Genomic DNA, 55,591 nt, shown 5'->3' on the forward strand with positions numbered 1-55,591 from the left:
GACAAACCTTCCGCTACCCGAGGCACACGCGACAGCAGGACAAACGCGCCCGCCAGCGCATAAAGCAGCCACTCACCTATATCGGAGCGCACCACCCAGAGCATGTGCAGCAATGCCAGGACAAGGATGAAGTAGGCCGCCCGGTGCAGTTGGCGCCAGCGCAAGCCAAGCCGACGCTGACTGTAACGGTTAGACGTCAGGGCCAGCAGCAGCAGCGCCACAAATGCCAGCATCCCCACAATAATGTAGGGGCGCTCACTGACATCCGCCCACAGCCGATCGAAACGCAGCCCGAGAATGAACAGTAAGTAACCGCAGAAGTGCAGCAGCGCATAGGTAAAGCACCACAGCCCCAGCTGCCGCCGCACCGCCAACCAGCCGCCCCAGCCGGTAAGCCGGCGCAGCGGGGTCATGCATAACGTGATAAGCAACAGAATAAGCGCACCCTGCCCCAGGTTATCGACCAGCACCTTGCCGGGATCGGGACCTGTCATGTGCTGTAGCCCTTCATAGAGCCAGTACAAGGGGAGCAGCAACGCAGCAACGAATACCAGACCGCGCCAGAGGGGATAACGCATCAGTAGTATTTCCGCAGATCGAGTCCACTGTAGAGCGACGCCACTTCGTCATAGCCGTTGAACAGGCGGGTATCGATCACGTTCGGACTGAACAGACTATTGGGCAGCCTCCGCTCGGTCGCCTGACTCCAGCGTGGATGATCCACCTGCGGATTGACGTTGGCGAAGAAACCATACTCATCCGGCGCCAGGCTCTCCCATGTCGTTCGCGGCCGCTCGGCCACCAAGCTGATACGCACAATGGATTTGATGCTCTTGAAGCCGTACTTCCAGGGCACGACCAGACGCAACGGCGCACCGTTCTGATTGGGCAGCTCACGCCCATAAAGCCCTACCGCCATGAATGCCAGCGGATGCATGGCCTCATCGAGGCGCAAGCCTTCGACATAGGGCCAATCGATCAGGGAAAAGCCGGAGCGCACGCCCGCCATCTGTTCGGGCGCCAAACGGGTTTCGAAGCGAACATACCTGGCATTGCCGGTCGGCTCCGCGCGTTTGAGCAACGCCGCCAGCGGAAAACCCAGCCAGGGAATGACCATGGACCAGGCTTCGACACAGCGCAGACGATAAATGCGTTCTTCCAGGCGATGCGGCTGCACGAGCTGCTCCAACGCGACAGGACCAGGCTTGGCCACCTCACCATCGACCAGCACCGTCCAGGGCTCGACTTCCAATTTGCCGGCGTAACGGGCGGGATCGCCCTTGCTGGTCCCGAATTCATAGAAATTGTTGTAGCCGGTGACATCCTTGTAAGGCGTCAGTGCCTCCTGCCCGGGAGCCACGATCTGCCATTGCACTTGCGACAACTTGTCGGCCAGCCAGCTCGGAGGGGTACCCGGCTCTACCCCGGCATAGCGCTCATTGTCAGCGCGCACAGGCAAGCTTCCCAGCGCCAAAGCACCGGCAGCGCCAGCCATGAAACGACGACGGGAGAGATAGACAGATTCCGGGGTGACATCGCACTCGCGCGCGGCGGATGCAGAAGGAGACTTGATCAGCATGGTGGGCTCCACAGCCTGGGCGTCGAATAGGCCAGTAGACTGCGGAGCCGCGCGGAAATTACATCACTCGGCCGCGTTGCGACGACGCAGTTGCAACAAATATTGAACCGGGCCGGAGGCTGCATAGGCAAGGAAGATCAGCAGCAGGATGCGGGGCGGATCGCTGAAGACCACGGCGAACACCAGCACCACGATCAGGATGGCCACGAAAGGCACGCGCCCCTTGAGGTCCAGATCCTTGAAGCTGTGGTACTTGATGTTGCTGACCATCAGGCAGCCGGCCGCTGCCACCAGCAGTGCAACCACGAAGGCCATGTTGGAGCCCTTGATGCCGAAGTCACTGAAGGCCCACACGGTTCCTGCAACCACCGCAGCGGCCGCCGGACTGGCCAGACCGATGAAGTAGCGTTTGTCGGCCTTGCCGACCATCGTGTTGAAACGCGCCAGACGCAACGCCGCGCCGGCCACATAGATGAAGGCTACCATCCAGCCGACCTTGCCCAGACTGCCCAGGGCCCACTCGAACGCCACCAGCGCCGGCGCCACACCGAAGGCCACCATGTCCGACAGCGAGTCGTATTCGGCGCCGAAGGCGCTTTGCGTGTTGGTCAGGCGCGCCACGCGCCCGTCGAGACCATCGAGCACCATGGCGACGAAGATGGCGATGGCGGCATGGTCGAACTGACCGTTCATGCCATTGATGATGGCGTAGAAGCCTGAGAACAGCGCTGCCGTGGTGAACAGGTTGGGCAGCAGATAGATACCGCGGTGACGAACCTTGCGGCCCTCGGCATCCTGCCCCTCCTCCACGTGTTCATCGATGGGCAACAGGCTTTCCGGTTCGGAGCCCTTGGCAGAATCCTCGGGACGTTCGTTCATGAACAACACCTTGCAGCAATTGGATGGGACTTCGACCAGCGCCGCCGACACTGGTTCGCGGGCGGCACGGTTTACGAGTGGGCTTTATACCAGAAGCCCACTCGCGCATAAAAAAACGCGGCCAAGGCCGCGTTTCTTCAAGCGTATCGCCAGGCCTTAGTTCTTGGCCTTGTCGACGATCTTGTTGGCAGCGATCCACGGCATCATGGCGCGCAGCTTCTCGCCTACAACTTCGATGCCGTGAGCAGCATTGTTGCGGCGGTAGGCGGTCATCGACGGGTAGTTGGCCGCGCCTTCGGCGATGAACATCTTGGCGTACTCACCGTCCTGGATGCGCTTCAGAGCGTTACGCATGGCCTGACGGGACTCGGCGTTGATCACTTCCGGACCGGTCACGTACTCGCCGTACTCGGCGTTGTTGGAGATCGAGTAGTTCATGTTGGCGATGCCGCCTTCGAACATCAGGTCGACGATCAGCTTCAGCTCGTGCAGGCACTCGAAGTAGGCCATTTCCGGAGCGTAACCCGCTTCGACCAGAGTATCGAATCCGGCCTTGACCAGCTCGACGCAACCGCCACAGAGAACGGCCTGCTCACCGAACAGGTCGGTTTCGGTCTCGTCCTTGAAAGTGGTTTCGATGATGCCGGTACGGCCACCGCCAACGCCCGCGGCGTAGGACAGAGCGACGTTCTTGGCGTTGCCGGAAGCGTCCTGGTACACGGCGATAAGGTCAGGGATGCCGCCGCCTTTGACGAACTCGGAACGCACGGTGTGGCCCGGGGCCTTCGGCGCGATCATGATCACGTCGAGGTCGGCACGCGGAACGACCTGGTTGTAGTGGATGGAGAAGCCGTGGGAGAAGGCCAGGGTAGCGCCCTTCTTGATGTTCGGCTCGATCTCTTCCTTGTACAGACGGCCCTGGAACTCGTCCGGGGTGAGGATCATGACCAGGTCGGCATTGGCGACAGCGGTAGCCACGTCGGTGACTTTCAGACCATGGGCTTCAGCCTTAGCGACGGTAGCGGAGCCCTTGCGCAGGCCGATGGTGACGTCGACACCAGAGTCCTTCAGGTTGCACGCCTGGGCGTGGCCCTGGGAGCCGTAGCCGATCACGGCGACTTTCTTGCCCTGGATGATGGAGAGGTCGCAGTCTTTGTCGTAATAAACTTTCATGGTCTTGGCTCTTGTGAATCGAATGGGATGGGTGCGCTGCACCGCTACGGAAGCACCTTAAGCGATCCACACCATTGCGTAAAATGATATATTTGCAACACTACATGCCGATATGTGAAACGACCATGGACAGCCAGGCTCTCCGGCTTTTTCTCTCCCTGGCAGACAACCTGCACTTCGGCAAGACCAGCCGCGAGCAGCATGTCAGCCCTTCCGCACTCAGCCGCAGCATCAAGCAACTTGAAGACGAACTGGGCGCCCCGCTGTTCCTGCGCGACAACCGCTCGGTACGCCTGACCCGTGAAGGCCAGCAGTTTCGCCAGTACGCCCAGGACGTGATGAACGGCTGGCAGGCCATCCGCCAGACGTTCAAACAGGACCAACAGGTCCTGCACGGCGAACTCTCCCTGTACTGCTCCGTCACGGCCAGCTACAGCTTCCTGTACGACATCCTCAGCAGCTTCCGACAGAACTACCCGCGCATCGAGATGAAGCTGCACACCGGCGACCCTGCCAAGGCGGTCGAGCGCGTCCAGCAGGAGCTGGAAGACCTCGCCATCGGCGCGCGCCCGGACAGCCTGCCGGCCGACGTCGCCTTCCAGCCCATCGCGCGCTCCGAGCTGCGTTTCATTGGCCCGCAATCGCCGCAACTGCTGAACGAGGAGCAGCTCAGGCAGCCCAGCGCCGAAAGCTGGAAGGACGTGCCGCTGATCCTCTCGGAAGAAGGCCTGGCCCGCACGCGCACCGACCGCTGGCTGAAGAGCCACAACATCAAGCCGCGCATTTATGCCCAGGTCAGCGGCAACGAGGCCATCGTCAGCATGGTGAGCCTGGGATTCGGCATCGGCGTGGTGCCGCAGATCGTCCTGGACAACAGCCCGCTGACCGCGCGCATCCGTCTGTACGATATTCAGCCGCCACTCACGGCCTATGACATCGGCCTGTTCGCCCTGCACAGGCGTCTCAAGGATCCGCTGATCGCCGCCTTCTGGAATCGCCAGACATAAAAAAGCCCCGCACCAGGCGGGGCTTGTTCTGCAACACGGCGATCAGATGCTCAGCACCTTGTCGCCACGCGCGATACCGGTCACACCACTGCGCACCGTCTCCAGGATCGACGCGGTGCCGATGGCCTGAATGAAGCTGTCCAGCTTGTCGCTGGTACCGGCCAGCTGGATGGTGTAGACGCTGCTGGTCACGTCGACGATCTGCCCACGGAAGATGTCGGTGGTGCGCTTGACCTCGGCGCGCTGGGCGCCGGTGGCCTTGACCTTCACCAGCATCAGCTCGCGCTCGATATGGGCGCTCTCCGACAGATTCACCAGCTTGACCACTTCGATCAGCTTGTTGAGGTTCTTGGTGATCTGCTCGATAACGTCGTCGTGACCGACAGTGGTCAGCGTCAGACGCGACAGGGTCGGGTCCTCGGTCGGCGCCACGGTCAGGCTTTCAATGTTGTAGTTGCGCTGGGAGAACAGGCCGACCACGCGCGACAGGGCGCCTGGCTCGTTTTCCAGCAGCAGGGAGATGATATGGCGCATGGTCAGGTCCGCTCCGTCTTGCTCAGCCACATGTCACGCATGGCACCTTCGCGAATCTGCATCGGGTACACGTGCTCGCTGGTATCCACGGCGATGTCGAGGAACACCAGGCGGTTCTTCATGGCGAAGGCCTCTTCCATCTTCGGCTTGAGATCCTTCAGGTCGGTGATGCGCATGCCCACGTGACCATAGGACTCGGCCAGCTTGACGAAGTCCGGCAGCGACTCCATGTAGGAGTGCGAGTAACGGCTGTTGTACTGCATGTCCTGCCACTGGCGGACCATGCCGAGGGCACCGTTGTTGAGGTTGATGATCTTCACCGGCAGGTCGTACTGCAGGCAGGTCGACAGCTCCTGGATGTTCATCTGGATGCTGCCCTCGCCGGTAACGCAAGCCACGTCGTCGTCCGGGAAGTTCAGCTTGACGCCCATCGCCGCCGGCAGGCCGAAGCCCATGGTGCCCAGGCCACCGGAGTTGATCCAGCGATTGGGCTTGTTGAAGCGGTAGTACTGCGCCGCGAACATCTGGTGCTGGCCGACGTCGGAGCTGACGAAGGCGTCGCCCTTGGTCACTTCCCACAGGGTTTCGATCACGGTCTGCGGCTTAATGATGCTGCCGTCGCCCTCGTTGTACGGGAACAGGCGACCGTCGCCACGCCACTCGTCGATCTGCTTCCACCAGCTGGCGACGGTGTCCTTGTTCGGGGTCTCGCCCATTTCCTTGAGGATGGCGACCATCTCGGTCAGCACGCTGTCGACCGGACCGACGATCGGGATATCGGCCTTGACGGTCTTGGAGATCGAGGCCGGATCGATGTCAATGTGGATGACCTTGGCATTCGGGCAGAACTTGGCCGCCGTCTCGCCATTGATCACGCGGTCATCGAAACGCGCGCCGACGGCCAGGATCACATCGGAGTGGTGCATGGCCAGGTTGGCGGTGTAGCTGCCGTGCATGCCGAGCATGCCGACGAACTGACGATCGCCACCCGGGAAGGCGCCGAGGCCCATCAGGGTATTGGTCACCGGCAGGTTGAGCAGCTTGGCCAGCTCGGTGAGCTGCGCCGAGGCATTGCCCATGATCACGCCGCCACCGGAATAGAGGATCGGACGCTTGGCGGCGAGAATCATCTCAACGGCCTTGCGGATCTGCCCGGAGTGACCACGGGTCGCCGGGTTGTAGGAGCGCAGCTTGGCCTTCTTCGGGTAGCTGTACTCGTACTTCTCGGCCGGGTTGGTCATGTCCTTGGGTATATCCACGACCACCGGGCCCGGGCGACCGGACTGAGCGATGTAGAACGCCTTTTTCATCACCTCGGGGATTTCCGAAGGATGCTTGATGATGAAGCTGTGCTTCACGATGGGGCGCGAGATACCGACCATGTCGGTTTCCTGGAAGGCATCGGTGCCCACCATGCGGCTCGGCACCTGGCCGGACAGCACCACCATCGGAATGGAATCCATGTAGGCAGTGGCAATGCCGGTAATGGCATTGGTCGCCCCCGGGCCGGAGGTCACCAGCACCACACCGGCCTTGCCGGTGGCGCGGGCGTAGCCGTCAGCCATGTGAGTGGCAGCCTGCTCGTGACGAACCAGGATGTGCGTCACTTCCGGCTCTTTGAACAGGGCATCGTAGATGTGCAGGAGGGCACCGCCCGGGTACCCATAGATATACTTAACGCCTTCGTCACGCAGCGAGCGGACGACCATTTCAGCGCCGGATAAAAGCTCCACGTTGTTCACCTCTATAACGCCAGATCACCACCCGACAACGAGTGGTCCTTTGAGTAGGTCTTACCGGTCAGCGGACGAGCACGACTGTGGTCGCGGATAGAGCAGGGTCTGCCTGACGAGTAGCGGAACGGCCCAATCTTGCGGAGCCTTTCCTTCCCAGCGCGAGGTAACGCGTTGCGGGTGTAACGGGGGTCGGCACGGGTAGCGCCTTTTTCCACTGAGCTGAGGGACGCTTGCGGCGGACCTCACAACAGTAGGAAGGGACGATTGTTCGGATTAGTAAACACCAAGTCAAGCTGTACGTCACAGTTTGTCGCGCTGCCGGCTTGTGACATGGCGCAGGATGAAGATTCGTCGGTTTTGGTTATAGTAACGGGCATGTTTTGCTGCCGATAAAAGGAAATGACATGCGTCGCATGATTCTCGCGTGCTCTGTGCTGCTCACCCTGAGCACCGGCGCCACGGCCGGACAGATTTACAAGTGGGTGGACGCCCAGGGCAATGTGCACTTCGGTTCGCAGCCGCCGGAGGGCCAGGAAGCCGCATCGGTCAACCCGAACATCTCGCAGCCCAAGACACCGCTGGCAAAACCGCCAGCAGCCGAGGAGAGGACTGATGACAAGCAAAAGACTGCAGACGACAAGGTCAAAGGCGATGTTGCTAGGCAGGAAGCTGAGCGCGAAAAGTTTTGCGAGGCCACTCGTTACAATCTGGCCCAACTGAAAAACAACCCGCGTCTTCGCGTCGAGATACAAGGAGAGACTCGCCGCCTCACCGAGGAAGAACGCCAGCAACGCATCGCAGAGAGCGAGGCATCTATCAAGGAGAACTGCGACTAGCCATTCGCAGGCGGCGAAGCGCTCAGCGAGCGCTTCCAATCAACCGATCGAACTCACCCAGCGCCACCAGCAGCGCCTGCACTTCCGATTCTCGCCCTCTGTAGCGCTCCTCGGCCATCGGCCGGATGCCCGACGCAGCCGGTAGCGGCCCCGCCATCTCGAGCAACTGTTTCATGCGCGGCAGAAACAGCCATTGCAGCCAGGCCTCGAAATCCAGGGTATCGACGCAGAAGGGTTGCTGGCTGGCCAGCGCCTCGGCCGAGGGCGACTCGCTCGACCACATGCCCAGCACGCGCAACTCACGCTCGATCAGCAGCAGCTGATCGGCCAGCGCCGGCAAACGCGCATCCATCACAGACTGACCCGCGCCCGCTCACGAGCCTGCGCGGCTCCAGCAGGATCGCCCTGACGTTCGCGCGCCTGGGCGATCAGCCCCCACAGCCCCGCCTGCAGCGCCGGGCGCCCACTGGCGTAGGTCAGGCCGCGGCGCGCCAGCTGTTCGGCCTGGGCGGCATCGCCCTGGGCCAGACGGACCTCAGCAAGACGATAGAGCACCTGCGGCTCGCGCGGGGCGATACGCTGAGCGCGCTCGAGGCTGGAAGACGCACCATCCAGATCGCCACTGCTCTGCTGCTGCTGGGCACTGGTGAGCAGCGCCAGTACCGGACCATCGAGTTGCTCGTCCATCGCCAGGCTGCCGCCCGCCGGGATACCGCTGGGCATGCTCGGCGCTGCAGGCGCCTGGTAGCCAGCGGCTCCCGTGATTGGGCCGGTACTGAGCGGTGCCGGCGCATAGGTAGCCGGAGTCCCGCTGCTGCCATCCGGGTAGGTTTCCAGCGGAGCGGAAGAGACGCCGCCCGGCACCATCACCACCACACCGGAGTCCTGCGGCAGGCTCTGCTCCTGAGTACGCGCCTGCACCGGCGCGCTACCCCCCGCGCTACGCGCAAAGGCGCCCTGCTCGTCAGTCATGAGACTGCCGGACGAATCCTGAACCGGAATGGAGCCCCTCGGTACGCTGGCACAGCCAGACAGGAATGCGGAGGCCAACGCCACGGAAACCAACCACTTAGACATTCGATTCCTCACTTGAAGCGACTCAGTTGAGCCAACCACGCACCCAATCCATCACATTGTCCTGCGGCGCCGGTGCGCCACAGGCAGCACCCGGAGCAGGTTCGCTGCCGCGGATGTAAGGCAACTCCACGGCATTCGGACACCCGGCCGCCGAGCCCTGGCCGCTGTAAGCATCCACCCAGGCAGGCGTGACATTGTCTGGCATCGGCATGTCGAGCGGCAGCGGGTCGGCCTTTTTCATGAAGCCCGTCCACACCTGCAGCGCGCCGGTGGCGCCAGTCAGCGGTGTCTTGCCGTTGTCGTCGCGCCCCAGCCACACAACCGCCAGCAGATCCTGGCTGAAGCCGGCAAACCAGCTATCGCGCGAATCGTTACTGGTACCGGTCTTGCCAGCCAGCGCCAGCGAAGACGGCAGCTGACTGTAGACCGAACGGCCGGTGCCTTCGCGCATCACCCGCTGCATGGCGTTCTGCACCAGGTAGATGGCGCCGGGGTCGAACCGCTGCTGAATCTGGAAGGGATAGCGCTTCAGCGGCTCGCCCTCGGCGGTCAGCACACTGCGGATACCGCGCAGCGGCGTATTGAAGCCACCATTGGCCAAGGTCTGATACATGGTCGCCACTTCCATCGGGCTCAGAGCGCCAGCGCCAAGCAGCATCGACGGGTATGCCGGCCAGTCACGCTCGACGCCCAGACGCTCCAGGGTTTTGAGCACATTGGGCACGCCCAGTTCCAGGCCGAGCTTGGCGGTCGACAGGTTGTAGGAGTTGGCCAGCCCCTGATACAGGTAAATGGTACCGTGGGCCTTGCGATCATAGTTCTGCGGGCGCCAGACCTGCCCATCCTGCCCCTTGATCGAGAACGGCGTGTCCTCCAGCCAGCTGGTCAGGGTGTACTGACTGGGGCGCTCAAGGGCCGTGAGGTAGACCGCCGGTTTGATCAGCGAGCCGATGGGGCGGTTGGCATCGAGCACCCGGTTGAAGCCAGCGAAGCGCGGCTGGCGACTGCCAATCAGTGCCTGAACCTCACCGGTTTCGGGATTGGTCACCACCATGGCCGCCTCGACCTCGTCCACCCCCTGGCGACCGGACAGACGCTTGAAGGTCTCGCTCATGGCGGACTCTGCCTTGAGCTGCAGGATCGGGTCGAAGCTGGTGAAGATGCGCAGGCCTTCCTCGGTCAGGTCTTCCTCGCGGTAGTCCTGACGCAGCTGGCGCTTGACCAGATCGAGGAAACCGGGGAACGAGCTGTCGGCCAGGCTGCCACGCTTGGTCACACCCAGCGGCTTCTGCTTGGCCGCTGCCGCTACCTCGGCCGTCACCACGCCCTGCTCGGCCAGCAGATCGAGCACCAGATTGCGCCGTTCCAGGGCGCGCTCCGGGTTGCGTCGCGGGTTGTAGTAGGTCGGTCCCTTGACCATGCCGACCAGCAGCGCGACCTGCTCCAGCTTGAGCTCGTTCAGCGGCTGGCCGAAGAAGTACTGGCTGGCCAGACCGAAGCCATGCACGGCGCGCTGACCGTCCTGGCCGAGGAATACCTCATTGAGGTAGGCCTCAAGAATCTCTCTCTTGTCGTAGTGCAGCTCCAGCAGCACCGCCATCATCGCCTCGGTAAGCTTGCGACTGAGGCTGCGCTCGTTGGTCAGGTAGAAGTTCTTCACCAACTGCTGAGTCAGGGTACTGCCGCCCTGACGCAACTGGCCGGCGGTCGCATTGATCCACACGGCCCGAGCGATACCCTTGGGCGATACGCCGAAGTGATTGAAGAACTCGCGGTCTTCGACCGCCACCAGGGTCTCGACCAGGTAAGGCGGCACCTGATCCAGCTTGATCAGGATGCGATCCTCGTGGTGCGCCGGATACAGGCCGCCGATCAACAACGGTTCCAGGCGCGCCACCGCCAGCTTGCTGCCGTTGCCCTGCAGCAGGGCGGCCACGTAATCGCCGGAGAACTTCACCCGCACCCGCTGGGCCGGCTCGTTACCTTCATAGAACTGGAAGCCGCGGGTGTGCAGATCGATCAGGTTGCCATTCACCGCGGCCGCGCCGGGGCCATTGGCCGCACCTTCACGGCGATAACCCAGCGCATCCAACTCGGTGAGGAAGTCCTGCTTGCTCAGCTTCTGGCCAACGAACAACTCCAGTGGCCGGGCGTAAACCTTGGCGGGCACGGTCCAGCGCTTGCCGGAGAACTTCTCCTGCACCACGGCATCCAGGTACACGGCAAAACCGGCCAGCACCACCAGGCCGACCAGCGACAGCTTGAACAGCCAGCCCAGCCAGGAACGGCTGCCGGCGCGGCGCTTGGCGCCTTTGCGAGGGGTACGGGAACGAGTCATGGCGCGGCATTATACGCACTTTGCCTGGCGCCGACAGGCGCGCCCCGGCGGTTTGCAGAGCGCCTCACAGCGGCCATAATGCGGACTCTTATCGATACCGAAGCGCAAGGAAAGAACGTGAGCCAAGCCCTGATTGCCGCCCTGCAGAACCCGGCCCTCTACCCTCATCCGGTGGAAGGATTCCAGGTCATCGAGACGCACATCTCCTGGGTGCTGCTCACCGGCCCCTTCGCCTACAAGATCAAAAAACCGGTGAATTTCGGCTTCCTCGACTTCACCAGCCTGGAGCAGCGCCAGCATTTCTGCGGCGAGGAACTGCGTCTCAACCAGCGCCTGACCGAGGGCCTGTATCTCGAGGTGTTGCCAGTCACCGGCAGCGAGAGCGCGCCGCAACTGGGCGGTAGCGGACCGGCCATCGAATACGTGCTGAAAATGCGCCAGTTCCCGCAAAGCCAGCTGCTCAGCGCCGTGCAGGGACGTGGCGAGCTGACGCCGGCACATATCGACGCCCTGGCCCGGCAGATCGCCGGCTTCCATGGCCGCACGCCGGCCGTAGCCAGCGAGCATCCACTGTGCTCGCCGCAGGCCATCGTCGCGCCGATGCGGCAAAACTTCGAGCAGATCCGCCCGCTGCTCGGTGACGCTGCGGACCTGCGCCAGCTCGACGCACTCGAGGCCTGGACCGAGGCCAACATCAGCCGCCTCGAACCGCTGCTGGCCACGCGCGCGGCGAGCGGCGCGATTCGCGAGTGCCATGGCGATCTGCACCTGGGCAACGCCACCCTGCTTGACGGGGAAGTCGTACTGTTCGACTGCATCGAATTCAACGAGCCGTTCCGCCTGATCGACATCGCCTCGGACGCCGCCTTCCTCGCCATGGATCTGGAAGATCGCGGTCTCAAGGCGCTCTCGCGGCGTTTCGTCAGCGCCTGGCTGGAACACAGCGGCGACTACCCGGCACTGGAGCTGCTGAATTTCTACAAGGCCTACCGCGCCCTGGTCCGCGCCAAGGTCGCACTGTTCAGCCTGGCGCACCAGAGCGATGCGGTGCAGCGCGCCGCCACCCTGCGCCAGTACCGCAACTACGCCAACCTGGCGGAAAGCTACAGCGCCATCCCCACCCCGTTCATGGCCATCACCTGCGGTGTCTCCGCCGTCGGCAAGAGCCAGGTTGCCCTGCGCCTGGTCGAGGCGCTGGGCGCCATCCGCCTGCGCTCGGACGTGGAGCGCAAGCGCCTGTTCGGCGAACAGCCGGACGACGCCAAGGGCAGCCTCAACGGCGGCATCTACAGCGCCGACGCCAGCACCGCCACCTACCAACGCCTGCATCAGTTGGCTGAGAGCGCCCTGCATGCCGGCTTCCCGGTGGTCCTGGACGCCGCCTACCTCAAGCGCGAACAGCGCAGCGCCGCCTGGCAGGTAGCCGAACAGAACGGCACGCCCTTCCTGATCCTCGACTGCCAGGCCCCGCAGGAGGTGATCGCCGCCTGGCTGCAGCAGCGCCAGGCCGAAGGCAACGATCCGTCCGACGCCACCCTGGCAGTGATCGAAGCCCAGCAGGCCAGTCGCGATGCGCTTGACGAGGACGAACAGGCCCACAGCCGCCGCGTCGACACAAACCAGGCCGCCAGCCTGGACAGCCTGATCGAGAGTATTCGCCAGCGTCTGCCCAGCCTATGAGGCGTGCCGTTGTTCAGGGCTTGTCTATACTTGTGACAGGCCCTGAATGGAGGCACCCCATGAGCCATCCCCACCAACTGGACACCCCGCTCTTCCGTCTGCTGCACGACGAAAAAATCAGCGAATTCAATAAACAGAAGCCGCGAGAAGGCAGCATCGACCTGCGCGGCGCCGATCTGCGCGGCCTCGACCTGCGTATGCTGGACGCCTCCCGAATCGATTTCACCGATGCCTATTTTCGCGGCGCTGATCTGCGCGGCATCGATCTGCGAGAGGCGTGCCTGGAAGGCGCCAGCATCGCTCATGCGCAAATCTCCGGCGCCTATTTCCCAATACAACTGAGCGCCGACGAGATTCTCCTGTCCATGCAGTTCGGCACCCGCATGCGTTACCGCTGAGCAGATGAGCGACGTTGCCCGCCTGTTCGGCAACCGCGCGGATGCTTACGCTCACTTTCGGCCACAGTATCCGCCGGAACTGTTCAACTGGCTGGCCACAAACAGTCCAAGCAACGAGCGGGCACTGGACATTGCCTGCGGCAACGGCCAGGCCAGCCATCCATTACGGCACCATTTCAAGCAGGTCCTGGCCTGCGACGGCAGCACCGAGCAACTGCATGCCGCCCGAGATCTTGCCGGCGTTGACTGCTTCACTGCAGATGCGAGCGCCCTGCCGCTCGTCGACGAATGCATCGACCTGATTGTTGTAGCCCAGGCTCTGCATTGGTTCGCCACGCCCTCGTTTTTTGCCGAAGTACGGCGCCTGCTCAGGCCCGACGGGCTGTTCTGCGCCTGGTGCTACAGCCTGCTGCGCATCGACGATGCACTGGACGCCACTCTCGACGACTTCTACTGGAACACCCTGGGCGGTTACTGGCCCAGCGGCCGCGCCAGCGTCGATGCTGGCTACCGCGATATCCAGCCGCCCTTCGCGTGCATCGCCGTGCCGGCCTTCGCCATCCAGCTGGAGTGGGATCTGCACCAACTGCTCGGCTACCTCGGCACCTGGTCGGCCGTGCAGCAGCTCGAACAGGCCAGCGGCCGCGACCCGTTGCAGAAGCTGCAGCCGCGCCTGCGCCAGGCCTGGGGTGACGGGCAGCAGAAGCGTTTTGTGCGATGGCCGCTACACTTTCTCGCAGGCTTCCCGACACGCCCCGCATAGAAAGGCAAGGAGACGCCATGCACGACGAACTGCAACACATGAAGAACCTCGGCAAAACCTCGGCGCAATGGCTGCACGCAGTCGGCATCCACAGCGCCAGCGACCTGCGCCGGCTGGGCGCGGTGGACGCCTACCGGGCCGTGCGCGCCCGCGGGTTCAGGGCCTCCAAGGTGCTGATGTACGCCATCGAGGGCGCCCTGCTCGATGTTCACTGGAACGACCTGCCCCCCGGCCTCAAAGCCAGGCTCAATGGCCAACTGAACGACCCCGGAGCAAGCAACAAGAGCTAGCTCACAACCTCCGAGCGGCGAGATTTACCTGTGCGACGCCGCCGCCTATTGTTGCCACTGCCTGCGTGCCTTATCGTCAGCCCAGCCAGTTCAAGGAATTACCGACATGTACCTACTCGGGGAGCAACCGGCCTACGCCGATCAGCTGATCCAACGCCTGCAGAGCATTCCCATGCAGTTGCTCGAAGGGCTGCAGCCCAGCGGTTCGCCCCTGCGCCTGGAACAGGTCGAGGATCTGGCGAAGATACTGCCTGGCAACCAGCTGTACATCATCGAGAACGGCCTGCTGCATGCGCAGGTCGATGATCGCCCGCTGTTCTACCTGCAAGAAGGCGATCTGGTTGGGCTGCGCCAGGGCATCGATCTGCCCAGCTGCCGTTACAGCAGCGAGGAGCAACTGACCCTGGTGCCCTACTCGCGCAGCGAAGTGTTCAAGCACATCTACGGCAGCGAGCAGCGCCAGGAACTGTTCATCCAGTACCTGATCGGCCATACCGCCCTGCTCTCCGACGCCCTGGCCCGCCTGAAGCAGCCGGAGATCCGCCCGGCCACCGGCTTCCAGCATTTCGCCGCCGGCGAGGAGCTGATCCATCAGGGCGACGATGCCGACCACGTGTTCGTGATCATCGAAGGCCACGCCGAAGCCTGGGTGGACGGGCAGAAGGTCGGTGACGTGCAGAAGGACGAGATTTTCGGCGCCATGGCCGTGTTCACCCGCGAGAAGCGCAGTGCCACGGTCATCGCCAGCGAGCCCTGCACCGTGATGGTGATTCCCAAGGACCAGTTCCTCAGCCTGATGCAGAGCAACCCGCGCATCGCCCACAGCCTGATCGAGAGCATGGCGCGACGCATCGACCTGATGAACAAGGAAGTGACCCAGCTGCGCGCTCAACTGCAGCCGGCCTGAAACGCGATCGAATGACCAAACCCCGGCCCAGGCCGGGGTTTGTTTTTTCCGGCATCTGCCAATCAGTCGAAAATAATTCTCATCCAGGCATTGACTGCAAAATGAGAATTGTTATTATTACACCAACTGGTCGCGAGATCAGCCGATAAGCTCAAGAGACCACAGCAGTCGGACTCTTCAGATTATCTCCTCATCAGGCTAATCACGGTTATTGACCCGGCACTTTGCCGGGTCTTTTTTTGCCTGCAAAACCTCGCCCGCAGCCTTACCAGCCCACACCCAGGCCGATCACATAGCGGCGCTCGTTGGTATCGCCCTGCTCGGCGGAGACCTTATCCCACTCGGCCTTGAGGGTCAGCGCTGCCCAGCTGTTGAGCTTGTAGCGCAGGCCCGCTTCGGTATCGATGATGTAGTCGATCTCATCGACGAAGGGCGCGCCCAGCTCACCCTGGGAATACAACTCCAGGTTCTTGCCGTACAGGTAGCGCTTGTAGTCCCACTCCATGGCCGCAGAGTTGAAGTGCTCGCTGCTGCCATCGGCAAACACGTAATCGTTGCGGTTGAGCAGCCCGGTCATGGAGAAGGCGCCCAGCGCATCGTCCCAGAACTGGTAGCCGGGGCCGCTACCCACGGTGCGCTGGGTGCGCAGGTCTTCGATACGGTCGTGGCTGTACTTCAGCTGGCCCTGCCAGAAGAACTGCCGGGTGATGAAGCGATCGAGGTCGTAGCCCAGTTCGACACGGTCGGTCTTGCGCTCGTCATCCTTGGTCTCGTGGTCGTACTCTGCGGCAATTCCGTGACGCCAGGCACCGTGGCGCATGCGGGTGTCGAGATCGATGTCGTAATCCTTGATGTCATTCTCGGCCTGCTTGTAGTCGGCGGAGACGCTGAGGTTGCCGGTCCAGGCCAGGTCCTGCACCAGCGGCTTGGGCGGCAGCATCTGGCTGATCGAACTCAGCTCGACCACCTTGGGCGCCTCGCCATTGACCAGTTCGACCTGGCCCTGCCCGGCCGGCCGCAGCGACTTGGCGCGCTCGCCGACAAAGTCGCCCTGTTTGATCAGCAGCTCGCGCTCGCTCTCCAGCGTGGCGATCTTGCGGGCATCAAGGGTGATGGTGCCGGCGTAGTCGGTCTTCAGCAGCAGCTTGCCGCTGTCGAACAACTCAATGCTACCGGTGAGCTTGTCGCCATTCTTGAGCCAGACGGTATCGGCCAGCAGTGGCATAGTGGTGGCGGCAAGCGCCAGGGACAGCAGGGAACGCAGCAGGGTCATGGGCATCAGCGGTCTGGACGGGAAAAAGGCGCGCATTATCCGGATGCGCGCCGCCTGAGCAAGCACAGACCGACCTGCCGCCAGCAAAGTTCACCCTCCGGCTACCAACCGATTCCCAGGCCAATCAGGTAGTGCCGATCAGAGGCGGTTATTCCCAGGCCCCGCAGCTGATTCAGCTCGTAAAGCAATGACAGCCGAGCCCAGTCATTGAGGTGATAGCGCAAGCCAGCCTCGCCATCGAAGACATAGTCGATGACATCGACCTGCGGCACCTGCACTTCGGCGGTGGAGTAGAACTCCAGGCGCGTGCCCCAGAGCAGGCGCTTGTAATCCCACTCCAGCGACCAACTGTTGAACTTTGCCTCCCCGATAGGACTGTAGAGCTCAATACGATTGAACTTGGTGATCAGATCCAGCCGCCCCAGTTCGTCGTCCCAGAAGCGATAACCCGGGCCGCTGCCATAAATACGCTGGCGGGTGACATCCTCGAACTGATCCTCGTCCTGTTCGAAGCCCACGCGCCAGAACCAGTGATCGGTCAGGAAGCGATCCAGGTCGTACTCCAGCTCCCAGTTGTCTTCAGTCTTCTGCCCGTTCTTGGTTTCGTGCTCCAGCTCACCGCGCAGCAGGTGGCGCCAGCGGCCGTGCTCGATGCGTGTGTTGCCCTTGAGTTTCCACTCATCGGTGCGGTTCTGGTTGCGTTCCATGTCCAGTTTGGCGTCCAGGTTGCCCTCCCAGACACGATCCTCCAGAAGGGGCCGAGGCGGCACCAGGCGATCGATCTCGGCCAGCGCAACCACCTGCTCATGGCCATTGACCACCCGCACCATGCCCACGCCGGCGGCGCGCAGGCGCTCGCTGCTCTCGCTGTCGCGGCCGGCGCGGCGCAGCATCAGGGGCTTGTCCGCGCTGAGGGTGTCGATATCCTTCCAGTCGATCAGCACGCGCCCGGCATACTTGGTCTTGAACGACAGCTTGCCGCCATCGAGCAGCAGGATCTCGCCGGTCAGGCGATCACCATTGTTCAACCACACCGTGTCGGCGAACGCCGAACAGCTGAGGCTCAGCAACAGACAGGACAGCAGGATGCGCAACGACATGGACAGGGTACCGGGCAATCAGCGGCTCACAGGCGCAGACCATGCACCAGCGCTGGAGGTCACGGCAAGCCCCGAAGCCCGGCGTGCGGCACTCTATTCGGTGCTGGCGGCAATTCCCGAAGGCAAGGTGGTCAGCTACGGCGAGCTGGCCGCCTTGGCGGGGCTTGGCCGCGCTGCACGCTGGGTCGGCCACACCCTCAGCCAACTGCCGGACGACACCCGCCTGCCCTGGCACCGCGTGCTCGGCGCCGGTGGCCGCCTCAGCCTGGCGGCAGGCACTCCGTCCGGCAAGGAACAGCGCGCGCGACTGCGCGCCGAGGGCCTGATCATCCGTAACGACCGTGTCGACATACGCCGCCACGGCTGGCGCCCGGAGGAGGCAAAGGGGTAGAGTGCGCCCTTTGTCCGAACTCCCGACCAGCCCCATGCCCCGTAGAACCTGGCGCGCCGCCCTCGCCACCTATGCCCACCCGGCCACCCTGGCCCTGCTGCTGCTGGGCTTCGCCGCCGGCCTGCCCTACATGCTGGTGTTTTCCACCCTCTCGGTATGGCTGCGCGAGGCCGGCGTGACCCACCAGACCATCGGTTACGCCAGCCTGATCGGCCTGGCCTATGCCTTCAAATGGGTCTGGGCACCGATGCTCGACCAATGGCGCCTGCCGCTGCTCGGCCGCCTCGGCCGCCGCCGCTCCTGGCTGGTACTGTCACAGGGTCTGGTGGCGTTCGGCCTGATCGGCATGGCGCTGTGCGACCCGCAGCAGCACCTGTCCTGGCTGATCGGCGTGGCCGTGGTAGTGGCCTTCGCCTCGGCCACCCAGGACATCGCGGTGGATGCCTATCGCCTGGAAATCGTCGACGACACCCGCCAGGCCGCCCTCGCCGCCAGTTACATGGCCGGCTACCGGGTCGCCGCCCTGCTGGCCACTGCCGGCGCCCTGTACTTTGCCGGCTGGTTCGGCAACCCGGACAGCGGCTACCAGCACGGCGCCTGGGCCAGCACCTACCTGCTGTTCGCCATGCTGATGCTGCCAGGGCTGATCACCACCCTGTGGATGCGCGAGCCGCCGGTGCCGCTGCAGACGCAGATGGCGGCGGCACGCTACGGCCTTTACCGCCAGCTGGCCTCGGTACTGGTGCTGATCGTGCTGCTGGTCTCGGTGCCGGCGATGTTCACCCAGTTCTTCCGCAGCGACATCAGCCTGCTGTTCAGCGGCGAAATCGGCCTGGGCGAGCTGCTGCGCGAGGACCGCGCCACCCTACGCTTCCTGCTCTATACCATCCTCACCGCCGTGTGCCTGTCACGCATGGGCCGTCGCGGCCTGGCCCCGGTACTGACACCGGTCAACGACTTCATCCTGCGCTACCGCTGGCAGGCCCTGCTGCTGCTCGGCCTGATCGCCACCTATCGCATGTCCGATACGGTAATGGGCGTGATGGCCAACGTCTTCTACATCGACATGGGCTTCGCCAAGAGCCAGATCGCCAGCGTCAGCAAGCTGTTCGGCCTGGTCATGACCCTGCTCGGCGCCGCTCTTGGCGGCCTGCTGATCGTGCGCTTCGGCATCATGCCGATCCTGCTGCTGGGCGGCGCAGCCTCGGCCGGCACCAACCTGCTGTTCGCCACCCTGTCCGGCCTCGGCGCCGTCGCTGAACCGCTGCTGTACGGCAAGCAGACGGTCAGTCATCTCGTGTGGGCATTGGACCCGCACATGCTGATGCTGGTGCTGACCATCACCCTCGACAACCTCAGTTCCGGCCTGGCCACCGCCGCCTTCGTCGCCTACCTGTCGAGCCTGACCAACCTGAAGTTCTCCGCCACCCAGTACGCTCTGCTCAGCTCCATCATGCTGCTGCTGCCACGCCTGGTCGGCGGCTATTCCGGGGTCATGGTCGAGAAGGCCGGCTACGCCCAGTTCTTCCTCGCCACCGCGCTGCTCGGTATCCCCACCCTGCTGCTGATTGTCCTGCAATGGGGGCGCGAACACCGCGAGCGCAACAATGCGGCACCGGCCGCCAGCGAAGCACCGAAATGACAGAGGCCGGCGATTGCCGGCCTCTGCGTCTCACTGCTGGATCAGGTGCACCACCCGCTGCGGAAAGGGAATGCCGATGCCCACGCGCTCCAGGCGCTCCTTGGCCTGCTCGATGAACTCGAAGCTGACCGGCCAGTAATCCGCCGAGGCCACCCAGACACGCAACGACAGCGCCACCGCATTGTCGCCCAGGCCGGTCATCACCACCTGCGGTGCCGCCGGCTCCTGGCGCACGCGCGGATCGCGGGCGATCTCCAGCAGCACCTCACGGGCCTGACGGATATCACTGGCGTAGTCGATGCCAAGGTTGATATCCACCCGCCGCACGGCTTCGCGCGAATGGTTGACGATGTTGCCGTTGGACAGGCTGCCATTGGGCACCACCACTACTTTGTTGTCGGCCGTCTTCAGCGTGGTGTGGAAGATCTGGATGCTGTCGACGCTACCGGAAACGCCCTGCGCCTCGATCCAGTCGCCAATGCGGAACGGGCGGAACAGCAGAATCAGCACACCGCCGGCGAAGTTGCCGAGGCTACCCTGCAGGGCCAGGCCGATGGCCAGGCCGGCGGCACCGATGGCGGCGACGAAGGACGCCGTGGAAACCCCGACCATGGACGCCACGCTGACCAGCAGCAGCACCTTGAGCAGAATATTGCTCAGGCTGCCGATGAAACTGGTCAAGGCGCGATCCACCTTGCGCCCACCCATCAGGCGTTGCAGGCGCAGGCTCAGGCGATTGATCAGCCACCAGCCCAGGGCCAGGGTCAGCAGCGCCAATGCCAGCTTGCCGCTGTACTCCAGCACGACCGGCAACCAGCTCTCGGACAGACTGACCAACTGTTCGAACTCGATCTGCATGCTTCCACTCCTCTTTTCGGACTGCAGAAACGACACCGCCATGGCGAACCATGGCGGTGAAGGATGTGACCATGGGACGGCGCAGCAGCGCCAGGGTTCCCTCAGTCGCGGAAGTTGTTGTATTGCAGCGGCATGCCGAACTCCTTGCCACGCAGGGCGGCAATGGCCTCCTGCAGGTCGTCGCGCTTCTTGCCGGTAACACGCACCTGCTCACCCTGGATGGCGGCCTGCACCTTGAGCTTGCTGTCCTTGATATGGGCGACGATCTTCTTCGCCAGCTCCTTGTCGATCCCCTCGCGGAAGGTCACTTCCTGCTTCATCACCTTGCCGGAGGCATAGGCATCCTTGGCTTCCATGCACTGGCAGTCGATCTTGCGCTTGATCAGGCTGGCGCGAACGATATCGAGCACCTGCTCCAGCATGAACTCAGCTTCGGCGGTCAGGGTGAGGGTCTTGTCCTTGCTTTCGATGCTGCACTTGCCGCGCAGGTCGAAGCGACGGTCGAGCTCCTTGATGGCGTTGTCGACCGCGTTGGTCAGTTCGTGCTTGTCCAGTTCCGACACCACGTCGAACGAAGGCATGGGGCTTGCTCCTGATGGACGGCGCGATCCTCCTCACGGACTGAACGCGCCTGACTTGACGATAAAAATGGCGCGCTCATTATAACCAGTCTGATACACGTCGCTCAGCCAACCTGCGGCGCCACCTTTTCTAGCAGCGAGCCCCACTGAATGCCCAACCCCCATCTCAGCATCCTGGTGGTGGACGACGCCAAGTTCTCCAGCGCCATCATCGGCCGTGCTCTGAGCCAGGCCGGCTACCAGGACGTGCGCTTCGCCAACAGCGCCGCCGAAGCCCTGCGCCTGCTGGAAAAGCGCCCGGCCAGCGTGCTGCTGGCCGACTGGCTGATGCCGGAGATGGACGGCCTGGAGCTGACCGGCCGGGTGCGCCAACTGGACGAGACGGCAGAGCACTACACCTACGTCATCCTGCTCACCGGCAAGGAAGGCGAGAACGTGCTGGTGGAGGCCTTCGACCGTGGCGTCGACGACTTCATCAGCAAGGCCGCGATGAACGAGCAGCTGGTGCCGCGCGTGTATGCCGCCGACCGCCTGTGCAACACCCTGCAACGCTTGCTCAACGAGAACCGCATGCTGACGATGAACGTCGCCAGCCTGGAGCAGCGCAACCTGGTCGACTCACTGACCGGCCTGGGCAACCCGCGCTACCTGCAACAGAAGCTGCAGGACTGCCTGCGCCAAGTGGAGTCGCGCGGTGGCGCGCTGTGCTACCTGCTGATCGGCCTGCAGGAAGGCGAGGCACTGCGCCGCCAGTATGGCAACGGTTTCTGGAACGAAGTGCTGCACGGTGTCGCCCGACGCCTGCAGCAACTGGTGCGTCCGCTGGACGTGCTGACCCGCGTCGACGACACCCACTTCGGCATGATCGCCCTGCTCGACGACCTGCACGAGTGCTCGCCGAGCAGCTTCAAGCGCCTGCATGAGGGGCTCAATCTCAAGGCGTTCAAGACCAGCGAGGGCTTCATCAGCCTCAAGGCCGGCATCTCCCTGGTCGGCCTGGACGCCAAGTCGCTGCCGGTCGACCCCCAGTACCTGTTCGCCGAAGCCGCCCGCCTACTACCGGAAGCCTACAGCAGCGGCCGGGTCAGCGCGGTGCGTCTGCCACTGCCACAGTGAGCACCTGGCATATTCTCGGCGCCGGCAGCCTGGGCGGGCTGTGGGCCGCACGCCTGGCTCGCGCCGGTTTGCCGGTGCGGCTGATCCTGCGTGACCAGGCCCGTCTGAGCCGCTACCGCGCCGCCGGTGGTCTGACCCTGATCGAGGACGGCCAGGCCAGTCTGTACCCCATCGCAGCGGAAACCCCACACAGCGACATCCCCATCCGCCGCCTGCTGCTGGCCTGCAAGGCCTACGACGCCGAGGAAGCCGTCGCCGAACTGGCACCGCGCCTGGCGCCGGGTGCCGAGCTGGTCCTGCTGCAGAACGGCCTGGGCAGCCAGGACGCAGTGGCCAGGCGCCTGCCGCGGGCACGCTGCCTGTTCGCCTCGAGCACCGAGGGCGCCTTCCGCGAGGACGATTTCCGCGTCGTGTTCGCCGGCCGCGGCCATACCTGGCTGGGCCTGCCGGGCGAGCAGCGCCCTCCGGAGTGGCTGGTCGACCTGCAGACCGCCGCGATCCCGCATGAGTGGAGCACCGACATAGTCGCCCGCCTATGGCGCAAGCTGGCCCTGAACTGTGCGATCAACCCGCTGACCGTGCTGCACGACTGCCACAACGGCGGTCTGCGTGACTGGCCGCAGGAGGTCGTCGCACTCTGCGCGGAGCTGACCACACTGCTGCGTGCCGCCGGCCAGGACGCAGCGGCGCTCGACCTGCACGCCGAGGTCCTGCGGGTGATCGACGGCACCGCGGCCAACTATTCGTCCATGCATCAGGACGTGGCCCGTGGCCGACGCACCGAGATCGCCTACCTGCTCGGCCATGCCTGCCAGGAGGCCGCGCGCCTGGGCCTGGAAGTCCCCCTGCTGCAGGCACTGCTGCAGCGCCTGTGCGCGCATCTGGCGGCCCGCGGATTGCCCGTGACCTGAAGCGGCGCTAACCTGCCCCTCCACCCTGCACGCGGAAGCCCCGCCCTTGAGCCGTCTGCGCCAACGCCTCGACAACCTGCCGGTCGGCCGCAAGCTGCTGGCCGCCCTGCTGGTACTGTTGGCCACCGTGCTGCTGGTGGCCAACCTGACCTTCATCAGCGCGGCCTACTGGATTTCCCAGGAGAGCGTCGCCCCCCAGGCCCTGCAGACCCTCGGCCGGCTGATCGCCAGCCCTGAGCTGAGTGGCCGCGCGCTGTCTTCGCCACGCGCCGCCCGTGAGTTACTGGAGCGCCTCGACGGCTACACACCGCTGCGCGCTGCCGCCCTCTACGATGCCCGGGGCATCCGCCTGGCCGAGCTGCAGCTGGGCGAGCCGTTGCAACTGCCGGAACATGGCGACCAACTGGAACACTGGCGCCAGGGTGAGTTTCGCGCCACCCACCTGATCGACCTGCCGCAGCCGGGCAAGATCCCCGGGCGCCTGCTGCTGGTGGCGTCCAGCGAACTGCCCGGCGCCTTCTACACCGGCACCGTCACCGCCAGCGCGGTGATCCTGGCCTTCAGCCTGCTGCTCTGGGCACTGATCGCGCGGCAGATTCGCCGCCTCATCACCCGCCCGATCCGCAAGCTGGAAGAGGTGTCACGCCAGGTCACCCGCGAGGAGAACTACGCCCTGCGGGCCGCGCGCGGCAACCAGGACGAGATCGGCAGCCTGGCCGATGCCTTCAACACCATGCTCAGCCGCATGGAGGCACGCGAGCAACAGCTCAAGCGGGCCCGCGACGACGCCGAGAGCGCCTTCGCCCAGGCCCAGAGCCTGGCCGAGGAAACCCGCCATTCCAACCGCAAGCTGGAACTGGAAGTGCAGGTGCGCAGCAAGATCGAGAAGAAGCTCACCGGCTTCCAGAATTACCTGAACAACATCATCGACTCCATGCCCTCGGCGCTGATCGCCCTCGACGATCAGCTCTACGTCACCCAATGGAATCAGGAGGCCAGCGCCCTCTCCGGTACGCCGCTGGATGAGGCGCTCAACCAGCCGGTGTTCCTCGCTTTCCCGCCGCTCAAACCCTTCCTCGCCCAGCTCAAGCGCACGGCCGAGCAGCACCGGGTGGAGAAGGTCGAGCGGGTGACCTGGCGCAAGGGCGAGGAAGCCCACCACTACGCCCTGACCTTCTACCCACTGATGGGCGCCGGCGGCCGTGGCGCGGTGATCCGTATCGACGACATCACCCAGCGCCTGTCGCTGGAGGAAATGATGGTGCAGTCGGAGAAGATGCTCTCGGTCGGCGGCCTGGCCGCCGGCATGGCCCATGAGATCAACAACCCGCTCGGCGCCATCCTGCACAACGTGCAGAACATCCGCCGGCGCCTGTCGCCCGAGCTGACCAAGAATCAGGACCTGGCCGTGGAGGCCGGTATTGCCCTCGACGACGTCAATGCCTATCTGCAGAGCCGCGAGATTCCCCAGCTGCTCGACGGCATCGCCCAGGCCGGCTCGCGCGCGGCCAAGATCGTCAGCCACATGCTCGCCTTCAGCCGCCGCAGCAACCGCCAGCTGGCCCCCTGCGACCTGCCACAGCTGATCGACCAGGCGCTGGAGATCGCCGGCAATGATTTCGACCTGACGGAAAGCTTCGACTTCAAGGCCATCGCCATCGAGCGCGACTTCGACCCGCAGCTGGGCCCGGTGCCGGCTACCGCCAACGAGCTGGAGCAGGTGCTGCTCAATCTGCTGAAGAACGCCGCCCAGGCCATCCACCTGCGCGACGACGCCAGCGAGCCCGGCCGCATCACCCTGCGCACACGCCTCAATCCGCCCTGGGCGGAGATACAGGTGGAAGACAACGGCATCGGCATGCCCGAGCCGGTGCGCAAGCGCATCTTCGAACCCTTCTTCACCACCAAGGAAGTCGGCCAGGGCACCGGGCTGGGTCTGTCCGTCTCCTATTTCATCGTCACCAACAACCACAAGGGTCAGCTGGAGGTGCAATCCTCCCAGGGCCAGGGTACCTGCTTCACCCTGCGCCTGCCGCTGACCGCACCTAGCGAAGGTACGGGCAACTGATGGGCTATCGACTGAGCAAGATCTACACAAAGACCGGCGACAAGGGCGAAACCGGACTGGCCGACGGGCGCCGGGTGGGCAAGGACCACCCGCGCGTGGAAGCCATGGGCGAGCTGGACACCCTGAACAGCCAGATCGGCCTGCTGCTGGCCGAGCTCGCCGAGCAGCAGGCCGCCTGGCCGGGGCTGACAGAAATCATCGAAGTCCTGGCGCCCTGTCAGCATCGCCTGTTCGACCTCGGCGGCGAACTGGCGATGCCGGACTACCAGGCCCTGCAGGAAGCCGAAGTGGAGCGCCTGGAGGCGGCCATCGACCTGTGGAACGAGGAAGTCGGCCCGCTGCGCAACTTCATTCTCCCTGGCGGTTCGCGCGCGGTGGCCCAGGCTCATGTTTGCCGCAGCCTGGCGCGCGGTGCCGAGCGCCGCTGCCAGCACCTCAACGCAGTGGAGCCGCTGCGCCCGGTGGGCATGGCCTATGTCAACCGCCTGTCCGATCTGCTGTTCGTCGCCGCACGTCTGATCGCCCGCCGCACTCAGATCGACGAAGTGCTGTGGCAGGCGGCACAGAAGCCGTAGGGTGGAAAACGACCACAGGTCTTTTCCACCTGTATGACGCGGCTTTCCGCCCTACACCGGCCAGAACGCGCGAATCCCCGCCACGCCCTGAGCGCCAGCCTGCCAGGCACGCTGGCGGTCCTGCGGGCCGACGCCGCCGAGCAGGTAAACCGGGATATTGCTGGCACGCAGCAGCTCGGCAGCCCGCTCCCAGCCCAGCGGCGTCGCCTGCGGGTGGGTCTGGGTCGCCTGCACCGGCGACAGGGTGACGAAATCCACGCCCATGCGCGCGGCCAGGGCCAGCTCTTCGGCGTCATGGCAGGACGCCGCCAGCCAGCGCTGGCCGGGGAACGGCCGACCGTTGGGCGCGTACTTGCGCAGCTGCGCCGCCGTCAGGTGCCAGCCGGCCGCCGGGAAGTCGCCCAGCCACTCCAGCGGCCCCTTGAGCATCAGCTGCGCCTTGCCGGCGCACAGGCCCTGGATATCCACGGCCAGGTCGCGGTACTGCGGGTCGAACATGTTCGGCGCGCGCAGCTGGATCAGACGCACACCGGCGGCCAGGGCCGCACGCACGCCACGCAGCATCTCGGCGGGCTCCAGGCCTTCCGGGGTGATCAGGTAAGTATCGGGCAGTCGCGCCGCCGCCACGATGGGCTGGTTGGCGGCGGGGAATTCGTAGTCGAGCAGTTCGCGCTCGCTCGCCCAGGCCAGCGGCTGGCCTTCGGCGCCGTGCGGCTCGCCGGTGAAGGATGAAACCTCCCAGACATCCAGCAGCACCTGCTTGTCCGGGTAGTCATGCTGAACCTGGATCAGCGGCCGGGCCGCCTCGACGCGAATACCCAGCTCCTCCTCCAGCTCACGGGCCAGGGCCCGCTCGACGGCTTCGCCCTCCTCCACCTTGCCCCCGGGAAACTCCCACAGGCCACCCTGGTGCTTGTCCTGCGGGCGCTTGGCGATCAGCACTCGACCATCGGCGCCGCGAATCACCGCCGCGGCCACATGCACACGCTTCACCCCTGCACCTCCTGCAGAGCCACCTGGTACCAGCGGCGGAAGGCCGGCCACTGGTAGATGGTCTCGACGTAGGCCGCAGCCTCGGCCGGCAGCACCACGCGATAGCTGCGCAGGCGCGCCGCCACCGGTGCGAAGAAGGCATCGGCGATGCTGGCATGGCCGAACAGGAAGGCGCCGTCCTGGCCGAAGCGTTGGCGGCAGTCGGCCCACAGACGGCACACGCGGTCGATATCGGCCTGGGCCTCGGAGGGTAGCTCGGCCAGCGCCTGGTCGCGCGCCAGGTCCATGGACAGGTGGCTGCGCAGGGCGACGAAACCACTGTGCATCTCGGCGCAGACGCTACGCGCCAGGGCGCGGGCGTATTGCCCACGCGGCCACAGGTGCGCCTCGGGGAAGCGCTCGGCCAGGTACTCGGCGATGGCCAGGGAGTCCCACACCGGGCCTTCCTCGGTCAGCAGCACCGGCACCTTGCCAGTCGGCGAATGGCTCAGCAGGCGGGCCCGACTGTCCGGCCGGTACAGCCGTTCGAGGATTTCCTCGTAGGGCTCGCCCGTCAGATCCAGGGCCAGGGCCGCGCGCAGCGACCAGGAGGAATAGTTCTTGTCGCCGATCACCAGCTTGAGGGACATGTCCGCTCTCCTAGAAAGGTGGTAGACGGAGGGTACGCGGCGCGGGCGGCCGCGAACAATTCCGCTTGCGCATGGGCCCATGAACGACAGGAATGGCGGTGCGAGGCGGCGCCTGCAGCACCCTCACCCCTAGCCCCTCTCCCAAAGGGAGAGGGGATGGGCATTGCTCAGGTGCGGTATTCGGCGTTGATCTTCACGTACTCATGGGACAGGTCGGTGGTCCAGATGGTTTCGCTGCACTCGCCACGGCCCAGCTCGATGCGGATGCTGATCTCCTCGCGGGCCATGACTGCGGCGCCCTGCGCCTCGGTGTAGGTCGCCGCGCGGCCACCCTTGCTGGCGATGCAGACTTCGCCGAGGAACACGTCGATCAGGCTGACGTCCAGGTTCGGCACGCCGGCATAGCCGACGGCGGCGAGGATGCGCCCCCAGTTGGGATCGGAGGCGAACAGCGCGGTCTTGATCAGCGGCGAGTGGGCCACGGCGTAGGCCACGTCCAGGCACTCCTGATGATTGCCGCCGCCGTTGACCTGCACAGTGACGAACTTGGTGGCACCCTCGCCGTCGCGGACGATGGCCTGAGCCACTTCCATGAACACCTCCAGCACCGCCTGCTTGAGCTTGGCGAACAGTTCGCCGGAGGCCGAGGTGATTTCCGGCAGTGCAGCCTGGCCAGTGGCGATCAGCATGCAGCAGTCGTTGGTCGAGGTGTCGCCGTCGATGGTGATGCGGTTGAACGACTTGTTGGCGGCGTCGCGCACCAGATCCTGCAGCACCTCGCGGGCCACCTTGGCATCGGTGGCGATGTAGCCAAGCATGGTCGCCATGTTCGGCCGGATCATGCCGGCACCCTTGCTGATACCGGTCACGGTGACCGTCACGCCATCATGCTGGAACTGGCGGCTTGCGCCCTTGGGCAGGGTGTCGGTGGTCATGATGCCGGTGGCGGCTTCGGCCCAGTGATCTTCATCCAAGTCATCCAGCGCGGCCTGCAGGGCGCCTTCGATCTTTTCCACGGGCAGCGGCTCGCCGATCACCCCGGTGGAGAACGGCAGCACGGCAGTCTCGCCGACGCCGGTCAGCGCCGCCAGCGCGGCGCAGGTGCGGCGAGCATTGGCCAGGCCGTCCGGGCCGGTACCGGCGTTGGCGTTGCCGGTGTTGGTCAGCAGATAACGCACCTCACCGGCCACGCGCTCGCGGGTGACGATCACCGGCGCGGCACAGAAGGCGTTGGTGGTGGTCACGCCGGCCACCCGCGAGCCTTCGGCGCAGCGCATCACCACCACGTCCTTGCGCCCCGGGCGCTTGATGCCGGCGGAGGCGATACCGAGTTCGAAACCGGGAACGGGGTGCAGCTTGGGCAGGGGACCGAGACCAACGGCCATAGGAGACGCTCCTTCGTAGGCAGTGAAGCAGGTGGTGGAAAAACGCCGCGAGCGGCAGAGCCGGTCGCGGCGTTTTGTATATAGCAGGCTGGGCGCGGCTTAGCCGACCTGGCCGTGGCAGTGCTTGTACTTCTTGCCGGACCCGCAGGGGCACGGTTCGTTGCGACCGATCTTCGGCTCGCTGCGCACCGGGGTGGCAACGGCCACGTCGCCCTCGGCGGCTTCCGCGGCCTCGGCAACCGGCATGGCGGACGCCTCGGCATGCTGGAACTGCATACGCTCGGCCAGGGCCTCGGCCTCGCGGCGCAGACGGGCCTCCTCCTCGATCGGATCCTCGCGGCGCACCTGAACGTGGGAAAGCACGCGAATGGTGTCGCGCTTGATCGACTCGAGCAGCTCCTGGAACAGGGTGAAGGACTCGCGCTTGTACTCCTGCTTCGGGTTCTTCTGCGCGTAGCCGCGCAGGTGGATGCCGTGGCGCAGGTGATCCATGGTGGCCAGGTGATCCTTCCACAGGTCGTCCAGCACGCGCAGCAGCATCTGCTTCTCGAAGGTGCGCAGGGCCTCGGCACCGGCCAGGTCTTCCTTCTCGTGATAGGCGGCGAGCAGCTCGGCGAGGATTTTCTCGCGCAGGGTTTCCTCGTACAGCTTGTCGTCTTCATCCAGCCACTGCTGGATCGGCAGGCGCAGACCGAAGTCGCTGTACAGCGCCATCTCCAGGCCGGTGATATCCCACTGTTCCGGCAGCGACTGCGGCGGCAGGTGGTTGTTGATGGTGGTGTTGAGCACTTCCTGGCGGAACTCGACGATGGTGTCGCCGATGTTGTCGGCCGCCAGCAGGCTGTTGCGCATGTGGTAGATCACCTTGCGCTGCTCGTTGGCCACGTCGTCGTATTCGAGCAACTGCTTGCGCATATCGAAGTTGCGACCTTCGACCTTGCGCTGCGCCTTCTCGATGGCGTTGGTCACCATGCGGTGCTCGATGGCCTCGCCGGACTGCATGCCCAGTGCCTTCATGAAGTTCTTCACCCGGTCAGAGGCGAAGATGCGCATCAGGTTGTCTTCCAGCGACAGGTAGAAGCGGCTGGAGCCTGGATCGCCCTGACGACCGGCACGGCCGCGCAGCTGGTTGTCGATACGGCGCGATTCGTGGCGCTCGGAGGCGATCACGTGCAGGCCGCCCGCTTCGATGACCTGCTGGTGACGCTTCTGCCAGTCGGCCTTGATCTGCGCGATCTGCTCTTCGCTCGGCGCTTCCAGGGCAGCCACTTCCGCTTCCCAGTTGCCGCCCAGCAGGATGTCGGTACCGCGACCGGCCATGTTGGTGGCCAAGGTCACGGCGCCCGGGCGGCCGGCCTGCGCGATGATCTCGGCTTCCTTCTCGTGGTACTTGGCGTTGAGCACCTTGTGCTCGATGCCGGCCTGTTCCAGGAGCTTGGAGACGTACTCGGAGGTTTCGATCGAGGCGGTACCGACCAGGATCGGCCGGCCCTGGGCCTGGCTTTCCTTGATGTCGGTGATGATCGCCTGGTACTTCTCTTCCTGGGTCAGGTAGACCAGGTCATTGAAGTCCTTGCGCGCCACCGGCCGATGGGTGGGGATGACCACTACGTCGAGACCGTAGATCTGGCGGAACTCGAAGGCCTCGGTGTCGGCGGTACCGGTCATGCCGGCGAGCTTCTTGTAGAGGCGGAAGTAGTTCTGGAAGGTGGTCGAGGCGAGGGTCTGGCTCTCGGCCTGGATGTTCACCCCTTCCTTGGCCTCGATGGCCTGGTGCAGGCCCTCGGACAGGCGGCGGCCCTGCATGGTACGGCCGGTGTGCTCGTCGATCAGGATGACCTGACCGTTCTGCACGATGTACTCGACGTTGCGGTGGAACAGCTTGTGCGCGCGCAGGCCGGCGTAGACGTGGGTCAGCAGGCTGAGGTTATGCGCGGAGTAGAGGCTCTCGCCCTCGGCCAGCAAGCCCGCTGCGGTGAGCATCTCCTCAACGTACTGGTGGCCAGCCTCGTTGAGTTCGACCTGGCGGGTCTTCTCGTCGACCTTGTAGTGGCCTTCCTGAGTGACCACGCCTTCCTCTTCCTCGATGTGCTGCTTGAGGCGCGGGATCAGCTGGTTGATCTGCATGTACAGCTGGGAGCTGTCCTCGGCCTGACCGGAGATGATCAGCGGGGTACGCGCTTCGTCGATGAGGATGGAGTCCACTTCGTCGACCACGGCGAAGTTCAGCTCGCGCTGGAACTTGTCTTCCAGGCTGAAGGCCATGTTGTCGCGCAGGTAGTCGAAACCGAATTCGTTGTTGGTGCCGTAGGTGATATCGGCGGCGTAGGCAGCACGCTTCTCTTCCGGCGGCATGAAGGGAATCACCACGCCGACGGACAGGCCGAGGAACTCATACAGAGGGCGCATCCAGTTGGCGTCGCGGCGGGCCAGGTAGTCGTTCACCGTGACCACGTGCACACCCTTGCCGGACAGTGCGTTGAGGTACACGGCCAGGGTACCCACCAGGGTCTTGCCCTCACCGGTACGCATCTCGGCGATCTTGCCCTCGTGCAGAGTCATGCCGCCGATCAGCTGTACGTCGAAGTGACGCATGCCCATCACCCGCTTGCCGGCTTCACGGGCCACGGCGAAGGCTTCGGGAAGAATCTGGTCGAGGGTCTCGCCCTTGGCCAGGCGCGCCTTGAACTCTTCGGTCTTGCCCTTGAGCTGCTCGTCGGAGAGAGCGAGCATCTGCTCCTCGAGGGCGTTGATCGCGCTCACTGTCTTGAGCATGCGTTTGACTTCACGCTCGTTCTTGCTTCCAAAGAGTTTCTTCAACAGTGGCGCAAACATATCGACGGATTCTTCCACTCAAGGGGATGGGGGGCGCTGCCCAGCGGCCAGCTCGACCGCATGCAAAGGGGGCATTCTACTCGGAAACGTTGGCGAGAAAAGGGCGAACTCCCGCGAGCCGCGCGGATACGCCAGACCGGCTCATGAGCTGGCCATTACCTTCATATGGGGACGACGACCGACAGCTGCAAGGGCCTTTGCTAACATGGGCGCATCGATACCCGAAGTCACCGCCATGAGCCTGCGCCCCCCACCCGCCAAGACCCCTGCCAATCTGCTGCGTGAACACAAGCCGCTGCAGGCGCTGTTCAGCGCAGCCCAGCGTCTGGGCAGGCTGCAGGCGCTGGTGGAGGCCCAGCTGGAGCCGGCGGCGCGCGAGCACTGCCAGGTCGCCAGCTGGCATGACGGCTGCCTGCTGTTGCTGACCAGCAACGGCCACTGGGCCACCCGTCTGCATTACCAGCAGCGCCGCCTGCAACGCCTGCTGCAAGTACTGCCGGAGTTCGCCGGGCTGCAGAAGATCCAGGTCAAGGTACGCCCGCCCAATACCCAGGTCGCCTATCAGGCGCACAAGACCGAGCTGTCCGAGGCCGCCGCCGTCAGCCTGCGCAGCGCCGCCGAGGGCATCGGTGATCCGAAGCTGCGTGCCGCCCTGGAGCGCCTGGCACGCAATGCCAGGCACGACTGAAGGAATACGGGGAGAAAAAAACAGGCCACCCGAGGGTGGCCTGAATACAACAGAAGGGAGGGGTATTGCTTACACGGCCGCAACCGGGCGCATGTAGGAGATCGGCGCGGTGCTGGCATCGTCGAAGATCACCACTTCCCAAGCATCTTTCTGCTCGATCAGGGTGCGCAGCAGACGATTGTTCAGCGCGTGTCCGGACTTGAAGCCCTTGAACTCGCCGATCAGGCTGTTGCCCAGCAGGTAGAGATCGCCGATGGCGTCGAGGATCTTGTGCTTGACGAATTCGTCCTCGTAACGGAGGCCGTCTTCGTTGAGCACGCGGAACTCGTCCACCACGATGGCGTTATCCACGCTGCCGCCGAGTGCCAGGTTCTGCGAACGCAGGAACTCGATGTCGCGCATGAACCCGAAGGTGCGCGCGCGGCTCACTTCCTTGACGAAGGAAGTGCTGGAGAAGTCGACGCTGGCGGTCTGGGTGCGACCACGAAACACCGGATGATCGAAATCGATCTCGAAGCTCACCTTGAAGCCGTCGAAGGGCAGGAAGGTAGCGCGCTTGTCGCCCTCCTCCACCGTCACTTCGCGCAGCACGCGGATGAACTTCTTCGGCGCTTCCTGCTCTTCCAGGCCAGCCGACTGAATCAGGAATACAAAGGGACCGGCACTGCCGTCCATGATCGGGACTTCGGACGCCGACAGCTCGACGTAGGCGTTGTCGATGCCCAGGCCAGCCATGGCCGAAAGCAGGTGCTCGACGGTGTCCACCTTGACCTCACCATTGACCAGCGTGGTCGACATGGTGGTCTCACCGACATTCTCGGCGCGGGCGGGGATTTCCACGACCGGATCCAGATCGGTGCGACGGAACACGATACCGGTATCCACCGGAGCCGGCTTGAGGGTCAGGTAAACCTTCTCCCCCGAGTGCAGGCCAACACCAGTGGCTCGGATGATGTTCTTCAGGGTGCGTTGTCTGATCATGGTTTTGGCTGCGCTTGTTGCGAACTGTTTTCAACAATGGGCGGCGATGATAGCAGAACCGCCCTTTGCTGAACACCAATCACCGATATACTCCTGATAGACAGCATCAATCAGCCTGACGACGCAGGAAGGCCGGGATGTCCAGATAATCCAGGTCATCCTGCGTATTCAGCTTGGCTGCGGCGGCGCTGCCGGCGAGGCTCTGGCGCTGAACGGTCGGGCGCTCGTAGTCCTTGTAGTTGACGGCCGGTTGCTCGGCAGCACGCGGCGCGGCGCTGATCGAAGCAGCCGGAGTGGCCACGGCAGCGGTCGCGATGGTGTTGTCGACCACCTTGACCGGCTTCTCGATGCGCGCACCCAGGCCGGTAGCCACCACGGTCACATGCAGCTCGTCGCGCATGTCCGGATCGATCACCGCGCCGACCTTGACGGTCGCCGCTTCCGAGGCGAAGGCCTCGATGATCTCGCCGACGGCGGCGTATTCGCCCAGGGACAGATCCAGACCGGCGGTGATGTTGACCAGGATGCCGCGCGCGCCCTGCAGGTTGACGTCTTCCAGCAGCGGGTTGCGGATGGCCGCCTCGGTGGCCTCGCGGGCGCGGTTCGGGCCGCTGGCGCAGCCGGTGCCCATCATGGCCATGCCCATTTCGCCCATCACGGTCTTCACGTCGGCAAAGTCGACGTTCATCAGGCCCGGACGCTGCATGATGTCGGAGATACCGCGGACGGCGCCGGACAGCACGTCGTCAGCCTTGGCGAAAGCGGACAGCAGGCTGGCATCCTTGCCCAGGATGGTCAGCAGCTTCTCGTTGGGGATGGTGATCAGCGAGTCGACGCAATCGGACAGGGCGCGGATGCCCTCGTCGGCGACCTGCATGCGCTTGCGCCCTTCGAACGGGAACGGACGGGTCACCACGGCAACGGTGAGGATGCCCATCTCTTTCGCCACTTCGGCGATGATCGGTGCCGCACCGGTACCGGTGCCGCCACCCATGCCGGTGGTGATGAAGACCATGTCGGCACCATTGAGTACCTCGGCGATACGCTCGCGGTCTTCCATGGCAGCCTGACGGCCGATTTCCGGATTGGTACCGGCACCCAGGCCCTTGGTCACGCCCGGGCCGAGTTGCAGCACGGTACGCGCACCGACGTTCTTCAACGCCTGGGCATCGGTGTTGGCGCAGATGAATTCGACGCCCTCGATGTTGTTCTTGATCATGTGATTGACGGCGTTACCACCACCGCCACCCACGCCGATGACTTTGATAACTGCGCTTTGCGGAACGTTATCTACGAGCTCGAACATTTCCCCTCTCCTTCTTTTTTAATTATCGCCTACAGCTACCGCGGGTTTCACATCAGAAATTGCCCTGGACCCAGCGTTTAAGCCGTTCCAGTACCGGTGTTTTGGGCTCATCGCCATACTGAATCCCAGGCGCGTGGAAACCGTCGGACTGTTTCCGCAGCCCGTACATCAGCAGGCCCACGCCTGTGGAATAGATTGGATTACGCACGACGTCGGTCAGTCCTTTGACGCTGTGGGGTACGCCCAAACGCACCGGCATGTGAAAGATCTCTTCGGCCAGTTCGACGGCGCCTTCCATCTTGGCGGTGCCGCCGGTGAGGACGATCCCTGCCGGAATCATGTCCTCGTAGCCACTGCGCCGCAGCTCGGCCTGAATCAGCGTGAAGAGCTCGTCGTAACGAGGCTCGACTACCTCGGCCAGAGCCTGACGGGACAGTTCCCGCGGTGGCCGGTCACCCACGCTGGGCACCTTGATGGTTTCCCCCGGACCGGCCAGTTTGGCTAGGGCGCAAGCATACCGAATCTTGATTTCCTCGGCATACTGGGTCGGGGTACGTAATGCCATTGCAATATCATTTGTGACCTGGTCGCCAGCAATCGGGATCACCGCGGTGTGACGGATCGCACCATCGGCGAAAATCGCGATGTCGGTGGTACCGCCCCCGATGTCCACCAGGCACACGCCCAGCTCCTTCTCGTCCTCGGTCAGCACCGAGTAGGCGGAAGCCAGCTGCTCCAGAATGATGTCGTCCACTTCCAGGCCGCAGCGACGCACGCACTTCTCGACGTTCTGCGCGGCATTGGTGGCGCAGGTGACCACATGCACCTTGGCCTCCAGACGCACGCCGGACATGCCCAGCGGCTCGCGCACACCTTCCTGGTTATCGATCACGTAGTCCTGCGCCAGGGTGTGCAGCACGCGCTGGTCAGCCGGGATGGCCACGGCCTGGGCGGCGTCGAGCACGCGCTCGAGGTCGGCCGGGCTGACTTCACGGTCGCGGATAGCGACGATGCCATGGCTGTTGAGGCTGCGGATGTGGTTGCCGGCGATGCCGACGAAGGCCGAGTGGATGCGGCAACCGGCCATCAGTTGCGCCTCTTCGATGGCGCGCTGGATCGACTGCACGGTGGACTCGATGTTCACCACCACGCCCTTCTTCAGGCCGCGCGACGGGCTGGTGCCGATCCCGACGATATCCAGCTCGCCATCGGCCGTCACCTCGCCCACCAGCGCCACCACCTTGGAGGTGCCGATATCCAGGCCGACGATCATCTTGCCGCTCTGCACGCTTGCCATGATCTCTACTGTTCTCCTCGATTCACTGGGCGCCAGCCGTTTCGGCCGGAACCACTGGCGCCACCGGCTCGCGCCAGGCCACGGCAAGGCCGTTGGCATAGCGCAGGTCGACACGCGCGATATTCGCGATCTGCTGCTTGAGCACCTTGTCGTGGATGCTGGCGAACCGGCGCATCTTGTCGACCAGGTGATCACGACCCAGGAGGATGTCCACGCCCTGGGCGGTACTGATGAACCAGCTGCCGTGCTCGCGCAGCTCCAGGCTGCTGATGGTGAAGCCCAGCGGCCGCAGCAGCTGGCTGAGCACCTGGTACTGCTGCATCACCTGCTGCTGGGCGCGTTGCGGCCCGGACAGCAGCGGCAGGTGTTCGTAGTTGGCCGCCTCGCGCGGGGCGAAGGCACGGCCCTGATTGTTGAGCAGCGCCTCGCTGCCCCAGCGGGCCACCGGCAGCTGCTCTTCCAGGGTGATCGACACCTGGTCCGGCCACACCCGGCGCACTTCGGCATGGGCGATCCAGGGCATCTGCTCCAGCTCGGCACGCATGCCGGCCAGGTCGATGGTGAAGAAACTGGCCGCGGTGTACGGCGCGATACGCTCCTGCACCGCCTGCTGGCTGATGTAGCTCAGCTCGCCCTGCACGCTGACCCGGGCAATCGGCCGGTCGGCATAGGGCAGCAGACGCTGGGCGCCCTCATAGGTCCCCAGACCCAGCGCCACCAGCAGCAACGGCCAGCCGAGGCGCTTGAAACCACGCCCAAGGCCACCAAAATCCGGCTTCGGCAGGCGCGCGGCCAGCGGTTCCTTGGCCACCATCCGGCTGGCACCACGCGCAGCGATAGGCTGGCGCCGGCTGGCGCCTCCTATCGGCTGCGAGTGGTGACGGAGGGTGGCGACCATGGCTTAACCCCTCGCCTCGACGCTGTCGGCCAGGATCGCCAGCACCAGCTGCTGGAAGTCCAGACCGGCGGCACGCGCGGCCATCGGTACCAGGCTGTGATCGGTCATGCCCGGCACGGTGTTGACTTCCAGCAGCCAGAACTGGCCATTGGCATCCTGCATCACATCGGCGCGGGCCCAGCCCTGAGTGCCCACGGCCTCACAGGCGCGCGCGGTCAGCGCCTTGAGCTCCGCCTCCTTGTCGGTCGACAGGCCACAGGGGATGCGGTACTGGGTGTCATTGGCCAGGTACTTGGCGTCGTAGTCATAGAAGCTGTGCGGGGTGCCCAGGCCGATCGGCGGCAGCACCTGACCGCGCAGCATGGCCACGGTGAACTCGGGGCCGGCAATCCACTGCTCGACCAGTACCTGCGAGTCGTACTGGCTGGCGTCCTTCCAGGCGGCGATCAGCGCGTCGACATCGGCGACCTTGGCCATACCGATGCTGGAACCTTCATGGGCCGGCTTGACGATCAGCGGGAAGCCCAGCTCGGCGGCGGCCGCGCGACAGTCCGCCTCGCTGGCCAGCACCGCGTGGTTGGGCGTCGGCAGGCCCAGGCTCAGCCACACGCGCTTGGTGCGCAGCTTGTCCATGGCCAGGGCCGAGGCGAGGATGCCGCTGCCGGTGTAGGGGATGCCGGCGCATTCCAGCAGGCCCTGCATGGAACCGTCCTCGCCGCCGCGACCATGCAGCACGATAAAGGCGCGATCGATCTTCTCGGCCGCCAGGCGCTGCAGGAAGTCGTCACCGACGTCGATGCCGAAGGCATCCACGCCGGCGCTCTGCAGCGCTTCCAGCACGGCGGCACCGGACTTCAGCGATACCGCGCGCTCGGCGCTCTTGCCGCCGAACAGCACGGCGACGCGGCCGAAGGCCTTGGGATCGAGGGTGGAATGCAGGCTCATTTCGCGTCACCTTGGAACAGCGGGTGCTTGATCAGTTGCGGGGCCACGCCACCGATATCGCCGGCGCCCTGGCACAGCAGGATGTCGCCGGCACGCAGCAGCGGCTTGATGATGGGGGCGAGATCGACACCCCGCTCGACGTAGATCGGGTCGAGTTGGCCGCGCTGGCGGATGCTGTGGCACAGGTGACGGCTGTCGGCACCGGGAATGGGTTCCTCGCCGGCCGGGTAGACCTCCATCAGCAGCAGCACGTTGGCATCGCCCAGCACCTGCACGAAGTCCTCGTAGAGGTCGCGGGTACGGCTGTAGCGGTGCGGCTGGTACAGAATCACCAGGCGGCGCTCGGCCCAGCCGCCGCGCACGGCCTTGATTACCGCGGCGACTTCACGCGGGTGATGGCCGTAATCGTCGACCAGCATCACGCTGCCACCCTCGACCGGCAACTCGCCGTACACCTGGAAGCGCCGGCCGACGCCCTGAAAGCCCGACAGGCCCTGGACGATGGCGGCATCCTCGATGCCTTCATCGGTGGCGATGGCGATGGTCGCCAGCGCGTTCAATACATTGTGATTGCCTGGCATGTTCACCGACACGTCCAGCGGCGCGCGATCACGGCGCAGCGCGGTGAAGTAGGTGCGCATGCCTTCCTGACGCACATTGATGGCACGTACGTCGGCATCTTCCGAGAAGCCGTAGGTCACGGTCGGACGGGCCACCTGCGGCAGCAGTTCGCGCACCACCGGGTCGTCCACGCAGAGCACGGCCAGGCCGTAGAACGGCAGGTTGTGCAGAAATTCGACGAAGGTCTTCTTCAGTACATTGAAGTCGCCGCCGTAGGTGCTCATGTGGTCGGCGTCGATATTGGTGACCACCGAAACCATCGGCTGCAGGTGCAGGAAGCTGGCGTCGCTCTCGTCCGCCTCGGCGATCAGGTAGCGGCTGCTGCCCAGCTGGGCATTGGTGCCGGCAGCGTTCAGACGGCCGCCGATGACGAAGGTCGGGTCCAGGCCGCCGGCGGCGAATACCGACGCCAGCAGGCTGGTGGTGGTGGTCTTGCCGTGAGTGCCGGCCACGGCCACGCCATGGCGGTAGCGCATCAGCTCGGCGAGCATCTCGGCGCGCGGCACCACCGGGATGCGGCGCTCCAGGGCGGTGGCCACTTCCGGGTTGGCGGTGTTGATGGCGCTGGACACCACCAGCACGTCGGCCTGCTCGGCATTTTCGGCACGGTGGCCGATGAACACGGTGGCGCCGAAGCTTTCCAGGCGCTCGGTCACGGCCGAAGCCTTGAGGTCCGAGCCGGACACTTCGTAGCCCAGGTTCAGCAGCACCTCGGCGATGCCGCACATGCCGGCACCGCCGATACCCACAAAGTGGATGCGGCGGATGCGGCGCATGCGGCGGATTTCCGAACGGGCAGCGGCGGGAGACTTAGCCACGGGCCACCTCCAGGCAGATATCGACTACCACGCGGGTGGCGTCCGGTTTGGCCAGGGTGCGCGCGGTGCGGCCCATGGTCTTGAGTTTTTCAGGGTGCATCAGAACCTCGGTCAGCTGCGCGGCGAGCTTGTCCGCGTCAGTGGCATGTTGCGGCAGAAGGACGGCGGCGCCCTCCTTGGCCAGATAGTCGGCATTGCGGGTCTGGTGGTCGTCGATCGCGTGCGGCAGCGGCACCAGGAAGGACGGCAGGCCGGCGGCGGCCAGCTCGCTGACGGTCAGCGCACCGGCACGGCAGATCACCAGGTCGGCCCAGGCGTAGGCGCCGGCCATGTCCTTGATAAAGGGCGCGACCTCGGCTTCGACCGCGACTTCGCGATAACGCTCCGCGGTGATGGCGTCATGTTGCTTGCCCGCCTGGTGGAACACCTTTGGACGCAAGTCGGCCGGCAGCTTGGCCAGCGCGGCGGGAATCAGCTTGTTCAGCGGCTCGGCGCCCAGGCTGCCGCCCAGCACCAGCAGGCGCGGCTTACGGCCCTTGAGGGTGTCGCGCGGCGTTTCCAGGAACAGCTCCTCACGCACCGGGTTGCCGGTGGTGCGCAGCTTGGTGGTCTTGCCGAAGGTGTTCGGGAAAGCCTCGCACACACGCTTGGCGAACGGCGCCAGGCTGCGGTTGGCGGTACCGGCCACGGCGTTCTGCTCGTGAATCACCAACGGCGCGCCATTCAGCCGTGCGGCCAGGCCGCCGGGGCCGGTGACGTAGCCGCCCATGCCGAGCACGCAGACCGGCTGCAGCTCGCGCATCACTCGGCGCGCCTGGAACAGGGCACGAACCAGCTGGAACGGCGCCTTGAGCAGCGACAGCTTGCCTTTGCCGCGCAGGCCGGAGACCTGGATCAGGTGCAGCGGCAGCCCGGCGGCCGGCACCAGCTCGTTCTCGATACCGCGCGGGGTGCCCAGCCAGTGCACGGCATAGCCGCGCGCCTGGAACTCGCGGGCGCAGGCCAGCGCCGGGAACACGTGGCCGCCGGTGCCGCCGGCCATGATCAGGACGTTACCGCGCATGCTTGACCTCCTCGGTGTCGAAGAAGTCCGACTCGCTGAATTCGATGTCCTCGCTGCCCAGCGACGTACGCCGCTCCCACTCGATGCGCAGGAGCATGGCCAGGCTGACGCAGCAGATGATCAGGGAGCTGCCACCGTAGCTGAGGAACGGCAGGGTCAGACCCTTGGTCGGCAGCAGGCCAACGTTCACGCCAATGTTGATCAGCACCTGGCCGATCCACTGGATGGCGATGCCATAGGCCACGTAGGCGGCGAAGAACTGCTTGGCCTTCTCGGCCCACAGGCCGATGTACAGGGCGCGCACGGCGACAAAGACGAACAGGCCGACGGTGATCAGCGCGCCAACCATGCCCAGCTCCTCGGCCAGCACGGCGAAGACGAAGTCGGTGTGAGCCTCGGGCAGGTAGAACTGCTTCTGGATGCTGTTGCCCAGGCCGACACCCAGCCACTCGCCGCGGCCGAAGGCGATCAGCGCCTGACTCAGCTGGTAGCCGGCACCGTACTGATCGGCCCAGGGGTCGACGAAGTTGGTCAGGCGCTCCAGGCGGTAGGCCTGGCTGGTCATGACGACGGCGCCGAGCACCAGCACGCAGGCGGCCAGCGGAATGAAGCGCACCAGGTTGATGCCGCCAAGGAAGAGCATGGCAATGCAGGAGCCGACCAGTACCACGGTGGCGCCGAAATCCGGCTCGGCCAGCAGCAGCACGGCCATCGGGCCAAGCACCAGCATCGGCTTGAGGAAGCCGGAGAGCTTTTCGCGCACTTCGTCCTGGCGCCGCACCAGGTAACCGGCGATGAACACCACGGTGAACAGCTTGGCCAGCTCGGACGGCTGCAGGTTGAACAGGCCGAAGCCGATCCAGCGCTTGGCGCCGTTGACCTCGCGACCGATGCCGGGGATCAGCACCAGCACCAGCAGGGCGAAGGCGATCAGCAGCAGGCTGGCGCCGTAGCGCTGCCAGAACGCCATGGGAATCAGCAGGGTGACCACGGCGGCGCTGATGCCGATGGCCAGGTAAATCAGGTGGCGGATCATGTGGTACAGCGGATTACCCGACAGTGCCGCGGCGACTTCCGAGCTGGCCGAGGTGATCATCACCAGGCCCAGGCCGAGCAGGGCCAGGCAACCGGCCAGCAGCGGGAAGTCGAGGTCGATACCGCGGCGGGTGCGCAGCGGCGACGGAGCGGCGAACAGACGGGCAAGCAGGGTCATTGCAGGCCCTCCGCCGCCTGGGCGAACAGGCGCCCACGCTCTTCGAAGTTCTTGAACATGTCCAGGCTGGCGCAGGCCGGCGACAGCAACACGGCGTCGCCACTCTGGGCCAGCTCGGCACAGCGCTGCACGGCCTCGTCCAGCGTCTTCACCCGCACCAGCGGTGCGGCGTCGCCCAGCGCGTCGGCGATCTGCTCGGCGTCACGGCCAAGCAGCACCACGGCGCGGCAGAACCTGGAAACCGGCGCCTTGAGCGCGGAGAAGTCGGCACCCTTGCCGTCCCCCCCGGCGATCAGCACCAGCTTGCCGGCGATATCCGCGCCCAGGCCTTCGATGGCGGCCAGGGCAGCACCAACGTTGGTCGCCTTGGAGTCGTCGTAGTAGCCCACGCCACGCAGCTCGCGCACCCACTGGCAACGGTGCGGCAGGCCGGCGAAGTTGCGCAGGGTGTCGAGCATGGCCTCGAACGGCAGGCCGACGGCGTGCCCCAGGGCCAGGGCCGCCAGGGCGTTGGATTGATTGTGCGCGCCACGGATCTTCAGTTCGGCGGTCGGCATCAGGGTCTCGAACTGGAAGGCCAGGTATTTCTCACCGCCCTCCTCGATCAGGCCGAAACGCTTGAAGTCCGGCTTGCCCAGGCCGAAAGTCCAGCACGGCACCTGGTCGGCGATCAGCGGACGCGACAAGGCGTCGTCGCGATTCACCACCACCTGGCGGGCACCGCGGAAGATGCGGTGCTTGGCCAGGTGGTACTGGGCCATGCCGTCATAGCGATCCATATGGTCTTCGCTGATGTTCAGGCAGGTGGCGACCTCGGCGCCCAGGCGCTCGGTGGTCTCCAGCTGGAAGCTGGACAGCTCCAGCACGTACAGCTCGACCTCGTCGCTGAGCAGGTCCAGCGCCGGGGTACCGATATTGCCGCCGACCGCTACCTTCCTGCCGGCGGCAGCCGCCATCTCACCGACCAGGGTGGTCACGGTGCTCTTGGCGTTGGAGCCGGTAATGGCAACGATCGGCGCCTTGGCATGGCGGGTGAACAGGTCGATATCGCCGGACATCTTCACGCCACGGGCGGCCGCTTCGCGCAGCGCCGGGGTGGCCAGGGCCAGGCCGGGGCTCACGTAGAGCTCCGAGGCGCGGCACAGGAAGTCGACGTCCAGCTCGCCGCAGCGCACTTCCACCTCGGGGTAGTCGCGCTGCAGGGTCGCCAGCTCCGGCGGGTTCGCGCGGGTATCGGCCACGGCAAAGCGCACGCCCTGCTGCGCCAGGAAGCGCACCAGGGACATGCCGCTCTTGCCGAGGCCGACAACGATGCGGAACTGGTCGGAAGCGATCAGCGACACTCTCTATTACCTCAGCTTCAGGGTGGCCAGGCCGACCAGCACCAGGATCACGGTGATGATCCAGAAGCGCACGATCACGCGCGGCTCCGGCCAGCCTTTGAGTTCGAAGTGGTGATGGATCGGCGCCATGCGGAACACGCGCTTGCCGGTCAGCTTGAAGCTGGCGACCTGGATCATCACCGACAGGGTTTCCATGACGAACACGCCGCCCATGATGAACAGCACGATTTCCTGGCGGACGATCACGGCGATGGTGCCCAGCGCGGCACCGAGGGCCAGCGCACCGACGTCGCCCATGAACACCTGGGCCGGGTAAGTGTTGAACCACAGGAAGCCGAGGCCAGCGCCGACCAGCGCGGCGCAGAACACGATCAGCTCGCCGGCGCCCGGCACATAGGGAATCAGCAGGTATTCGGCGAATTTGATGTTGCCCGACAGGTAGCAGAAGATCGCCAGCGCGCCGGCCACCATCACGGTCGGCAGGATGGCCAGGCCGTCGAGGCCGTCGGTCAGGTTCACCGCATTGCTGGTCCCGACGATGACGAAGTAGGTCAGCACCACGAAGCCGACGCCCAGCGGAATCGCCACGTCCTTCAGCACCGGCACGATCAGGGTGGTTTCCACCGGGCTCTGCGCGGTCATATAGAGGAAGACGGCGGCGGCCAGGCCGAATACCGACTGCCAGAAATACTTCCAGCGGCTCGGCAGGCCGCGCGAGTTCTTCTCGATCACCTTGCGGTAGTCGTCGACCCAGCCGATGGCGCCGAACAGCAGAGTCACGGCCAGCACGGTCCACACGTAGCGGTTGGTCAGGTCGGCCCAGAGCAGGGTGCTGACGGCGATGGCGGTGAGGATCAGCGCGCCGCCCATGGTCGGCGTGCCCTTCTTCGACAGGTGCGACTGCGGGCCATCATTGCGTACGGCCTGGCCGATCTGACGGATCTGCAGGGTACGGATCATCCACGGACCGAGCCACAGCGACAGGGCCAGGGCGGTGAGCACGCCGAGGATGCCGCGCAGGGTCAGGTACTGGAAGACCCCGAAGCCAGTGTGGAACTGTTGCAGGTACTCCGCCAGCAGCAGCAGCATGATTAGTGAGCCTCCCCCGATGCCCGATCCAGCAACGCATCGACGACCTTGTCCATCGCCGCGCTGCGCGAGCCTTTAATTAGAATTGTGGTGTTGCCCGACTCGGCGCGAAGCGCGTCGATCAGGCTAGCTTGATCGGCGAAATGACGGCCATTGGCACCGAAAGCCGCGACGGCATGCGCCATCAGCGGACCTACGGCATAGAGCGCATCGACCTTGCCTGCGGCATGGGCGCCGACGTCGCGATGGCCCTGCTCGGCCCATTCGCCCAACTCGCCCATGTCTCCCAGCACCAGGACGGTGCGGCCGGAGAAGGCGGCGAGTATATCTACTGCCGCGCACATGGACAGCGGGTTGGCGTTGTAACTGTCATCGATCACCCGCATGCCGTTCGTCGCCAGCGCCGCTACGGCGCGGCCTTTGACCGGCTGCAGGCTTTCCAGCCCGGCCTTGATCCCGACCAGCGGCACGCCGAGGGCATGCGCGGCGGCGGCGGCGGCCAGGGCATTGGCCACGCTGTGCTCGCCGAGCAGGTTGAGCTGGATGCGCGCCTCGCCAGCCTTGCCGGCCAGGGCAAAGCCGACACAGCCACGGGCATCGCGCCACAGTTCTGCGGCGTGCACGTCAGCCGCCTGATCCAGCAGGGCGAAGCTCAGCACCCGACGGTCGCCATTGCGCACCTGCCAGGTGGCGAAGGCCTTGTCATCGCGATTGAGCACGGCGATACCCTGCCCGCCCAGACCTTCGAGGATTTCGCCCTTGGCCTGGACGATCTTGTCCGGCCCGCCGAACTCGCCGACATGGGCCAGCCCGGCATTGGTGATGATGGCCACGTCCGGGCGGGTCAGGCCGACCGTGTAGGCGATCTCGCCGACATGGTTGGCACCCAGCTCGATCACTGCGCCAACATGCTCAGGCGCCAGTTCCAGCAGGGTCAGCGGCGCGCCGAGGTCATTGTTCAGGTTGCCACGGGTAGCCAGCACCGGACCGTTAAGGCCGGCGCGCAGGATGCTGGCGAGCATCTCCTTGACCGTGGTCTTGCCGCTGGAGCCGGTGACGGCGGCCAGCGGCTTATTAAAGGCGGCGCGATTCAGCGCGCCGAGCTGGCCGAGGGCGATGCGGGTGTCCTGCACCACCAGCTGGGGCAGCGCGGAGCCGGCTACCTCGCGCTGCACCAGGGCGGCGACGGCACCCTTGGCGGCGACATCGGCCAGGTAGTCGTGGCCGTCGAAGTTCGGCCCGACCAAGGCGATGAACAGCTGGCCCGCCTCGATCCTGCGGCTGTCGGTGGACACGGCGGTAAACGCCACATCGGCACCCATCACGCGGGCGCCCAGGGCCTGCGCCACTTCGCTCAGCAGCAACGGCTTAAGCATGGGCGACCTCCCAGGCGGCCAGCGCCTTGGTGGTCTCGTCGAGGTCGGAGAAGGCATGGCGTACGCCGGCGATCTCCTGGTAATCCTCATGCCCCTTGCCGGCCAGCAGCACCACATCACCTACCTGCGCGGCAGCGATCAGGCGGGCGATGGCCTCGCCCCGACCATGGACGAATTCGACTGACTCGGGCTTGGCGAATCCGGCACGGATATCGGCGACGATCTGCGCCGGGTCTTCCGTACGCGGGTTGTCGTCGGTCACCAGCACGGCATCAGCCAGGCGCTCGGCCACCGCAGCCATCAGCGGACGTTTGCCGCGGTCGCGATCGCCACCACAGCCAAACAGGCACAGCAGGCGACCGGTCACGTGCGGACGCAAGGCCTCCAGCACCTTTTCCAGAGCATCCGGGGTGTGGGCGTAGTCGACCACCACCAGCGGCTGGTTCTGGCCACCAAAACGCTGCATGCGCCCGACCGGCCCCTGCAGCTGCGGCAGCACCTGAAGCACATCACCCAGCGGATAGCCGAGGCCGAGCAGGGCGCCGACCACGGCCAGCAGGTTGCTCAGGTTGAAACGACCGAGCAGCGGGCTGCGCAGCAGGCCTTCGCCCTGCGGCGTGACCAGGCTGGCCCGCACCCCGTGATCATCGAACCTGGCTTCGCGGCAGAACAGGTAGGCCGTGGCATCGCTCAGGCTGTAGCCAATCAGGCGCGACTCGGCGTCGGCAGTCGCCAGCTGGCGACCGAAGTCATCATCCAGGTTGATCACCCGGCACTTCAGGTCCGGCCAGGCGAACAGCTTGGCTTTGGCGGCGCCGTAGGCCTCCATCGAACCGTGGTAGTCCAGGTGATCGCGCGACAGGTTGGTGAACACCGCCACATCGAAGTCCAGCGCCGCGACGCGACCCTGATCCAGACCGTGCGAGGAAACCTCCATGGCCACGGCGCGTGCGCCGGCCTGCTTGAGGTCGGCCAGGGTCGCCTGCACGGCGACCGGATCGGGGGTGGTGTGGCGGCCGCTCTGCAGGGCGTCATAGAAACCGGTGCCCAGGGTGCCGACGATACCGCAGCGCTCGCCCAGCAGGTCGAGGGCCTGGGCTACCAGCTGGCTGACACTGGTCTTGCCATTGGTACCGGTGACGCCGACCAGGCGCACACCGCGGCTCGGCTCGCCATAGAAACGTCCGGCAATGGCCGACAGCTGGCCTGCCAGACCCTTGATCGCCACCAGTTCGGCGCCCTTGGCGCTGACCACATTGGCACCCTCGGCCTCGTAAGCCACGGCGGCGGCGCCACGGGCGATGGCGTCGACAATGTGGGCACGGCCGTCCTGAGCCAGGCCCGGCACAGCGAGGAACAGGTCGCCCGGGCGCACCTTGCGGCTGTCCAGGGTCAGTTCACGGATCAGGGTCGCGCCGCTTGCCTGCGGCAGCAGTTGGTTGAGGGGCATGGGCATCAGATTCGCCCTCCCGGTGCGGCAGCCGCAGCGGCAGTCTGCGGCTGCGCCGCGGCCGGTGCGACCGGCGGCGGCAGGTTGTCAGGGGTAATGTTCATCAGACGCAGCGAGCCAGCCATGACCTTGCTGAACACCGGTGCAGAGACCAGGCCGCCGAAGTAGCCGCCTTTGCTCGGCTCGTCGATCACCACCATCATGGCGATACGAGGGTTGGTGCTGGGAGCGAAGCCGGCGAACATCGAGCGATAGGCGTTCTCGGTATAACCCTTGGTGCCGACACTGGCCTTACGCGCCGTACCGCTCTTGCCGGAGACGTGGTAACCCGGAACCTGGGCGCGGAACACGCCGCGCGGCGCCTCGACGACCTGCTGCAGCATCATCTGCAGGTTCTTGGCCACCTCCGGCGGAACCACCTGGGCACCCACCGGCTGGCGGTCGACGCGCGTCATGGACAGCGGCAGCACCTGGCCGTTGTTGGCCAGGGTGGCGTAGGCGTGGGCCAGCTGGATGGCAGTCACCGACACGCCGTAGCCATAGGACAGAGTCGCGGTCTCGGCCTTGCGCCACTCGCGGTGGTTGGGCAGCTCGCCAACGCGCTCACCCGGGAAGCCCAGCCCGGTGTCCTGGCCGAAGCCGACCTTGGCCATCATGTCGTGGATGGTCTCGCCACCTATATCGAAGGCGATCTTGCTCATGCCGACGTTGGACGAGTTGATCAGGATACCGGTCAGGTCGAGGATTGGCCCCTGGGTCTTGGACACGTCCTTGATGGTGTAGCGACCGATCTGCAGCGAGCCCGGGTAGACCTCGACCTTGTCCTCCGGCTTCCAGCGCCCGGTCTGCAGGGCGGCGGCCATGGAGATCGGCTTGACGGTGGAACCCGGCTCGAACACGTCGATCATGGCGCGGTTGCGCATCGCGGCCGGCTGCAGGTTGCGGCGGTTGTTCGGGTTGTAGGAAGGCTGGTTGACCATGGCGAGGATCTCGCCGGTCTTCACGTCGATCATCACCAGGCTGCCGGCCTTGGCGCCCTGCTCGATCAGCGCGTTGCGCAGTTCGCGATGGGCCAGGTACTGCAGGCGCAGGTCGATGGACAGGGCCAGGGTCTTGCCGGCCTTGGCGTTCTGGGTGACCTGCACGTCCTTGATCAGGCGGCCACGACGATCCTTGAGCACCTGACGCTTGCCCGGCACGCCGGCCAGCCACTCCTCGAAGGCCAGCTCGACGCCCTCACGCCCCTTGTCGTCGACATCGGTGAAGCCGACCACATGGGCCGTCACTTCGCCGGCCGGGTAGAAGCGGCGGAACTCTTCCAGGCCATAAACGCCCGGCACCTTGAGATCAAGAATGCGCTGGCCCTGCTCGGGCGTGAGGCCACGCACTAGGTACATGAACTCGCGATCCTGGGCCTGGGTCAGGCGCCGGGAGAAGGAGCCAGGCTCCTGCCCCAGGGCAGCCGCCAGGTCGCCCCAGCGTTCCTGCGCCTTGAACAGCTCCTTGCCATTGGCCCACAGGGTAGTGACCGGAGTACTGACGGCCAGCGGCTCGCCGTTGCGATCGGTGATCAGGCCGCGGTGTGCAGGGATCGGGATATGCCGCACGCTGCGCGCATCGCCATGGGCCTGCAGGAAGTCATGGTCGATCACGTGCAGATCGACGATGCGCCAGACGATGGCACCCACCATCAACGCCAGCAGCGCCAGCACCAGGCGAAAACGCCAGGGATAGAGAGCGCCTTCGAGACCGATCATGGCGCCACCATCTGCACTTCGGTCGGCTCGGGGATGCGCATCTTCAACTGCCCGGCAGCCAGGGCCTCGATGCGGTTGTGCGCGGTCCAGGTGCTCTGTTCGAGCACCAGGCGCCCCCATTCGGCCTGGATCTTGTCGCGCACGCTGAGCTCGGTATAAAGAGCGTTGAGCAGCTGGCGATTCCAGTGCGCGCTGTAGGCGACCGCAATGGCCGACAGCAGCACGGCAGCGAACAGCACTACCAGCAGCAAGGTGCCGGGCGGCAGCGGCTTGGCGTACAGGCGGCTCAACGCAGCTTCTCCGCTACGCGCATCACCGCGCTGCGCGAGCGCGGATTGGCCTTGAGCTCGGCTTCGCCGGCATAGATGGGCTTGCCCAGCAGCTTCAGGCGTGGCTCGAAGGCCTTTGGAATGATCGGCAGGTCGCGCGGCAGGTTGTCCGCTTCGCCCTTGGCCTGACGCTTCATGAACTGCTTGACGATGCGGTCTTCCAGCGAATGGAAGCTGATCACCACCAGACGCCCGCCGACCGCCAGGGCCTTGAGCGCCGCGTCGAGGCCGCGCTCCAGATCGCCTAGCTCGTTGTTGACATGGATGCGCAACCCCTGGAAGGCACGGGTCGCCGGATTCTTGCCCTTTTCCCAAGCCGGATTGGCATCGGTGAGCACCTGCGCCAGGTCGGCGGTGCGTTCGAATGGCTTGAGCTCGCGGCGCTCGACCACGGCACGCGCCATGCGCTTGGCGAAGCGCTCCTCGCCGTATTCCTTGAACACCCGGGCTATCTCGTCGGCGCTTGCGCTGGCGATGAACTGGGCGGCACTGATGCCGGCATCCGGGTTCATGCGCATGTCCAGCGGGCCGTCGTTGAGGAAGCTGAAGCCACGCTCGGCATCGTCCAGCTGCGGCGAGGACACCCCGAGGTCGAGCAGCAGGCCGTCGACCTTGCCCAGCAGGCCGCGCGCGGCTGCTTCCTCACCAAGGTCGGCGAAGCTGCGCTGTACAACGACGAAGCGGCCGTCTTCGGCCGCCAGTGCATTCCCCGTCGCGATCGCCTGTGGATCCTTGTCGAATCCAAGCAGCCGACCGTCTGGCCCGAGCCTTTCCAGGATCAGCCGACTGTGCCCTCCGCGCCCGAAGGTGCCATCCATATAGCAGCCATCGGCGCGCACGGCGAGGGCCTCGACGGCCTCGTCGAGCAGCACGGTGATATGGCGGAAGCTGCTGGTCATGGTCACAGGATCAGGTCACGCAAGTCGTCCGGCAGGGCACCGGGCTGTTTGATGGCAGCCAGGTCGGCGTCGGCAAGCGCGTTCCAGGCATCTTCGTTCCACAGTTGGAATTTGTTCAGCTGGCCGACCAGCATCGCGTGCTTGTCCAGGCCGGCATGCGCGCGCAGGCGCGGCGGCACGAGGAAGCGGCCACTGCCGTCCAGCTCGATGTCCACGGCGTTACCGATCAGCAGGCGCTGCAGGCGGCGGGTCTCTTCGCGCAGGGAGGGCAGGTCACGCAGCTTGGCCTCGATCAGCTCCCACTCGGGCAGGGGATAGACACACAGACAGGGGTCGACGGCATCGATGGTGACGATGAGCTGGCCGCCACAACGCACAACGAGCTCGTCGCGATACCGGCTTGGCATCGCGAGTCGCCCTTTGGCGTCGAGACTGATGGCGTTAGCTCCACGAAACAAGGCTGCGCTTCCCCACTGTTATTAGCTTTCCATGCCCTTTTGACCCACTTTTTTCCACTTTGTGCCACTTCGGCACACTATAGGAATGCACCAGCCCTAGCGTCAAGGCGCGCAAACTCGGAAAAATCCTTATGGGACGGTGATTTAGCGAACTAAGAGGGGCGTTTTGAGAGGAAAAACGAGGGTATTTTGAGGGCGAATTTCAGCGAGCTCAGGAAGCTAAACTTCGAACTTAAAGTAGTTTCTCAAGAGTAAGATTTTTTCGGTATTGAGAGGTGGAGCAGATAGAAGGGAAAGGTGGAGAGTCGATCTGTAAGCCGGGTTCTGTCGAGGACAGTCATTCCTCTACGACGCACATCGCTGTACGCCTCTAGCAACCTACCCGGTTCCAGCGCGGGCCACGCCGATGGAACCCTATTTGGTCTTGCTCCGAGTGGGGTTTGCCTAGCCACGGACTGTTACCAGCCGTGCGGTGCGCTCTTACCGCACCTTTTCACCCTTACCGGCGCCGAAACGCTTAGGCGGTTATTTTCTGTGGCACTTTCCGTAGGCTCGCGCCTCCCAGGCGTTACCTGGCACTCCGCCCTATGGAGCCCGGACTTTCCTCCCCCTTCAATAAAGAAGGCAGCGACTGTCCGATCGACTCTCCGCCGCCAAGGGTAACGAGCCAGGCGCCCGAGAACAAGCTCAAGCGTCCTTCTGCCGATCGAGTGCAGCCTGGTACAGCAGATTTTTGCGCACCCCGGTGATCTCCGCCGCCAGTGCTGCCGCGCGCTTGAGCGGCAACTCGGCGAGCAGCAGATCGAGCACACGCAGCGCTTCACTGCTCACCGCCTCCTCGCCTTCCGGCGCCTGCCAACCGGCGACCAGAATCACGCACTCGCCGCGCTGCTGATTGCTGTCGGCCGCCACCCAGTCATGCAGCTCACCCAGCGGCAGCCCCTTGAGTGTCTCGAAGGTCTTGGTCAGCTCACGCCCCAGCACCGCCTGGCGGTCCGCACCGAAGACATCGCGCATATCGGCCAGTGACTCCAGCAGGCGATGCGGCGCCTCGTAATAGATCAGCGTGCGCCCATCTTCGCGCACCTGCTCCAGACGCGACCGGCGCCCCACCGCCTTGGCTGGCAGAAAACCCTCGAAGCTGAAACGATCGGACGGCAAACCCGCTGCCGACAGCGCGGCGATCAGGGCACAGGCGCCCGGCACCGGCACCACGCGGATACCGGCGGCGCGCGCCGCACGTACCAGGTGAAAGCCCGGATCGGAGATCAGCGGCGTGCCGGCATCGGAGATCAGCGCCACATCCTCGCCCGCCTGCAGGCGCGCCAGGAAACGCCCGCCCTGGTCACGCTCATTGTGTTCATGACAAGCCGCCAGCGGCGTGGAGATCCCGAAATGCTGCAGCAGGCGCACCGAGTGACGGGTGTCCTCGGCGGCGATCAGCGCCACCTGGCCGAGAATGCGCAGCGCGCGCGCGCTGATGTCATCGAGATTGCCGATAGGCGTGGCCACCACATACAGGGTGCCGGCGGCAGCAGGAACGACGGAAGCACTCACGGACACACCTCAATTGCGCAAAGCGCGCATTGTAGCCCGTTTCAAGGTCTCGACATCGCGCCTGCCGCGGGGCTTGGGTACAATCCGCCTTCTTTCTGATCAGTACCAGGAACGTATTAGATGATCGCCTGCCTGCGCCCACTTTCCGCCCTCTGCCTCGCCGGCCTGCTCGCCGCCTGCGCCGGCTCGCCCTCGTCCAGCCTGGGCGAACTGCCGCGCACACCGCAGGCGAGCATCGACCAGTTACTGCAGCAGGCCAGCCAGAGCACGCCCGAGCAGGCGGCACTGCTGCGCCTGTCAGCCGCCGACCAGGCCTGGCGCCAGCAGGACATCGGTCGCGCCACGCGCATCCTCGATGAAGTGTCGCTGGACAGCCTTAAACCCGCCCAACAGGTGTTCGCCGCCACCCTCGACGCCGAGCTGGCGATGGCCCGCAACAAGCCGAAGAGGGCCCTCAAGGCCCTGCAGCACCCGAGCCTGGAGCGCCTGGCCGAACTGCCGGTGGATCAGCAGATCCGCACCCAGCTGGTCCAGGCTCGCGCCCTCGAAGCCGATGGCCAGACCCTGGCCGCCGCTCGCGAACGCGTATTCATCGCCCCGCTGCTGTCCGGCGAAGCCGCCCAGACCAACCACGAGACCATCTGGGCGCTGGTCTCCAGCCTGCCGCAGAGCCAGCTGATCAGTTCCGGCGACAGCGATCTGGACGGCTGGCTGAGCCTGGCCCTGGCCACCAAGAACGCCGGCACCCCGGACCAGCAGCTGGCCGCCATCGACACCTGGAAGAACCAACACGCTGGCCACCCCGCGGCCGAACAGCTGCCGCAATCGCTGGGCAAACTGAAGGAGCTGGCCGGACAGCCGCTGCAGAAGATCGCCTTGCTGCTGCCGCAGGAAGGCCAGCTGGCCTCGGTGGCCCGCGCCCTGCGCGACGGCTTCCTGGCAGCCCACTACCAGGCCCAGCAGGCCGGACAGAACCCACCGGAAGTACTGCTGTACGACAGCTCGCGCCTGTCCTCACTGGATGACTTCTACCGCCAGGCCCAGGCCGATGGCGTGCAACTGGTCGTCGGACCGCTGGAGAAGCCGCTGGTCAAGCAGCTCAGTGAGCGCCCGCAACTGCCGCTGACCACCCTGGCCCTGAACTACAGCGACGCCGGCCGTGAAGCGCCGGCACAGCTGTTCCAGTTCGGCCTGGCCGCCGAGGATGAAGCCCGCGAAGTGGCCCGCCGCGCCTGGGCCGATGGCATGCGCAGCGCTGTGGCCCTGGTACCGCAGGGCGAATGGGGCAACCGCGTGCTGGCCGCCTTCCAGCAGAGCTGGCAGGCCGCCGGCGGCAATCTGATCGCCGCCGAGCATGTCGACCAGCCGGTGGAGCTGGCCCAGCAGATCGCCGATCTGCTCCAGCTGCGCCAGAGCGAAGCCCGCGCCAAGCGCCTGCAGAGCACCCTGGGTACCCCGTTGGCCGCCCTGCCGGCGCGCCGCCAGGACATCGACTTCATTTTCCTCGCCGCCACTCCGCAGCAGGCTCAGCAGATCAAACCGACCCTGGCCTTCCAGTACGCCGGCGACCTGCCCGTGTATGCCACCTCGCACCTCTACACCGGCGGACAGAACCCGACGCAGTACCAGGATCTGGAGGGCATCCGCTTCTGCGAAACCCCCTGGCTGCTGGACGCCAACGATCCGCTGCGCCAGCAGGTCGACCAGCAGTGGCCGCAGGCCGCCGGCAGCCTCGGCCGCCTCTACGCCATGGGCGTCGACGCCTTCCGCCTGGCCCCGCGCCTGAGCCAGCTCAAGGCCCTGCCGGACAGCCGCGTCGAAGGCCTCTCCGGAAATCTCAGCCTGAACCAGGCCCAGCGTATCGAACGCCAACTGCCCTGGGCCGAATTCCGCGGCGGTCAGGTGCAGCGCCTGCCGGACGCCGTCAATTAACCGCAACCAGGACAGTGGTCGCGCGGCCGAGGCAATGGCACGCGACCACTTGCAGAAGCAAGGCCTGCGCCTGCTGGCGCAGAACTGGAGCTGCCGCGGCGGCGAGCTCGATCTGGTCATGCTCGACGGCGATACAGTAGTATTCGTCGAAGTCCGCTACCGCAAGCACGCTGCCTGGGGCGGCGCGCTTGAGAGCGTCGACGGGCGCAAGCGCCAGCGCCTGATTCTCGCCGCAGAACTGTTCCTGCAACGCGAGAGCCGCTGGGGAAAGCAACCCTGTCGCTTCGATGTGGTGGCGATAGGCCCCGGCACTACCGGGCTCAACTGGCTACGCAACGCTTTCGAAACGTGAATAGGCCCGATCAAGGATTTCTAGTCGCCCGCGGCGTCTCCCTCAGGTACAACTCTTTTAATCACGCCCCGGCGACTTCCGACTCTTCCGGCTGTCTCATCAGCCAGCACACCTAAGGTCTTCCTCCCATGGATATGCAGAACCGCATTCGCCAGATGTTCCAGGCCAGCATCGACACCAAGCAGCAGGCTATGGAAGTCCTGGTCCCCTTCATCGAGCATGCCAGCCAGGTGATGGTCAATTCGCTGCTCAACGAGGGCAAGATCCTCTCCTGCGGCAATGGTGGCTCGGCCGGCGATGCCCAGCACTTCTCCTCCGAACTGCTCAACCGCTTCGAGCGCGAGCGCCCCAGCCTGCCGGCCATCGCCCTGACCACCGACAGCTCGACCATCACCTCGATCGCCAACGACTACAGCTACAACGAGGTGTTTTCCAAACAGATCCGCGCCCTCGGCCAGCCCGGCGACGTGCTGCTGGCGATATCCACCAGCGGCAACTCGGCCAACGTGATCCAGGCCATCCAGGCCGCCCATGACCGCGAAATGCTGGTAGTGGCCCTGACCGGCCGCGACGGTGGTGGCATGGCCTCACTGCTGCTGCCGGAGGACGTGGAAATTCGTGTGCCCTCCAAGGTCACCGCACGCATCCAGGAAGTGCACCTGCTGGCCATCCATTGCCTGTGCGACCTGATCGACCGTCAACTGTTCGGGAGTGAAGAATGACCCGCAATCCGCTGATCCTCGTTACCCTTGCCCTCGGCCTGGTCCTGGGCGGCTGCAGCAACCGCAGCATCGGCAACAAGATCGACGACCAGTTCCTCGAACCCAATGTGGCCAATGCGATCTCCCGCAGCCACCCGGACCTCACCGGCCCCACCTCGCACATCGTGGTCACCGCCTACAACGGCGTGATCCTGCTGGCAGGCCAGACTCCGCGCGCCGACCTGAAGGAAAAGGCCGCGCAGGTGGCCAATGGCGTGCAGGGCGTCAAGAAGCTGCACAACGAACTTCAGGTACTGCAGCCAACCAGCGCCCTGGCACGCAGCAACGACGCGCTGATTACCAGCAAGATCAAGACCCTGATGCTGGCCGATAGCAAGGTGCCGAGCGCCAAGGTCAAGGTGGTGACCGAGAACGGCATCGTCTACCTGATGGGACTGGTCACCCGCGCCGAGGGTGCCGCCGCCACCAACGTTGCATCCGGCGCCTCGGGCGTGCAGAAGATCGTCACCCTGTACCAGTACACCAACTGAGTCGCGCTCGCGACAGACATGAAAAAGGCGCTCCGCGGAGCGCCTTTTTTGTTTTCTACTTGACCACCTTCAGACTGGGTCGCCCGCTGGACCGGGGCGGCTCATCGCCGGACGGGCCGTCACCATCAGGCTCCGGCCCCTCCTCGTCGTCATCCACCGGCGGCTCCAGCTCGAACACCATGCCCTGGCCATTCTCCCGCGCATAGATCGCCAGCATGGCGCCAGAGGGGATGAACAGCGAATGGGCAACACCGCCGAAACGCCCCTCGAAGCTCACAGCCTCGTTATCCATGTGCAGATTGCGCACAGCACTGGGTGACACGTTGAGCACGATCTGGCCGTCGTTGGCATAGCCTGGCGGCACACGCACGCCCGGGAACTCGGCATTGACCAGCAGGTGCGGCGTGCAGTCG

53 protein-coding genes and 1 other RNA gene (2 of these 54 cut by a window edge) are annotated in these 55,591 nt (G+C 65.1%); 18 read left to right on the forward strand and 36 right to left on the reverse strand.

Annotation, left to right across the window (positions count from 1 at the left end; translation table 11 throughout):
• The 4 genes from msrQ to ilvC form a co-directional block, all read right to left on the reverse strand.
• Positions 1-578, reverse strand: the 5' portion of a protein-coding gene (msrQ, locus tag ACOAPY_RS17225) for a protein-methionine-sulfoxide reductase heme-binding subunit MsrQ (protein ID WP_465154130.1). It extends 19 nt beyond the left edge of the window; 578 of the gene's 597 nt are visible here — the first part of the coding sequence; the start codon lies at positions 576-578; the stop codon falls past the left edge of the window.
• Complete coding sequence (msrP, locus tag ACOAPY_RS17230; RefSeq protein ID WP_465154131.1) at positions 578-1,579, reverse strand: protein-methionine-sulfoxide reductase catalytic subunit MsrP; 1,002 nt, start codon at positions 1,577-1,579, stop codon at positions 578-580. Before msrP ends, msrQ begins: the two co-directional genes overlap by 1 nt.
• Positions 1,580-1,642: 63 nt before the next feature.
• A complete protein-coding gene (gene pssA / locus ACOAPY_RS17235; protein ID WP_076428086.1) occupies positions 1,643-2,458 on the reverse strand; it encodes a CDP-diacylglycerol--serine O-phosphatidyltransferase in 816 nt (271 codons plus the stop codon).
• A 156-nt stretch (positions 2,459-2,614) separates the two neighbouring features.
• The gene (ilvC, locus tag ACOAPY_RS17240; protein WP_021701388.1) at positions 2,615-3,631 is read right to left on the reverse strand and encodes a ketol-acid reductoisomerase; all 1,017 of its coding nucleotides are present in this window, start codon (positions 3,629-3,631) and stop codon (positions 2,615-2,617) included.
• Positions 3,632-3,756: 125 nt separating this feature from the next.
• On the opposite strand from ilvC, the gene ilvY reads away from it, so the two are divergent.
• On the forward strand, positions 3,757-4,638 hold the full coding sequence (gene ilvY / locus ACOAPY_RS17245; RefSeq protein WP_076584176.1) for an HTH-type transcriptional activator IlvY: 882 nt from the start codon (positions 3,757-3,759) through the stop codon (positions 4,636-4,638).
• A 42-nt stretch (positions 4,639-4,680) separates the two neighbouring features.
• Here ilvY and ilvN read toward each other — a convergent pair whose 3' ends face one another.
• Both ilvN and ACOAPY_RS17255 read right to left on the reverse strand, forming a co-directional pair.
• Complete coding sequence (gene ilvN, locus ACOAPY_RS17250) at positions 4,681-5,172, reverse strand: acetolactate synthase small subunit (RefSeq protein WP_076428090.1); 492 nt, start codon at positions 5,170-5,172, stop codon at positions 4,681-4,683.
• A gap of 2 nt (positions 5,173-5,174) precedes the next feature.
• The gene (locus ACOAPY_RS17255) at positions 5,175-6,905 is read right to left on the reverse strand and encodes an acetolactate synthase 3 large subunit (protein ID WP_076584206.1); all 1,731 of its coding nucleotides are present in this window, start codon (positions 6,903-6,905) and stop codon (positions 5,175-5,177) included.
• A gap of 407 nt (positions 6,906-7,312) precedes the next feature.
• On the opposite strand from ACOAPY_RS17255, the gene ACOAPY_RS17260 reads away from it, so the two are divergent.
• Complete coding sequence (locus ACOAPY_RS17260) at positions 7,313-7,744, forward strand: DUF4124 domain-containing protein (RefSeq protein WP_465154132.1); 432 nt, start codon at positions 7,313-7,315, stop codon at positions 7,742-7,744.
• A 22-nt stretch (positions 7,745-7,766) separates the two neighbouring features.
• Here ACOAPY_RS17260 and ACOAPY_RS17265 read toward each other — a convergent pair whose 3' ends face one another.
• From ACOAPY_RS17265 to mrcB, 3 genes are read right to left on the reverse strand one after another with little or no spacing between them, the layout of a single operon-like run.
• Positions 7,767-8,096 (reverse strand): YqcC family protein, encoded by a 330-nt coding sequence (locus tag ACOAPY_RS17265; RefSeq protein WP_465154133.1) that lies wholly within the window; start codon positions 8,094-8,096, stop codon positions 7,767-7,769.
• Positions 8,096-8,821: a tetratricopeptide repeat protein gene (locus ACOAPY_RS17270; RefSeq protein ID WP_465154134.1), complete on the reverse strand. Its 726-nt coding sequence runs from the start codon at positions 8,819-8,821 to the stop codon at positions 8,096-8,098. The genes ACOAPY_RS17265 and ACOAPY_RS17270 overlap by 1 nt, the downstream gene beginning before the upstream one ends.
• A gap of 22 nt (positions 8,822-8,843) precedes the next feature.
• Complete coding sequence (gene mrcB / locus ACOAPY_RS17275) at positions 8,844-11,159, reverse strand: penicillin-binding protein 1B (RefSeq protein ID WP_465154135.1); 2,316 nt, start codon at positions 11,157-11,159, stop codon at positions 8,844-8,846.
• Between the two features lie 117 nt (positions 11,160-11,276).
• Between mrcB and ACOAPY_RS17280 the strand changes: the two genes are divergently transcribed.
• The 5 genes from ACOAPY_RS17280 (at position 11,277) to ACOAPY_RS17300 (ending at position 15,197) form a co-directional block, all read left to right on the forward strand.
• Positions 11,277-12,839 carry a bifunctional aminoglycoside phosphotransferase/ATP-binding protein gene (locus ACOAPY_RS17280; protein ID WP_465154136.1) on the forward strand — a complete coding sequence of 521 codons (1,563 nt, stop codon included), beginning with the start codon at positions 11,277-11,279 and terminating at the stop codon, positions 12,837-12,839.
• Positions 12,840-12,898: 59 nt separating this feature from the next.
• A complete protein-coding gene (locus ACOAPY_RS17285) occupies positions 12,899-13,237 on the forward strand; it encodes a pentapeptide repeat-containing protein (RefSeq protein WP_076584164.1) in 339 nt (112 codons plus the stop codon).
• A gap of 4 nt (positions 13,238-13,241) precedes the next feature.
• Positions 13,242-14,000 (forward strand): class I SAM-dependent methyltransferase, encoded by a 759-nt coding sequence (locus ACOAPY_RS17290; RefSeq protein ID WP_465154137.1) that lies wholly within the window; start codon positions 13,242-13,244, stop codon positions 13,998-14,000.
• Between the two features lie 17 nt (positions 14,001-14,017).
• Positions 14,018-14,290 (forward strand): TfoX/Sxy family protein, encoded by a 273-nt coding sequence (locus ACOAPY_RS17295; protein ID WP_076584162.1) that lies wholly within the window; start codon positions 14,018-14,020, stop codon positions 14,288-14,290.
• A 106-nt stretch (positions 14,291-14,396) separates the two neighbouring features.
• Positions 14,397-15,197, forward strand: a complete 801-nt coding sequence (locus ACOAPY_RS17300) for a cyclic nucleotide-binding domain-containing protein (RefSeq protein WP_021701376.1) — start codon at positions 14,397-14,399, stop codon at positions 15,195-15,197.
• Positions 15,198-15,462: 265 nt separating this feature from the next.
• Here ACOAPY_RS17300 and ACOAPY_RS17305 read toward each other — a convergent pair whose 3' ends face one another.
• A complete protein-coding gene (locus tag ACOAPY_RS17305; protein ID WP_465154138.1) occupies positions 15,463-16,476 on the reverse strand; it encodes a DUF481 domain-containing protein in 1,014 nt (337 codons plus the stop codon).
• 95 nt (positions 16,477-16,571) lie between these two features.
• Positions 16,572-17,570, reverse strand: a complete 999-nt coding sequence (locus tag ACOAPY_RS17310; protein WP_465154139.1) for a DUF481 domain-containing protein — start codon at positions 17,568-17,570, stop codon at positions 16,572-16,574.
• On the opposite strand from ACOAPY_RS17310, the gene ACOAPY_RS17315 reads away from it, so the two are divergent.
• A complete protein-coding gene (locus ACOAPY_RS17315) occupies positions 17,569-17,961 on the forward strand; it encodes an MGMT family protein (protein ID WP_465156834.1) in 393 nt (130 codons plus the stop codon). The two genes, ACOAPY_RS17310 and ACOAPY_RS17315, sit on opposite strands and share 2 nt — an antisense overlap.
• Before the next feature lie 34 nt (positions 17,962-17,995).
• The gene (locus ACOAPY_RS17320) at positions 17,996-19,603 is read left to right on the forward strand and encodes an AmpG family muropeptide MFS transporter (protein ID WP_076428119.1); all 1,608 of its coding nucleotides are present in this window, start codon (positions 17,996-17,998) and stop codon (positions 19,601-19,603) included.
• A 30-nt stretch (positions 19,604-19,633) separates the two neighbouring features.
• Here the strand turns inward: ACOAPY_RS17320 and ACOAPY_RS17325 are convergent, their stop codons facing one another.
• Together ACOAPY_RS17325 and ACOAPY_RS17330 are read right to left on the reverse strand one after the other, a co-directional pair.
• Entirely contained in the window at positions 19,634-20,461 is an 828-nt protein-coding gene (locus ACOAPY_RS17325) for a mechanosensitive ion channel family protein (protein WP_465154140.1), read from the reverse strand.
• Between the two features lie 101 nt (positions 20,462-20,562).
• Positions 20,563-21,042, reverse strand: coding sequence for a YajQ family cyclic di-GMP-binding protein (locus ACOAPY_RS17330; RefSeq protein WP_021701370.1), 480 nt, complete (start codon positions 21,040-21,042; stop codon positions 20,563-20,565).
• Between the two features lie 150 nt (positions 21,043-21,192).
• Between ACOAPY_RS17330 and ACOAPY_RS17335 the strand changes: the two genes are divergently transcribed.
• Genes ACOAPY_RS17335 through ACOAPY_RS17350 form a run of 4 tightly spaced genes read left to right on the forward strand, consistent with a single transcriptional unit; the run spans position 21,193 to position 25,712 of the window.
• On the forward strand, positions 21,193-22,158 hold the full coding sequence (locus ACOAPY_RS17335) for a response regulator (RefSeq protein ID WP_076584148.1): 966 nt from the start codon (positions 21,193-21,195) through the stop codon (positions 22,156-22,158).
• Positions 22,155-23,069 (forward strand): putative 2-dehydropantoate 2-reductase, encoded by a 915-nt coding sequence (locus ACOAPY_RS17340; RefSeq protein WP_465154141.1) that lies wholly within the window; start codon positions 22,155-22,157, stop codon positions 23,067-23,069. Before ACOAPY_RS17335 ends, ACOAPY_RS17340 begins: the two co-directional genes overlap by 4 nt.
• Before the next feature lie 55 nt (positions 23,070-23,124).
• Complete coding sequence (locus tag ACOAPY_RS17345) at positions 23,125-25,137, forward strand: sensor histidine kinase (RefSeq protein ID WP_465156836.1); 2,013 nt, start codon at positions 23,125-23,127, stop codon at positions 25,135-25,137.
• Entirely contained in the window at positions 25,137-25,712 is a 576-nt protein-coding gene (locus ACOAPY_RS17350) for a cob(I)yrinic acid a,c-diamide adenosyltransferase (protein WP_272795090.1), read from the forward strand. Before ACOAPY_RS17345 ends, ACOAPY_RS17350 begins: the two co-directional genes overlap by 1 nt.
• A 51-nt stretch (positions 25,713-25,763) precedes the next feature.
• On the opposite strand, the gene ACOAPY_RS17355 is transcribed toward ACOAPY_RS17350, so the two are convergent.
• From ACOAPY_RS17355 to secA, 4 genes are all read right to left on the reverse strand, one after another.
• Positions 25,764-26,705, reverse strand: a complete 942-nt coding sequence (locus ACOAPY_RS17355) for a Nudix family hydrolase (RefSeq protein WP_465154142.1) — start codon at positions 26,703-26,705, stop codon at positions 25,764-25,766.
• Positions 26,702-27,334: a glutathione S-transferase family protein gene (locus ACOAPY_RS17360; protein WP_465154143.1), complete on the reverse strand. Its 633-nt coding sequence runs from the start codon at positions 27,332-27,334 to the stop codon at positions 26,702-26,704. Before ACOAPY_RS17360 ends, ACOAPY_RS17355 begins: the two co-directional genes overlap by 4 nt.
• A gap of 167 nt (positions 27,335-27,501) precedes the next feature.
• Complete coding sequence (gene argJ, locus ACOAPY_RS17365) at positions 27,502-28,719, reverse strand: bifunctional glutamate N-acetyltransferase/amino-acid acetyltransferase ArgJ (RefSeq protein ID WP_465154144.1); 1,218 nt, start codon at positions 28,717-28,719, stop codon at positions 27,502-27,504.
• 99 nt (positions 28,720-28,818) lie between these two features.
• On the reverse strand, positions 28,819-31,554 hold the full coding sequence (gene secA, locus ACOAPY_RS17370; protein ID WP_465154145.1) for a preprotein translocase subunit SecA: 2,736 nt from the start codon (positions 31,552-31,554) through the stop codon (positions 28,819-28,821).
• A gap of 235 nt (positions 31,555-31,789) precedes the next feature.
• Between secA and ACOAPY_RS17375 the strand changes: the two genes are divergently transcribed.
• The gene (locus ACOAPY_RS17375; protein WP_465154146.1) at positions 31,790-32,242 is read left to right on the forward strand and encodes a DUF721 domain-containing protein; all 453 of its coding nucleotides are present in this window, start codon (positions 31,790-31,792) and stop codon (positions 32,240-32,242) included.
• Positions 32,243-32,311: 69 nt separating this feature from the next.
• On the opposite strand, the gene lpxC is transcribed toward ACOAPY_RS17375, so the two are convergent.
• The 18 genes from lpxC to rsmI form a co-directional block, all read right to left on the reverse strand.
• Positions 32,312-33,223 (reverse strand): UDP-3-O-acyl-N-acetylglucosamine deacetylase, encoded by a 912-nt coding sequence (lpxC, locus tag ACOAPY_RS17380; RefSeq protein ID WP_076428143.1) that lies wholly within the window; start codon positions 33,221-33,223, stop codon positions 32,312-32,314.
• A gap of 106 nt (positions 33,224-33,329) precedes the next feature.
• Complete coding sequence (gene ftsZ / locus ACOAPY_RS17385) at positions 33,330-34,529, reverse strand: cell division protein FtsZ (protein ID WP_076428146.1); 1,200 nt, start codon at positions 34,527-34,529, stop codon at positions 33,330-33,332.
• A gap of 52 nt (positions 34,530-34,581) precedes the next feature.
• On the reverse strand, positions 34,582-35,826 hold the full coding sequence (gene ftsA / locus ACOAPY_RS17390; RefSeq protein WP_021701358.1) for a cell division protein FtsA: 1,245 nt from the start codon (positions 35,824-35,826) through the stop codon (positions 34,582-34,584).
• A gap of 22 nt (positions 35,827-35,848) precedes the next feature.
• Positions 35,849-36,724, reverse strand: coding sequence for a cell division protein FtsQ/DivIB (locus ACOAPY_RS17395; RefSeq protein WP_465154147.1), 876 nt, complete (start codon positions 36,722-36,724; stop codon positions 35,849-35,851).
• A gap of 3 nt (positions 36,725-36,727) precedes the next feature.
• A complete protein-coding gene (locus tag ACOAPY_RS17400; RefSeq protein ID WP_465154148.1) occupies positions 36,728-37,669 on the reverse strand; it encodes a D-alanine--D-alanine ligase in 942 nt (313 codons plus the stop codon).
• Positions 37,666-39,066 (reverse strand): UDP-N-acetylmuramate--L-alanine ligase, encoded by a 1,401-nt coding sequence (gene murC, locus ACOAPY_RS17405; protein ID WP_465156838.1) that lies wholly within the window; start codon positions 39,064-39,066, stop codon positions 37,666-37,668. Before murC ends, ACOAPY_RS17400 begins: the two co-directional genes overlap by 4 nt.
• 34 nt (positions 39,067-39,100) lie before the next feature.
• Entirely contained in the window at positions 39,101-40,171 is a 1,071-nt protein-coding gene (gene murG / locus ACOAPY_RS17410) for an undecaprenyldiphospho-muramoylpentapeptide beta-N-acetylglucosaminyltransferase (protein ID WP_465154149.1), read from the reverse strand.
• Positions 40,161-41,384 carry a putative lipid II flippase FtsW gene (gene ftsW, locus ACOAPY_RS17415; RefSeq protein WP_179085231.1) on the reverse strand — a complete coding sequence of 408 codons (1,224 nt, stop codon included), beginning with the start codon at positions 41,382-41,384 and terminating at the stop codon, positions 40,161-40,163. Before ftsW ends, murG begins: the two co-directional genes overlap by 11 nt.
• Positions 41,381-42,727 (reverse strand): UDP-N-acetylmuramoyl-L-alanine--D-glutamate ligase, encoded by a 1,347-nt coding sequence (murD, locus tag ACOAPY_RS17420; RefSeq protein WP_465154150.1) that lies wholly within the window; start codon positions 42,725-42,727, stop codon positions 41,381-41,383. The genes ftsW and murD overlap by 4 nt, the downstream gene beginning before the upstream one ends.
• A gap of 6 nt (positions 42,728-42,733) precedes the next feature.
• Complete coding sequence (gene mraY / locus ACOAPY_RS17425) at positions 42,734-43,816, reverse strand: phospho-N-acetylmuramoyl-pentapeptide-transferase (RefSeq protein WP_169920313.1); 1,083 nt, start codon at positions 43,814-43,816, stop codon at positions 42,734-42,736.
• 2 nt (positions 43,817-43,818) lie between these two features.
• A complete protein-coding gene (locus ACOAPY_RS17430; RefSeq protein WP_465154151.1) occupies positions 43,819-45,192 on the reverse strand; it encodes a UDP-N-acetylmuramoyl-tripeptide--D-alanyl-D-alanine ligase in 1,374 nt (457 codons plus the stop codon).
• The gene (gene murE, locus ACOAPY_RS17435) at positions 45,185-46,648 is read right to left on the reverse strand and encodes a UDP-N-acetylmuramoyl-L-alanyl-D-glutamate--2,6-diaminopimelate ligase (protein ID WP_465154152.1); all 1,464 of its coding nucleotides are present in this window, start codon (positions 46,646-46,648) and stop codon (positions 45,185-45,187) included. Before murE ends, ACOAPY_RS17430 begins: the two co-directional genes overlap by 8 nt.
• A complete protein-coding gene (locus tag ACOAPY_RS17440) occupies positions 46,648-48,399 on the reverse strand; it encodes a peptidoglycan D,D-transpeptidase FtsI family protein (protein ID WP_465154153.1) in 1,752 nt (583 codons plus the stop codon). Before ACOAPY_RS17440 ends, murE begins: the two co-directional genes overlap by 1 nt.
• Positions 48,396-48,689, reverse strand: a complete 294-nt coding sequence (gene ftsL / locus ACOAPY_RS17445; protein ID WP_465154154.1) for a cell division protein FtsL — start codon at positions 48,687-48,689, stop codon at positions 48,396-48,398. The genes ACOAPY_RS17440 and ftsL overlap by 4 nt, the downstream gene beginning before the upstream one ends.
• Positions 48,686-49,627, reverse strand: coding sequence for a 16S rRNA (cytosine(1402)-N(4))-methyltransferase RsmH (gene rsmH, locus ACOAPY_RS17450; RefSeq protein WP_465154155.1), 942 nt, complete (start codon positions 49,625-49,627; stop codon positions 48,686-48,688). Before rsmH ends, ftsL begins: the two co-directional genes overlap by 4 nt.
• 2 nt (positions 49,628-49,629) lie before the next feature.
• Positions 49,630-50,085: a division/cell wall cluster transcriptional repressor MraZ gene (gene mraZ, locus ACOAPY_RS17455; RefSeq protein WP_061903420.1), complete on the reverse strand. Its 456-nt coding sequence runs from the start codon at positions 50,083-50,085 to the stop codon at positions 49,630-49,632.
• Between the two features lie 297 nt (positions 50,086-50,382).
• Positions 50,383-50,732: RNase P RNA component class A (gene rnpB / locus ACOAPY_RS17460), an RNA gene on the reverse strand.
• A 40-nt stretch (positions 50,733-50,772) separates the two neighbouring features.
• On the reverse strand, positions 50,773-51,642 hold the full coding sequence (rsmI, locus tag ACOAPY_RS17465) for a 16S rRNA (cytidine(1402)-2'-O)-methyltransferase (RefSeq protein ID WP_465154156.1): 870 nt from the start codon (positions 51,640-51,642) through the stop codon (positions 50,773-50,775).
• A gap of 120 nt (positions 51,643-51,762) precedes the next feature.
• Between rsmI and ACOAPY_RS17470 the strand changes: the two genes are divergently transcribed.
• The 4 genes from ACOAPY_RS17470 to ACOAPY_RS17485 all read left to right on the forward strand — a co-directional run bounded on the left by ACOAPY_RS17470 (position 51,763) and on the right by ACOAPY_RS17485 (position 55,178).
• A complete protein-coding gene (locus tag ACOAPY_RS17470; protein WP_465154157.1) occupies positions 51,763-53,574 on the forward strand; it encodes a penicillin-binding protein activator in 1,812 nt (603 codons plus the stop codon).
• Positions 53,570-53,926, forward strand: a complete 357-nt coding sequence (locus ACOAPY_RS17475) for a YraN family protein (RefSeq protein ID WP_465156840.1) — start codon at positions 53,570-53,572, stop codon at positions 53,924-53,926. The genes ACOAPY_RS17470 and ACOAPY_RS17475 overlap by 5 nt, the downstream gene beginning before the upstream one ends.
• 128 nt (positions 53,927-54,054) lie before the next feature.
• Entirely contained in the window at positions 54,055-54,648 is a 594-nt protein-coding gene (locus ACOAPY_RS17480; protein WP_021701341.1) for a phosphoheptose isomerase, read from the forward strand.
• A complete protein-coding gene (locus ACOAPY_RS17485; RefSeq protein WP_021701340.1) occupies positions 54,645-55,178 on the forward strand; it encodes a BON domain-containing protein in 534 nt (177 codons plus the stop codon). The genes ACOAPY_RS17480 and ACOAPY_RS17485 overlap by 4 nt, the downstream gene beginning before the upstream one ends.
• Positions 55,179-55,233: 55 nt before the next feature.
• Here ACOAPY_RS17485 and ACOAPY_RS17490 read toward each other — a convergent pair whose 3' ends face one another.
• Positions 55,234-55,591 carry the 3' portion of a ClpXP protease specificity-enhancing factor gene (locus tag ACOAPY_RS17490; protein ID WP_465154158.1) on the reverse strand. It continues 56 nt past the right edge of the window, so 358 of the gene's 414 nt are visible here — the last part of the coding sequence; its start codon lies off the right edge, out of view; it ends in the stop codon at positions 55,234-55,236.

It is taken from the genome of Pseudomonas stagnisoli (genome assembly GCF_048595745.1).
Taxonomy (GTDB): domain Bacteria; phylum Pseudomonadota; class Gammaproteobacteria; order Pseudomonadales; family Pseudomonadaceae; genus Aquipseudomonas; species Aquipseudomonas alcaligenes_A.

Excerpts from the sequence above, each read along its gene's own strand:
- murC (WP_465156838.1), bottom strand. The coding sequence starts at position 39,066 with ATGCGCCGCATCCGCCGCATCCACTTTGTGGGTATCGGCGGTGCCGGC.
- ACOAPY_RS17330 (WP_021701370.1), bottom strand. The coding sequence starts at position 21,042 with ATGCCTTCGTTCGACGTGGTGTCGGAACTGGACAAGCACGAACTGACC.
- ACOAPY_RS17375 (WP_465154146.1), top strand. The coding sequence starts at position 31,790 with ATGAGCCTGCGCCCCCCACCCGCCAAGACCCCTGCCAATCTGCTGCGT.
- ilvC (WP_021701388.1), bottom strand. The coding sequence starts at position 3,631 with ATGAAAGTTTATTACGACAAAGACTGCGACCTCTCCATCATCCAGGGC.
- ACOAPY_RS17360 (WP_465154143.1), bottom strand. The coding sequence starts at position 27,334 with ATGTCCCTCAAGCTGGTGATCGGCGACAAGAACTATTCCTCCTGGTCG.
- ACOAPY_RS17480 (WP_021701341.1), top strand. The coding sequence starts at position 54,055 with ATGGATATGCAGAACCGCATTCGCCAGATGTTCCAGGCCAGCATCGAC.
- secA (WP_465154145.1), bottom strand. The coding sequence starts at position 31,554 with ATGTTTGCGCCACTGTTGAAGAAACTCTTTGGAAGCAAGAACGAGCGT.
- ACOAPY_RS17440 (WP_465154153.1), bottom strand. The coding sequence starts at position 48,399 with ATGATCGGTCTCGAAGGCGCTCTCTATCCCTGGCGTTTTCGCCTGGTG.
- argJ (WP_465154144.1), bottom strand. The coding sequence starts at position 28,719 with ATGGCCGTTGGTCTCGGTCCCCTGCCCAAGCTGCACCCCGTTCCCGGT.
- ftsW (WP_179085231.1), bottom strand. The coding sequence starts at position 41,384 with ATGACCCTGCTTGCCCGTCTGTTCGCCGCTCCGTCGCCGCTGCGCACC.
- mraY (WP_169920313.1), bottom strand. The coding sequence starts at position 43,816 with ATGCTGCTGCTGCTGGCGGAGTACCTGCAACAGTTCCACACTGGCTTC.
- lpxC (WP_076428143.1), bottom strand. The coding sequence starts at position 33,223 with ATGATCAGACAACGCACCCTGAAGAACATCATCCGAGCCACTGGTGTT.
- ACOAPY_RS17285 (WP_076584164.1), top strand. The coding sequence starts at position 12,899 with ATGAGCCATCCCCACCAACTGGACACCCCGCTCTTCCGTCTGCTGCAC.
- ACOAPY_RS17305 (WP_465154138.1), bottom strand. The coding sequence starts at position 16,476 with ATGCCCATGACCCTGCTGCGTTCCCTGCTGTCCCTGGCGCTTGCCGCC.
- mrcB (WP_465154135.1), bottom strand. The coding sequence starts at position 11,159 with ATGACTCGTTCCCGTACCCCTCGCAAAGGCGCCAAGCGCCGCGCCGGC.
- ACOAPY_RS17485 (WP_021701340.1), top strand. The coding sequence starts at position 54,645 with ATGACCCGCAATCCGCTGATCCTCGTTACCCTTGCCCTCGGCCTGGTC.
- ftsA (WP_021701358.1), bottom strand. The coding sequence starts at position 35,826 with ATGGCAAGCGTGCAGAGCGGCAAGATGATCGTCGGCCTGGATATCGGC.
- ilvN (WP_076428090.1), bottom strand. The coding sequence starts at position 5,172 with ATGCGCCATATCATCTCCCTGCTGCTGGAAAACGAGCCAGGCGCCCTG.
- ACOAPY_RS17400 (WP_465154148.1), bottom strand. The coding sequence starts at position 37,669 with ATGAGCCTGCATTCCACCCTCGATCCCAAGGCCTTCGGCCGCGTCGCC.
- ACOAPY_RS17315 (WP_465156834.1), top strand. The coding sequence starts at position 17,569 with ATGGACAGGGTACCGGGCAATCAGCGGCTCACAGGCGCAGACCATGCA.
- msrP (WP_465154131.1), bottom strand. The coding sequence starts at position 1,579 with ATGCTGATCAAGTCTCCTTCTGCATCCGCCGCGCGCGAGTGCGATGTC.
- ACOAPY_RS17470 (WP_465154157.1), top strand. The coding sequence starts at position 51,763 with ATGATCGCCTGCCTGCGCCCACTTTCCGCCCTCTGCCTCGCCGGCCTG.
- ftsZ (WP_076428146.1), bottom strand. The coding sequence starts at position 34,529 with ATGTTCGAGCTCGTAGATAACGTTCCGCAAAGCGCAGTTATCAAAGTC.
- murE (WP_465154152.1), bottom strand. The coding sequence starts at position 46,648 with ATGCCCATGCCCCTCAACCAACTGCTGCCGCAGGCAAGCGGCGCGACC.
- rsmH (WP_465154155.1), bottom strand. The coding sequence starts at position 49,627 with ATGACCAGCAGCTTCCGCCATATCACCGTGCTGCTCGACGAGGCCGTC.
- ACOAPY_RS17325 (WP_465154140.1), bottom strand. The coding sequence starts at position 20,461 with ATGCAGATCGAGTTCGAACAGTTGGTCAGTCTGTCCGAGAGCTGGTTG.
- ACOAPY_RS17320 (WP_076428119.1), top strand. The coding sequence starts at position 17,996 with ATGCCCCGTAGAACCTGGCGCGCCGCCCTCGCCACCTATGCCCACCCG.
- ACOAPY_RS17260 (WP_465154132.1), top strand. The coding sequence starts at position 7,313 with ATGCGTCGCATGATTCTCGCGTGCTCTGTGCTGCTCACCCTGAGCACC.
- ACOAPY_RS17265 (WP_465154133.1), bottom strand. The coding sequence starts at position 8,096 with ATGGATGCGCGTTTGCCGGCGCTGGCCGATCAGCTGCTGCTGATCGAG.
- ACOAPY_RS17295 (WP_076584162.1), top strand. The coding sequence starts at position 14,018 with ATGCACGACGAACTGCAACACATGAAGAACCTCGGCAAAACCTCGGCG.
- ACOAPY_RS17335 (WP_076584148.1), top strand. The coding sequence starts at position 21,193 with ATGCCCAACCCCCATCTCAGCATCCTGGTGGTGGACGACGCCAAGTTC.
- ACOAPY_RS17270 (WP_465154134.1), bottom strand. The coding sequence starts at position 8,821 with ATGTCTAAGTGGTTGGTTTCCGTGGCGTTGGCCTCCGCATTCCTGTCT.
- ACOAPY_RS17310 (WP_465154139.1), bottom strand. The coding sequence starts at position 17,570 with ATGTCGTTGCGCATCCTGCTGTCCTGTCTGTTGCTGAGCCTCAGCTGT.
- pssA (WP_076428086.1), bottom strand. The coding sequence starts at position 2,458 with ATGAACGAACGTCCCGAGGATTCTGCCAAGGGCTCCGAACCGGAAAGC.
- murG (WP_465154149.1), bottom strand. The coding sequence starts at position 40,171 with ATGCGCGGTAACGTCCTGATCATGGCCGGCGGCACCGGCGGCCACGTG.
- ACOAPY_RS17395 (WP_465154147.1), bottom strand. The coding sequence starts at position 36,724 with ATGGTCGCCACCCTCCGTCACCACTCGCAGCCGATAGGAGGCGCCAGC.
- ACOAPY_RS17430 (WP_465154151.1), bottom strand. The coding sequence starts at position 45,192 with ATGCTTAAGCCGTTGCTGCTGAGCGAAGTGGCGCAGGCCCTGGGCGCC.
- ACOAPY_RS17290 (WP_465154137.1), top strand. The coding sequence starts at position 13,242 with ATGAGCGACGTTGCCCGCCTGTTCGGCAACCGCGCGGATGCTTACGCT.
- ACOAPY_RS17350 (WP_272795090.1), top strand. The coding sequence starts at position 25,137 with ATGGGCTATCGACTGAGCAAGATCTACACAAAGACCGGCGACAAGGGC.
- ACOAPY_RS17300 (WP_021701376.1), top strand. The coding sequence starts at position 14,397 with ATGTACCTACTCGGGGAGCAACCGGCCTACGCCGATCAGCTGATCCAA.
- ilvY (WP_076584176.1), top strand. The coding sequence starts at position 3,757 with ATGGACAGCCAGGCTCTCCGGCTTTTTCTCTCCCTGGCAGACAACCTG.